Source organism: Streptomyces xanthophaeus, from assembly GCF_000725805.1.
Lineage (GTDB): Bacteria > Actinomycetota > Actinomycetes > Streptomycetales > Streptomycetaceae > Streptomyces > Streptomyces xanthophaeus.
In genome coordinates this window covers 168443-224062 of sequence record NZ_JOFT01000028.1, presented here as the reverse complement: position 1 = coordinate 224062, position 55620 = coordinate 168443, and the positions used below count along the sequence as shown (strand labels likewise).

General features: G+C 72.0%; 55 protein-coding genes and 1 pseudogene (2 of these 56 only partly in view). 31 read left to right on the top strand and 25 right to left on the bottom strand.

Going from position 1 to position 55620, the window contains the following annotated elements; translation table 11 throughout:
- On the bottom strand, positions 1–453 hold the 5' end (the start) of the coding sequence (locus IO30_RS0119195; protein ID WP_031144670.1) for a polysialyltransferase family glycosyltransferase. The gene continues 930 nt to the left of window position 1, outside the view; 453 of the gene's 1383 nt are visible here — the first part of the coding sequence; the start codon lies at positions 451–453; the stop codon falls past the left edge of the window.
- Positions 453–1433 (bottom strand): glycosyltransferase family 2 protein, encoded by a 981-nt coding sequence (locus tag IO30_RS0119190; protein WP_031144668.1) that lies wholly within the window; start codon positions 1431–1433, stop codon positions 453–455. The genes IO30_RS0119195 and IO30_RS0119190 overlap by 1 nt, the downstream gene beginning before the upstream one ends.
- A gap of 176 nt (positions 1434–1609) precedes the next feature.
- Between IO30_RS0119190 and IO30_RS0119185 the strand changes: the two genes are divergently transcribed.
- The 13 genes and pseudogenes from IO30_RS0119185 to IO30_RS43640 all read left to right on the top strand — a co-directional run bounded on the left by IO30_RS0119185 (position 1610) and on the right by IO30_RS43640 (position 15782).
- Complete coding sequence (locus IO30_RS0119185; RefSeq protein ID WP_031144665.1) at positions 1610–2974, top strand: DUF6716 putative glycosyltransferase; 1365 nt, start codon at positions 1610–1612, stop codon at positions 2972–2974.
- Positions 2971–3345, top strand: a pseudogene (locus tag IO30_RS47035) (acylneuraminate cytidylyltransferase family protein); the annotation flags it as partial. The gene IO30_RS0119185 and the pseudogene IO30_RS47035, both read left to right, overlap by 4 nt.
- Positions 3346–3786: 441 nt before the next feature.
- Positions 3787–4713 carry an N-acetylneuraminate synthase family protein gene (locus IO30_RS47030; protein ID WP_031144663.1) on the top strand — a complete coding sequence of 309 codons (927 nt, stop codon included), beginning with the start codon at positions 3787–3789 and terminating at the stop codon, positions 4711–4713.
- A gap of 50 nt (positions 4714–4763) precedes the next feature.
- Positions 4764–6011, top strand: coding sequence for a hypothetical protein (locus IO30_RS0119175; protein WP_031144661.1), 1248 nt, complete (start codon positions 4764–4766; stop codon positions 6009–6011).
- A 137-nt stretch (positions 6012–6148) separates the two neighbouring features.
- Positions 6149–7393: an amidohydrolase gene (locus IO30_RS0119170; RefSeq protein ID WP_031144660.1), complete on the top strand. Its 1245-nt coding sequence runs from the start codon at positions 6149–6151 to the stop codon at positions 7391–7393.
- Between the two features lie 217 nt (positions 7394–7610).
- Positions 7611–8657 carry a BMP family lipoprotein gene (locus IO30_RS0119165; protein ID WP_031144658.1) on the top strand — a complete coding sequence of 349 codons (1047 nt, stop codon included), beginning with the start codon at positions 7611–7613 and terminating at the stop codon, positions 8655–8657.
- A gap of 154 nt (positions 8658–8811) precedes the next feature.
- On the top strand, positions 8812–10566 hold the full coding sequence (locus IO30_RS0119160) for an ABC transporter ATP-binding protein (protein ID WP_373316538.1): 1755 nt from the start codon (positions 8812–8814) through the stop codon (positions 10564–10566).
- On the top strand, positions 10563–11678 hold the full coding sequence (locus tag IO30_RS0119155; RefSeq protein WP_031144654.1) for an ABC transporter permease: 1116 nt from the start codon (positions 10563–10565) through the stop codon (positions 11676–11678). The genes IO30_RS0119160 and IO30_RS0119155 overlap by 4 nt, the downstream gene beginning before the upstream one ends.
- Entirely contained in the window at positions 11675–12940 is a 1266-nt protein-coding gene (locus IO30_RS0119150) for an ABC transporter permease (protein ID WP_031144653.1), read from the top strand. Before IO30_RS0119155 ends, IO30_RS0119150 begins: the two co-directional genes overlap by 4 nt.
- On the top strand, positions 12937–13344 hold the full coding sequence (locus IO30_RS0119145; RefSeq protein ID WP_031144652.1) for a cytidine deaminase: 408 nt from the start codon (positions 12937–12939) through the stop codon (positions 13342–13344). The genes IO30_RS0119150 and IO30_RS0119145 overlap by 4 nt, the downstream gene beginning before the upstream one ends.
- Positions 13345–13430: 86 nt before the next feature.
- Complete coding sequence (locus tag IO30_RS0119140) at positions 13431–14708, top strand: thymidine phosphorylase (RefSeq protein WP_031144650.1); 1278 nt, start codon at positions 13431–13433, stop codon at positions 14706–14708.
- Between the two features lie 94 nt (positions 14709–14802).
- The gene (locus IO30_RS0119135; RefSeq protein ID WP_031144648.1) at positions 14803–15393 is read left to right on the top strand and encodes a Uma2 family endonuclease; all 591 of its coding nucleotides are present in this window, start codon (positions 14803–14805) and stop codon (positions 15391–15393) included.
- A gap of 50 nt (positions 15394–15443) precedes the next feature.
- On the top strand, positions 15444–15782 hold the full coding sequence (locus tag IO30_RS43640; RefSeq protein ID WP_237403426.1) for an STAS domain-containing protein: 339 nt from the start codon (positions 15444–15446) through the stop codon (positions 15780–15782).
- On the opposite strand, the gene IO30_RS0119130 is transcribed toward IO30_RS43640, so the two are convergent.
- The 3 genes from IO30_RS0119130 to IO30_RS0119120 all read right to left on the bottom strand — a co-directional run bounded on the left by IO30_RS0119130 (position 15669) and on the right by IO30_RS0119120 (position 18928).
- The gene (locus IO30_RS0119130) at positions 15669–16679 is read right to left on the bottom strand and encodes a sigma-70 family RNA polymerase sigma factor (RefSeq protein ID WP_031144647.1); all 1011 of its coding nucleotides are present in this window, start codon (positions 16677–16679) and stop codon (positions 15669–15671) included. The genes IO30_RS43640 and IO30_RS0119130 overlap by 114 nt on opposite strands.
- 83 nt (positions 16680–16762) lie before the next feature.
- Complete coding sequence (locus IO30_RS0119125; RefSeq protein WP_031144646.1) at positions 16763–17470, bottom strand: L,D-transpeptidase family protein; 708 nt, start codon at positions 17468–17470, stop codon at positions 16763–16765.
- 102 nt (positions 17471–17572) lie between these two features.
- Complete coding sequence (locus IO30_RS0119120) at positions 17573–18928, bottom strand: MFS transporter (protein ID WP_031144643.1); 1356 nt, start codon at positions 18926–18928, stop codon at positions 17573–17575.
- A gap of 98 nt (positions 18929–19026) precedes the next feature.
- Here IO30_RS0119120 and IO30_RS0119115 point away from each other — a divergent pair, with 98 nt between their 5' ends.
- Both IO30_RS0119115 and IO30_RS0119110 read left to right on the top strand, forming a co-directional pair.
- The gene (locus tag IO30_RS0119115; protein ID WP_037894465.1) at positions 19027–19962 is read left to right on the top strand and encodes a LysR family transcriptional regulator; all 936 of its coding nucleotides are present in this window, start codon (positions 19027–19029) and stop codon (positions 19960–19962) included.
- An 87-nt stretch (positions 19963–20049) separates the two neighbouring features.
- Complete coding sequence (locus IO30_RS0119110; protein ID WP_031144639.1) at positions 20050–21108, top strand: hypothetical protein; 1059 nt, start codon at positions 20050–20052, stop codon at positions 21106–21108.
- Between the two features lie 8 nt (positions 21109–21116).
- Here the strand turns inward: IO30_RS0119110 and IO30_RS0119105 are convergent, their stop codons facing one another.
- Positions 21117–22154 carry a helix-turn-helix transcriptional regulator gene (locus IO30_RS0119105; RefSeq protein ID WP_037894463.1) on the bottom strand — a complete coding sequence of 346 codons (1038 nt, stop codon included), beginning with the start codon at positions 22152–22154 and terminating at the stop codon, positions 21117–21119.
- Between the two features lie 137 nt (positions 22155–22291).
- On the opposite strand from IO30_RS0119105, the gene IO30_RS42055 reads away from it, so the two are divergent.
- On the top strand, positions 22292–23539 hold the full coding sequence (locus IO30_RS42055; RefSeq protein WP_078903680.1) for an ATP-grasp domain-containing protein: 1248 nt from the start codon (positions 22292–22294) through the stop codon (positions 23537–23539).
- Here the strand turns inward: IO30_RS42055 and IO30_RS0119095 are convergent.
- Together IO30_RS0119095 and IO30_RS0119090 are read right to left on the bottom strand one after the other, a co-directional pair.
- Positions 23515–23886, bottom strand: a complete 372-nt coding sequence (locus IO30_RS0119095; RefSeq protein WP_031144634.1) for a cupin domain-containing protein — start codon at positions 23884–23886, stop codon at positions 23515–23517. The two genes, IO30_RS42055 and IO30_RS0119095, sit on opposite strands and share 25 nt — an antisense overlap.
- A gap of 75 nt (positions 23887–23961) precedes the next feature.
- Positions 23962–24684 carry an alpha/beta hydrolase gene (locus tag IO30_RS0119090; protein ID WP_031144633.1) on the bottom strand — a complete coding sequence of 241 codons (723 nt, stop codon included), beginning with the start codon at positions 24682–24684 and terminating at the stop codon, positions 23962–23964.
- A 114-nt stretch (positions 24685–24798) separates the two neighbouring features.
- Here IO30_RS0119090 and IO30_RS0119085 point away from each other — a divergent pair, with 114 nt between their 5' ends.
- The 3 genes from IO30_RS0119085 (at position 24799) to IO30_RS0119075 (ending at position 27238) form a co-directional block, all read left to right on the top strand.
- Entirely contained in the window at positions 24799–25947 is a 1149-nt protein-coding gene (locus tag IO30_RS0119085) for an adenosine deaminase (protein ID WP_031144630.1), read from the top strand.
- Positions 25948–26086: 139 nt separating this feature from the next.
- Positions 26087–26344 carry a hypothetical protein gene (locus IO30_RS0119080; protein ID WP_031144629.1) on the top strand — a complete coding sequence of 86 codons (258 nt, stop codon included), beginning with the start codon at positions 26087–26089 and terminating at the stop codon, positions 26342–26344.
- A gap of 126 nt (positions 26345–26470) precedes the next feature.
- Positions 26471–27238 (top strand): hypothetical protein, encoded by a 768-nt coding sequence (locus IO30_RS0119075; protein ID WP_031144627.1) that lies wholly within the window; start codon positions 26471–26473, stop codon positions 27236–27238.
- 25 nt (positions 27239–27263) lie between these two features.
- Here the strand turns inward: IO30_RS0119075 and IO30_RS0119070 are convergent, their stop codons facing one another.
- The 5 genes from IO30_RS0119070 to IO30_RS44725 all read right to left on the bottom strand — a co-directional run bounded on the left by IO30_RS0119070 (position 27264) and on the right by IO30_RS44725 (position 30575).
- Entirely contained in the window at positions 27264–27464 is a 201-nt protein-coding gene (locus tag IO30_RS0119070; RefSeq protein WP_031144626.1) for a PspC domain-containing protein, read from the bottom strand.
- A 37-nt stretch (positions 27465–27501) separates the two neighbouring features.
- Positions 27502–28074 (bottom strand): VanZ family protein, encoded by a 573-nt coding sequence (locus IO30_RS0119065; protein WP_031144625.1) that lies wholly within the window; start codon positions 28072–28074, stop codon positions 27502–27504.
- 76 nt (positions 28075–28150) lie between these two features.
- Positions 28151–28795, bottom strand: coding sequence for a PH domain-containing protein (locus tag IO30_RS0119060; RefSeq protein WP_031144623.1), 645 nt, complete (start codon positions 28793–28795; stop codon positions 28151–28153).
- Between the two features lie 25 nt (positions 28796–28820).
- Positions 28821–29444, bottom strand: a complete 624-nt coding sequence (locus tag IO30_RS0119055; protein WP_031144621.1) for a class F sortase — start codon at positions 29442–29444, stop codon at positions 28821–28823.
- Between the two features lie 84 nt (positions 29445–29528).
- Positions 29529–30575, bottom strand: coding sequence for an LPXTG cell wall anchor domain-containing protein (locus IO30_RS44725; RefSeq protein ID WP_051902408.1), 1047 nt, complete (start codon positions 30573–30575; stop codon positions 29529–29531).
- Positions 30576–30819: 244 nt separating this feature from the next.
- Here IO30_RS44725 and deoC point away from each other — a divergent pair, with 244 nt between their 5' ends.
- Genes deoC through IO30_RS0119035 form a run of 3 tightly spaced genes read left to right on the top strand, consistent with a single transcriptional unit; the run spans position 30820 to position 34122 of the window.
- Positions 30820–31782 carry a deoxyribose-phosphate aldolase gene (gene deoC / locus IO30_RS0119045; protein ID WP_031144618.1) on the top strand — a complete coding sequence of 321 codons (963 nt, stop codon included), beginning with the start codon at positions 30820–30822 and terminating at the stop codon, positions 31780–31782.
- Between the two features lie 5 nt (positions 31783–31787).
- The gene (locus IO30_RS0119040; protein WP_031144616.1) at positions 31788–33224 is read left to right on the top strand and encodes an aldehyde dehydrogenase family protein; all 1437 of its coding nucleotides are present in this window, start codon (positions 31788–31790) and stop codon (positions 33222–33224) included.
- Entirely contained in the window at positions 33217–34122 is a 906-nt protein-coding gene (locus IO30_RS0119035) for an aldehyde dehydrogenase family protein (protein ID WP_031144614.1), read from the top strand. Before IO30_RS0119040 ends, IO30_RS0119035 begins: the two co-directional genes overlap by 8 nt.
- Positions 34123–34187: 65 nt before the next feature.
- Here the strand turns inward: IO30_RS0119035 and IO30_RS0119030 are convergent, their stop codons facing one another.
- Entirely contained in the window at positions 34188–34538 is a 351-nt protein-coding gene (locus tag IO30_RS0119030) for a hypothetical protein (RefSeq protein WP_031144613.1), read from the bottom strand.
- Between the two features lie 55 nt (positions 34539–34593).
- On the opposite strand from IO30_RS0119030, the gene IO30_RS0119025 reads away from it, so the two are divergent.
- On the top strand, positions 34594–35301 hold the full coding sequence (locus tag IO30_RS0119025) for a uridine kinase family protein (RefSeq protein WP_078903707.1): 708 nt from the start codon (positions 34594–34596) through the stop codon (positions 35299–35301).
- 135 nt (positions 35302–35436) lie between these two features.
- Here the strand turns inward: IO30_RS0119025 and IO30_RS0119020 are convergent, their stop codons facing one another.
- The gene (locus IO30_RS0119020) at positions 35437–36135 is read right to left on the bottom strand and encodes a SigE family RNA polymerase sigma factor (RefSeq protein ID WP_031144609.1); all 699 of its coding nucleotides are present in this window, start codon (positions 36133–36135) and stop codon (positions 35437–35439) included.
- 174 nt (positions 36136–36309) lie between these two features.
- On the opposite strand from IO30_RS0119020, the gene afsQ1 reads away from it, so the two are divergent.
- From afsQ1 to IO30_RS0119005, 3 genes are read left to right on the top strand one after another with little or no spacing between them, the layout of a single operon-like run.
- Positions 36310–36987, top strand: coding sequence for a two-component system response regulator AfsQ1 (gene afsQ1, locus IO30_RS0119015; RefSeq protein ID WP_063754818.1), 678 nt, complete (start codon positions 36310–36312; stop codon positions 36985–36987).
- Positions 36885–38471, top strand: a complete 1587-nt coding sequence (locus tag IO30_RS0119010) for a HAMP domain-containing sensor histidine kinase (protein WP_373316536.1) — start codon at positions 36885–36887, stop codon at positions 38469–38471. The genes afsQ1 and IO30_RS0119010 overlap by 103 nt, the downstream gene beginning before the upstream one ends.
- Positions 38464–39087 carry a hypothetical protein gene (locus IO30_RS0119005; protein ID WP_051902415.1) on the top strand — a complete coding sequence of 208 codons (624 nt, stop codon included), beginning with the start codon at positions 38464–38466 and terminating at the stop codon, positions 39085–39087. Before IO30_RS0119010 ends, IO30_RS0119005 begins: the two co-directional genes overlap by 8 nt.
- A gap of 229 nt (positions 39088–39316) precedes the next feature.
- Here IO30_RS0119005 and IO30_RS0119000 read toward each other — a convergent pair whose 3' ends face one another.
- The 3 genes from IO30_RS0119000 to IO30_RS0118990 all read right to left on the bottom strand — a co-directional run bounded on the left by IO30_RS0119000 (position 39317) and on the right by IO30_RS0118990 (position 42388).
- Complete coding sequence (locus IO30_RS0119000) at positions 39317–40972, bottom strand: phospho-sugar mutase (protein WP_031144603.1); 1656 nt, start codon at positions 40970–40972, stop codon at positions 39317–39319.
- Positions 40973–41007: 35 nt separating this feature from the next.
- Complete coding sequence (locus tag IO30_RS0118995; RefSeq protein ID WP_031144601.1) at positions 41008–41814, bottom strand: purine-nucleoside phosphorylase; 807 nt, start codon at positions 41812–41814, stop codon at positions 41008–41010.
- A gap of 136 nt (positions 41815–41950) precedes the next feature.
- Entirely contained in the window at positions 41951–42388 is a 438-nt protein-coding gene (locus IO30_RS0118990) for a gamma-glutamylcyclotransferase family protein (protein WP_031144599.1), read from the bottom strand.
- Between the two features lie 173 nt (positions 42389–42561).
- Between IO30_RS0118990 and IO30_RS0118985 the strand changes: the two genes are divergently transcribed.
- Together IO30_RS0118985 and IO30_RS0118980 are read left to right on the top strand one after the other, a co-directional pair.
- A complete protein-coding gene (locus IO30_RS0118985) occupies positions 42562–44001 on the top strand; it encodes an NAD(P)H-quinone dehydrogenase (RefSeq protein ID WP_031144598.1) in 1440 nt (479 codons plus the stop codon).
- A gap of 175 nt (positions 44002–44176) precedes the next feature.
- Positions 44177–45124, top strand: coding sequence for a DeoR/GlpR family DNA-binding transcription regulator (locus tag IO30_RS0118980; protein WP_078903681.1), 948 nt, complete (start codon positions 44177–44179; stop codon positions 45122–45124).
- Positions 45125–45227: 103 nt separating this feature from the next.
- On the opposite strand, the gene IO30_RS0118975 is transcribed toward IO30_RS0118980, so the two are convergent.
- The gene (locus tag IO30_RS0118975) at positions 45228–46991 is read right to left on the bottom strand and encodes an acetyl/propionyl/methylcrotonyl-CoA carboxylase subunit alpha (RefSeq protein WP_031144595.1); all 1764 of its coding nucleotides are present in this window, start codon (positions 46989–46991) and stop codon (positions 45228–45230) included.
- A gap of 379 nt (positions 46992–47370) precedes the next feature.
- On the opposite strand from IO30_RS0118975, the gene IO30_RS0118970 reads away from it, so the two are divergent.
- Entirely contained in the window at positions 47371–47829 is a 459-nt protein-coding gene (locus IO30_RS0118970; protein WP_037894458.1) for a hypothetical protein, read from the top strand.
- On the opposite strand, the gene IO30_RS0118965 is transcribed toward IO30_RS0118970, so the two are convergent.
- From IO30_RS0118965 to IO30_RS0118940, 6 genes are all read right to left on the bottom strand, one after another.
- Positions 47810–48430 (bottom strand): nucleoside triphosphate pyrophosphatase, encoded by a 621-nt coding sequence (locus IO30_RS0118965; RefSeq protein ID WP_031144591.1) that lies wholly within the window; start codon positions 48428–48430, stop codon positions 47810–47812. The genes IO30_RS0118970 and IO30_RS0118965 overlap by 20 nt on opposite strands.
- A 41-nt stretch (positions 48431–48471) precedes the next feature.
- A complete protein-coding gene (mmpB, locus tag IO30_RS45990; protein ID WP_167347269.1) occupies positions 48472–48609 on the bottom strand; it encodes a morphogenic membrane protein MmpB in 138 nt (45 codons plus the stop codon).
- A 111-nt stretch (positions 48610–48720) separates the two neighbouring features.
- Positions 48721–50547, bottom strand: coding sequence for a protein kinase domain-containing protein (locus tag IO30_RS46415; protein WP_051902406.1), 1827 nt, complete (start codon positions 50545–50547; stop codon positions 48721–48723).
- A 112-nt stretch (positions 50548–50659) separates the two neighbouring features.
- On the bottom strand, positions 50660–50869 hold the full coding sequence (locus IO30_RS0118950) for an acyl-CoA carboxylase epsilon subunit (protein WP_031144588.1): 210 nt from the start codon (positions 50867–50869) through the stop codon (positions 50660–50662).
- Between the two features lie 18 nt (positions 50870–50887).
- Positions 50888–52480 (bottom strand): acyl-CoA carboxylase subunit beta, encoded by a 1593-nt coding sequence (locus tag IO30_RS0118945; RefSeq protein ID WP_031144586.1) that lies wholly within the window; start codon positions 52478–52480, stop codon positions 50888–50890.
- A 49-nt stretch (positions 52481–52529) separates the two neighbouring features.
- Positions 52530–53840 (bottom strand): RNA-guided endonuclease InsQ/TnpB family protein, encoded by a 1311-nt coding sequence (locus IO30_RS0118940; RefSeq protein ID WP_078904760.1) that lies wholly within the window; start codon positions 53838–53840, stop codon positions 52530–52532.
- 81 nt (positions 53841–53921) lie between these two features.
- On the opposite strand from IO30_RS0118940, the gene IO30_RS0118935 reads away from it, so the two are divergent.
- Both IO30_RS0118935 and IO30_RS0118930 read left to right on the top strand, forming a co-directional pair.
- The gene (locus tag IO30_RS0118935; protein WP_051902404.1) at positions 53922–54785 is read left to right on the top strand and encodes a biotin--[acetyl-CoA-carboxylase] ligase; all 864 of its coding nucleotides are present in this window, start codon (positions 53922–53924) and stop codon (positions 54783–54785) included.
- Between the two features lie 234 nt (positions 54786–55019).
- On the top strand, positions 55020–55620 hold the 5' portion of the coding sequence (locus IO30_RS0118930) for an adenylate/guanylate cyclase domain-containing protein (protein ID WP_031144580.1). Its footprint extends 566 nt past the window's final position; the window shows 601 of its 1167 coding nt (coding positions 1–601); it begins with the start codon at positions 55020–55022; its stop codon lies off the right edge, out of view.

The window sequence follows — 55620 nt, the reverse complement described above, 5'->3', positions numbered from 1 at the left end:
CCCCAGCTGGGGATCGAGGCGGAAGCGCGTGGGCCCGTAGCTCATCAGCCCGTCGGCGTAGACGTCCACCGCCGCGCCCGGGAAGAGCCGGCACAGGGTCTGGGCGGGCGGGACCTGGAGGGACTCCACGATCAGCTCGACGCGTTCCTCGCCCAGGCCCCACAGGGTGCGCAGCTGCCGTTCCCACAGGGGGACGTCCTCGGCGCGCGGGGCCCAGGTGCTGGGGTGCAGCGGCTCGATGACGCGGTTCCAGTCGAGGACCTCGTCGAAGCGGGTGCGCAGGGCGGCGAAGCCGGGCATGTCCGCGAGGCCGGGGGTGATCTCGGCTGCGACCGCGTGGTTGCTGGTCAGCAGGATGCGGCGGCCGGCCGGGGGGAAGCTGCCCGCGTCGATGCCCGCCGCGAGGGTGGCGGCTCCGTAGAGGGTGGAGGCCAGGAAGATCTGGACGGGCATCAGGCGTGCGCCCCCGACCGGACGCGGCGGCTTCCGCGCAGGCGGCGCAGCAGGGTGGAGCGGTCGATGTCCATCGAGTCCAGGGCCCGGTCCAGTACGTCCTGCGGCATGCGTCCGAGCGCCGCCGTGCTCATCGAGCGGAGTTTCTTGGCCACGGCAGGTTCGAACCTTTCGATGGACCCGACATGGTGCGCGATAATTGCGCAATATGTTCGGACGGCTTTAGGGAGCAGTCGGCCGGATTCCCGGTCGGCGGCCGTGTCGGACAAGATCTGATCAAATGCCCGGATGAAATCCAGCTGCCGCTCGTCCCCGATCTGCGTCAATGAGGTGGAAACTCCGCGCCGGTAGAAGATCCCGGGCATTCCGACCGCGGCGAAGGATGCCGCCTCCCGGTGCAGCCGCCAGATCCACGGCCGGTCCTCCGCCGTCCGCAGCCCGTCGGTGAAGCGGAGCGCCCCGCGGTCCAGCAGCCGCCGGTGGTACATGCCGGCCCACGCGTACGGATAGTCCACCGAGGTGGCCCGGTCCGCGGGCAGGATGCCCGTCCGCGGGTCGGCGACCACCCCCTGCGGGCCGTAGGGAACCCGCTGCACGCTCCGCGTCCGGCCGGTGCACTGCACATGGTCGGTCCGCACGAAATCGCAGTTCAGCGCCTCTATGGCGGCCAGGGTCCGGGCCAGGTGGCCCGGGGCCAGCCAGTCGTCCCCGTCGAGGAAGGCGAGGTACTCGCCGCGGGCCGCGGCCAGCCCGGTGTTCCGTGCGGTGGCCAGGCCGCCGTTGCGGTCGCATCTGAGGTGCACCGCCCCGGGCAGCTCGCGGGCCGCCCGTTCCAGGAGTTCGGGGGTCCCGTCCGTCGAGCAGTCGTCGACGAGCAGGAACTCGAAATCGTCCCGGGCGTTGAGTTCGAGACTTTTCAGGGCATCCGGTGCGTATGTCTGCACGTTGTAGAACGGCACGACAACAGAGAGCTTGGGCACCTGCGAGACGTTATGGCTTCGTCCGGCATTCATCATGACCCGGATGCGGATTCCATGTGAACGGCGCGGGGCGGGCATGTTAACCCGTGCGCTTTCGCATTCAGTCGACGCGTTGTTAACCCGCTGTTGTGCGCTCGTTGGGCCGATCACCGAAATTGCCCAATAGTTTCTGCCGCGTGCCAGAACGCAAGCGCGTAGCCGTACTCGCCGATTCCGATACGCGATGGAAATGGGGTGCACTCACCGCAGGCCGTCTCGTGCCCGGACACCAGCTCACCGGATACCTCCTGCGCGGCCGGGCCACCCCCACCGCGCGCCAGCTCGGGGAGGTGGGCGTCCGTGCCGACCGGCTGACCGAGGTGACCTGCGCGCAGTTCCTCGCCGAGATCGAGCGCGAGCGCTACGACGTGATCGTCCTCGCCCTCGTCGGCGGCGCCGTCCAGGCCGTCCTGCACGGGGCCCGCGCCCTGTGGCCCGCCCCGGCCGAGCGCCCCGTACTCGTCACCGGCTACGTGGGCGTCGTGTACGAGAAGCTCGCCGACGGGCTGCTGCTGCGCCACGGAGCCGACCTCGTCCTCGCCAACTCCCGGCACGACGCGGAGCGTTTCCGCGCCGTGTACGAGGGGGTGGGCGCGGACGCGGGCGCCGTCACCGAGACCGCGCTGCCCTTCCTCGGCGGGGCGCCGTACGAGCGGGCCGGGAGCCGTGTCCACACGGTGGTGTTCGCCGTGCAGCCCTCGGTGCCCGACAGCCGCGCGGACCGCACCTACCTGCTGGAGCGGGCCGCCGCGCACGCCAGGCTGCACCCGCAGCGGGAGGTGCTGATCAAGCTGCGGAGCAGGCCCGGGGAGCACACCACGCACCTGGAGGAGCAGCCGTACCAGCGGCTCGCGGCCAAGCTCCCGGGCGGTCTGCCGCCGAACTGCCGGCTGGTCTACGGGAACATGGGCGAGGTGCTCGACGGGACCGACCTGCTGGTCACCGTCTCGTCCACCGCCGCGCTGGAGTCCCTGCACCGGGGCGTCCCGACGGCCGTCCTCACCGACCTCGGCATCCGCGAGGCCCTCGGCAACCACCACTTCCTCGGCTCCGGCTGCCTCGCCTCCTGGGACCAGCTCGACGCCGGACTGCTGCCGCAGGGCGACCCGCACTGGCTGGCGGCCCAGGGCGTCCTGCCGGGCCCGGCGGCGCAGGCGTCCACCGCTGCCGGGCCGGGCGGGCCGGAGGCCGCCGAAGTCCTCCCGCACGACGCCTACGCCGCGGCCCGGGCGCGGGTCGCCGCCCTCACGGGTGCCCGGCGGCTGCCGCCCCCCGCGCCGTACTACACGCTCACCACCGCCCCCGGTTACCTGCCCGGCATCCTCGCCCGCCACCACCTGGCCCCCGACGGCACCCCGCTGCCCGGCGCCGCGCGCGCACCGGAGGCCGGCTCCCGGCTGCGCCGCAGGCTCCGCGCCCATCTGCGCGAGGCGGCCCGCGGGGCCTACCGGCACGGCGTCCAGCGGGTGGCCCCGGCGATCCGCAGGCTGGGGGAGCTGTGAGCCCCCGGGTGCTGGCCGTGGTCCCCGCGCGGGGCGGCTCCAAGGGGGTCCCCGGCAAGAACCTCGCCGAGGTCGCCGGGGTCCCGCTCGTCGCCCGCGCCGTCGGGGCCTGTCTGGCCGCGCCGACCGTCACGGACGTCGTGGTCTCCACCGACTCGGAGGCGATCGCGGCCGCGGCCGTCGCCGCCGGGGCCGACGTGACCGCCCGGCCCACCGCGATCTCCGGGGACACCGCCAGCAGCGAAGCCGCCGTGCTGCACGCGCTGGGCGCCTTCGAGGAACTGCACTCCGTCACCGTGGACGTGGTCCTCCTGGTCCAGTGCACCAGCCCCTTCCTCACCGCCTCCGACGTCGAGTCCGTCGCCGCCGCGGTGGCCTCCGGGGCCGCCGACTGCGCCCTCACCGTCGCCCCGTTCCACGGCTTCCTGTGGCGCCGGGACCCGGCCGGCGACGGCGACGGGACCGGGGTCAACCACGACCGCGCGCACCGGCCCCGCCGGCAGGACCGGCCGCAGGACCTGCTGGAGACCGGCGCCGCCTACGCCATGGACGCCGCCGGGTTCCGCACCGCCCGGCACCGCTTCTTCGGCCGCACCCTCCCCGTCGCCACCGACCCCGCGCGGGTCCTGGAGATCGACGACCCGCACGACCTGGCCCGGGCCCGGCTCCTCGCCCCGCTCTTCGAACCGGCCGGGCCACCGCCGCCACACCCCGACCCGAGCACCCCGTACCCCGCAGGCCCCACAGCCTCCACAGACCCCACGCACCTCCCGTACTCCCCGCGCCTCCCGCACCGAAGGACGTCACCTGCCATGACCGCCACCGCCGCCACCACCCCCACCGCCCACGCCCGCCAGCGGACCTTCGGCTCGCGCACCGCCGGACCCGGCCGGCCCGTCTACGTCGTCGGCGAGATCGGCATCAACCACAACGGCGACCTCGGCAACGCCTTCGCCCTCGTCGACGCCGCCGCCGAAGCGGGCTGCGACGCCGTGAAGTTCCAGAAGCGCACCCCGGAGATCTGCACCCCGCGCGACCAGTGGGACATCGAGCGCGACACCCCCTGGGGCCGGATGACCTACATCGACTACCGCCACAAGGTCGAGTTCGGCGAGGAGGAGTACCGCGCCATCGACGAGCACTGCGCCAAGCGCGGCATCGACTGGTTCGCCTCCCCGTGGGACACCGAGGCCGTCGCCTTCCTTGAGAAGTTCGACGTCCCCGCCCACAAGGTGGCCTCCGCCTCCCTCACCGACGACGAGCTGCTGCGCGCCCTGCGCGCCACCGGCCGCACCGTCGTGCTGTCCACCGGCATGTCCACCCCGCGCCAGATCCGGCACGCGGTGGAGGTCCTTGGCAGCGAGAACATCCTGCTCTGCCACGCCACTTCGACGTACCCGGCCAAGTCGGAGGAGCTCAACCTGCGGGTGATCAACACCCTCCAGGAGGAGTACCCGAACGTCCCGATCGGCTACTCCGGCCACGAGACGGGCCTGCAGACCACCCTCGCCGCCGTCGCCCTCGGCGCCACCTTCGTCGAGCGGCACATCACCCTCGACCGCGCGATGTGGGGCTCCGACCAGGCCGCCTCCGTGGAGCCCGGCGGCCTGGCCCGGCTGGTCCGCGACATCCGCACCATCGAGACCGCGCTCGGCGACGGCGTCAAGCGGGTCTACGCCTCCGAGCTCGGCCCCATGAAGAAGCTCCGCCGCTTCCAGGGCGAGCCGGTCGCCGTCTGACCCCCGTGGTCCGGCGCGTACGAGTCCCGCCCCCAGACGAGGAGTACCCGGTGACCCCAACAGCTCGCACCCTGGCGTTCGTCGAGAGTCCGGTCCAGCTCCTGAACGTGCTGGAGTGGGCCCATCTGCACCGGTTTGGCCCCGACGCCCCCGGACCGCTGCTGGACGGGGTCCCGCGCCAGCGCAAGACCCGCGCCGGCCGGCCGGGTGCCGGGCCTGTCTCCGGCCCGGAGGCAGGCCCGGAGACAGGCCCCGAGACAGGCCCGGAGACAGGCCAGGGGACGGGTCCGGCGGACGGCCTCCCGGACGCCGCGACGGCCGGCCTGCGGATCGTCGTCCTGCCCCCGACCGACCCGATGTCCCGGGGCCAGCTGCGCCGGATGGCGGGCCTGGCCCGCGACGAGGGCCACGAGGTGAGCTGGCAGGAGGCCCGCGGCGGCCGGCTCGCCCCGCTCAAGGCGCTCGCCGCGCTGGCCCGCGACGTCCGGGCGGCCCGCCGGGTCGTCATCGGCGACCCCTTCTCCCGCTACGTGCAGCTGCTGCTCACCCTCGTACGGGCCGAGGAACTCGTCGTGGTCGACGACGGGACCGCCACCATGGAGTTCGTCGCCCAGACCGCCCGCGGCGAACGCCTCGTGCGCTGGCACCGCGCCGGCGGCGGCGGACTGCCCGGCCGGGTGCGCGAACTGGCCTACGCCCCGGTGTCGGCGACCGCACGGCGCCGCTTCACCCCCGTGGCGGGCCGCGGCCGCCGGGTCGAGGTCTTCACCTCGATGCCCGTCACCGTCCACGGCGCGATGACGCTGCGGGTCAACGCCTTCGCCTGGACCCGCGAGCGCTTCGGGCCGCCGCTGCTGACCAAGGGCACCGACCTGGTCGGCACGTCGCTGGTGGAGACCGGGGTGGTGGACCCCGGCCGCTACCTGGACGCCGTGCGCGCCCTGACCAGGGAGCACGGCGCGACCCGCTACTTCGCGCACCGCCGGGAGTCCCCGGAGAAGCTGCGCGCCCTCAGCGAGGCCACCGGGCTGGAGATCGTCCGTCCGGACCTGCCGCTGGAACTGATCGCCCGCCGCGGCCCGGTCGGACGTACGGTCGTCAGCTTTCCGTCCACGGTCGTCCACACCCTGCCGTACGCCCTGACCGGTACCGGTGTGACGGTCGTCGCATGCGATGTCGACCCGTCCTGGCTCACCGCGTCCGCTTCCCCGCGGGCCCGCAGCTTCCTCGCCGGGGTCACCGAAACCGCCCGTGATGTGCACAGACTCCCCGCTCAGGCGGCTCCGGCGGCCGGATGAGCGTGCGAGTTTACCCGCGCGCCCGCCCCCTCATGCGTCCAGAGGCCGGGTTTTCTTCCCCTAACGGCATGAACTTTTCGTGATCTCCAGCCAGTTGACGGGCAGGTGCGCCTACCCTTCAACGGGTGAACCAGTTGATGTCCCGCGAGTCCCAGACCGCCCTGCCCGGCAAGCCCGACCGGCCCGAGCTGCCCGGCAAGCTTCCGGACCACCTGCGTGCCGAACTGATCGCCTTCCGCCGTGACTTGCACATGCACCCCGAACTCGGACACCAGGAGTTCCGCACCACGGCGGCGATCAAGGCCCGGCTGGAGAAAGCCGGCCTGCACCCACGGGTGCTGAAGTCCGGCACCGGCCTGATCTGTGACGTGGGGACGTGGGACGGCGTACGGCCGATGCTGGCCCTGCGCGCGGACATCGACGCCCTGCCCATCCCGGACGCCAAGACGCACGTCGCCTACCGCTCCACCGTCCCGGACCGCGCCCACGCCTGCGGCCACGACGTGCACACCGCCGTCGTCCTCGGCGCCGGCCTGGTGCTGGCCGAGCTGGACCGGCAGGGCCTGCTGCCCCGCCCCGTACGTCTGCTGTTCCAGCCCGCCGAGGAGGTGCTGCCGGGCGGGGCCACCGAGGCCATCGAGTCCGGGGTCCTGGACGGCGTGGGCAAGATGGTCGCCGTCCACTGCGACCCCCGCGTCGACGCCGGACGGATCGGACTGCGGGCCGGCCCCATCACCTCGGCCTGCGACCGGCTGGAGGTCACCCTGGCCGGTTCCGGCGGGCACACCGCGCGCCCGCACCTGACCACCGACCTGGTCACGGCCGCCGCCCGGGTGGCCGTAGACGTCCCGGCGCTGCTGGCCCGCCGGATGGACGCCCGTTCCGGGATGTCGGTCACCTGGGGGCGGATCGAGGCCGGGCACGCCTGCAACGTCATCCCCATGCACGCCGAGCTCTCGGGGACCGTGCGCTGCCTGGACCTGAACGCCTGGCACGAGGCCCCGGACATGATCCACGCGGCCATCGACGAGGTGGCGACGATGCACGGGGCGAAGTTCGAGATCAACCACGTGCGCGGGGTGCCGCCGGTGGTCAACGACCCCGTGGTCACCGAACTGCTCCGCGAGGCCATGGGCGCCCGGTGCGGCATCGATTCGGTCGAGGACACCGAGCAGAGCCTGGGCGGCGAGGACTTCTCCTGGTACCTGGAGCATGTCCCGGGCGCGATGGCCCGCCTTGGGGTCCGCACCCCCGGTGACACGGCCAAGCGCGACCTGCACCGCGGCGACTTCGACGTGGACGAGGACGCGATCGCCGTCGGCGTGGAGTTCTTCACGGCCGCCGCACTGCTCGACGGACGCCGCGCCAGGCCCGTCGGGTAAAGCGCAGTACAACATTCGACGATCCCTCGCCGGAGCTGTCCAGCCCTTGGTACACAAGGGCTGGGCACCGTGCAGTTACGAATCGGTCACTGTCCGGTTCGCGACGATCCGATAACGACTCATGAACGGGCCTTTAACTGACATCTACGCGCGTTACGATCGCCGCGAAACCAGCGCCGGTCGTGGCGCTTCGGTCAGGTTTTGAAGGAGCCTCCCCTTGCGCCGGATCACCAGGATCGCCACCGTGGGCATCGCGTCCGCGGCGCTGGCCCTCTCGGCCACCGCCTGTGGCGGTAAGAAGTCCTCGGACACCGAGTCCTCGAAGGAAGCCAGCGCCGCCATCGCGTACGACGTCGGTGGCCGCGGCGACCAGTCGTTCAACGACGCCGCCTACGCCGGCCTGCAGAAGGCCGACACCGAGCTGAAGGTCAAGGGCGCCGAAGCGGAGCCCACCGACGGCGAGGGCGAGGCCGACAAGGTCCAGCGCCTCACCGAGCTTGCCCGCAAGGGCAACAACCCGGTCATCGGCGTCGGCTTCGCCTACGCCCCGGCCATCAAGAAGGTCGCGCCGAAGTTCCCGGACACCACGTTCGGCATCATCGACGACACCTCGGTGACCGGCCCGAACATCGCCAACATGGTCTTCAACGAGGAGCAGGGCTCCTACCTGGCCGGCGTCGCCGCCGCCAAGGTGTCGAAGACCGGCACGGTCGGCTTCATCGGCGGCGTCGAGGTTCCGCTGATCAAGAAGTTCGAGGCGGGCTTCACCCAGGGCGTCAAGGACACCAACCCGAACGCCAAGGTGCTCTCCCAGTACCTGACGCAGCCCCCGAACTTCGACGGCTTCTCCAAGCCCGACCTCGGCAAGGCCGCTGCGCAGGGTCAGCTCGACCAGGGCGCCGACGTGGTCTACGCGGCCGCCGGTCTGGCCGGCTCGGGCGCCATCGAGGCCGCCTCCGCCAAGGGCAAGTGGGCCATCGGCGTCGACTCCGACCAGTACAACCAGGCCGGTCTGACGAAGTACAAGGACGCCATCCTGACCTCGGTCACCAAGGACGTCTCGGACTCCGTCTTCGACCTGATCAAGTCGGTCAAGGACGGCAAGCCGACCACCGGTGAGATCCGTTACGGCCTGGACAAGGACGGCGTCGGCCTGGCCGACTCCAACCCGAAGTACAAGGAGATGACCGACGTCATCGCCGCGGTGGACAAGGCCAAGGCCGACATCATCGCCAAGAAGATCACCGTCAAGACCGCGCCGTAAGGCCCGTCTGATGTAGTCGTGGTCTCCGGGGTCCGGGAAGCGGTCTCTGCCGCTCCCGGGCCCCGAGCCGTGTTCAATGGTGTCTCGTTGTGGCCAGTTGGCCGCAAGTTTTCACTTTCGACAGTGCTACGCGCGTAGAGGCAGGGTGGACGCGATACCGTCCTCCTCCCGCCCACCCGCCCGGCCGATTCCCGCCCTGTCCCTGCCCTGCCTCCAACTCCTTCCGCGCCAAGGAGAGTGCGTCATCAACGCGTCCAGCCCGCCCCCCGCCGTAGAACTGCACGGCATCACCAAGCGCTTCCCCGGCGTCGTCGCCAACAAAGACATCGCGATCACCGTCCGCAAGGGCACGGTCCATGCTCTGATCGGCGAGAACGGCGCCGGCAAGTCGACTCTGATGAAGATCCTCTACGGCATGCAGAAGCCGGACGAGGGCACCATCGCCATCGACGGGGAGCAGGTCTCCTTCACCAGCCCGGGCGACGCCATCTCCCGCGGCATCGGCATGGTGCACCAGCACTTCATGCTGGCCGACAACCTCACCGTCCTGGAGAACGTGGTTCTCGGCGGCGAGAAGCTCTACGGCATCGGCTCCAAGGCCCGTAGGAAGATCAAGGAGATCTCCGACGCCTACGGTCTCGGCGTGCGCCCCGACGCCCTGGTCGAGGACCTCGGCGTCGCCGACCGTCAGCGCGTGGAGATCCTCAAGGTCCTCTACCGCGGCGCGCAGATCCTCATCCTCGACGAGCCGACCGCCGTGCTCGTGCCGCAGGAGGTGGACGCGCTCTTCGACAACCTGCGGGAGCTCAAGGCCGAGGGCCTCACCGTCATCTTCATCTCGCACAAGCTGGGCGAGGTGCTGAAGGTCGCCGACGACATCACCGTCATCCGGCGCGGCACCACGGTGGGCACCGCCGACCCGAGGACCGCGACCACCAAGCAGCTCGCGGAGCTGATGGTCGGCTCCGAGCTGCCCTCGCCGGAGACCCGCGAGTCGACCGTGACCGACATCCCGATGCTGACGGTGTCGGACCTGACGGTCGCCGCGGACGACACCGTCCCCGTCGAGCCGGAGACCATGCGGCCCACGGTCGCGGCGGACGCCACCCTGGAGAAGGCCGAGGCCGGCCGCCTCCTGCTGGACGGCATCAGCTTCACCATCCACAAGGGCGAGATCCTCGGCATCGCCGGTGTCGAGGGCAACGGCCAGACCGAGCTGATCGAAGCCCTCATGGGCATGAGCTCCGCCGACGCGGGCGTGATCACCCTCGACGGCCTGGACATCACCAAGTCCTCGGTGCGCAAGCGCCGCGAGGGCGGCATCGGGTACATCCCCGAGGACCGTCACCGTCACGGCCTGCTGCTGGAATCCCCGCTGTGGGAGAACCGCATCCTCGGCCACGTCACCGAGGCCCCCAACTCCAAGCGCGGCATCCTCGACCCGAAGGCCGCCCGCAAGGACACCGAGCGGATCGTGCGCGAGTACGACGTCCGCACGCCCGGCATCGAGGTCACCGCGGCCTCGCTCTCCGGCGGCAACCAGCAGAAGCTGATCGTCGGCCGCGAGATGAGCCACAACCCGAAGTTCCTGATCGCCGCCCACCCCACCCGTGGTGTGGACGTCGGCGCGCAGGCGCAGATCTGGGACGCGATCCGCGAGGCCCGCCGCGACGGCCTGGCCGTGCTGCTGATCTCCGCGGACCTGGACGAGCTCATCGGCCTGTCCGACACCCTGCGCGTCATCTACCGCGGCCGCCTGGTCGCCGACGCCGACCCCGCGACCGTCAGCGCCGAGCAGCTCGGCACCGCCATGACGGGCGCCGCCTCCGGGCACCTTGAAGCCACCGACAACCACTCCGCCGACGGTACCGACGCCGGTGCCGGCTCCACGGAGGACGAGGCCCGATGAAGAAAATCGACAAGGACCGGCTGCTCCTCGGCCTTGCCGGGCCCGTGCTCGCGCTGGTCACCGCCTTCCTGCTGACGGTGGTCGTCCTGGCCGCCACGGGCATCGACCCGGTCGAGCCGCTGCGCCTGATGGTGGAGAACGCCAGCTACGAGGACGTCCAGGTCCTCATCGTGAACCAGGCGGGCACGTTCTACCTGGCAGCCCTGGCCGTGGCCATCGGCTTCCGGATGAACCTCTTCAACATCGGCGTCGACGGCCAGTACCGCCTCGCGGCGATGCTCTCCGCCGTGGTCGGTGCGGCCGTGACCCTGCCGGGTCCGCTGCACCTGCTGCTGATCATCCTCGTGGCGATGCTCGTCGGTGCCTTCTGGTCCGGCATCGCCGGTGTCCTGAAGGCCAAGCGCGGAGTCAGCGAGGTCGTCTCCACGATCATGCTGAACGCCATCGCGACCAGCCTGATCGCCTGGCTGATCCTGACGAAGAACCTCGGCGTCCAGCTGGAGGGCTCCAACGACCTGACCACCGGCGACATCGCCGAGTCGGGCTGGTTCCCGGCCGTGGCCATCGGTGACGGCCTGGAGATCTACGGCTTCACCTTCGTGGCCTTCGCCCTCGGCATCGTCTACTGGTTCGCCCTCAACCGCACCCGCTTCGGCTTCGACCTGCGCGCCACCGGCGCCAGTGAGACCGCGGCCCAGGCCTCGGGCGTCGACGCCAAGAAGATGATCATCACCGCGATGCTCATCTCCGGCGCCGTGGCCGGCCTCGCGGGCATGCCGCAGCTGCTGGGCGAGACCCACACGTACAACCTGGCCTTCCCGACCGGTGTCGGTTTCACCGGCATCACCATCGCGCTGCTCGGCCGCAACAGCCCGGTCGGCATCTTCTTCGCCGCGTTCCTGATGGCCTTCATCGACAAGGCCTCGGCCTCGCTCGACACGGCCGGGTACGCGAAGGAGATCGGCACGATCATGAAGGGCCTGATCGTCATCGCGGTCGTCGTCTCGTACGAACTCGTCCGCCGCTACGGCATCCGGCGCCAGCAGCAGAAGGTCGGCGAGGAGCTCGCCGCCGGGCACGCCATCAAGACCGACAAGGAGGTCGCGGCGTGAGCACCAGCACTGTCTCCGCGACGGCTGCCGCCCCGAAGAAGTCCGGCGGCCGCAAGAAGCTCACCCTGCCCTGGATCATGCTGATCATCGCGGGCGGCCTCGCGCTGGTCTCGCTGGTCCGCCTGATCAGCGGCGCCGACGACCTGACCTCGGTCGGCCAGGTCTCCGGCGCCCTCTCGCTCGCCGTGCCGATCGGCCTTGCCGGCCTCGGCGGTCTGTGGGCCGAGCGCGCGGGCGTCGTCAACATCGGCCTCGAAGGCATGATGATCCTCGGCACCTGGTTCGGTGCCTGGGCCGGTTACCAGTGGGGTCCGTGGACCGGCGTCATGGCCGGCATCATCGGCGGCGCCATCGGCGGTCTGCTCCACGCGATCATCACGATCACCTTCAACGTGAACCACATCGTCTCCGGTGTGGCCATCAACATCCTGGCGCTGGGCTTCACCCAGTACCTGTCGAACTTCACCTTCGCCGAGGCCCCGGGCGGCTCCTCCAAGCAGTCGCCGCAGGTGGAGCCGATCTACAAGATCACGGTGCCAGGGCTGTCCGACTGGATGTCCGACCTCCAGGGCAAGCACTGGTTCTTCGTCTCGGACCTGGCGGGCGTCATCGGCGGCCTGGTCACCGAGCTGTCGCTGCTGACCGTCGTCGCCCTGCTGCTGATCCCGGGCACCTGGTGGGTGCTGTGGCGGACCACCTTCGGCCTGCGGCTGCGCTCCTGCGGTGAGAACCCCACCGCGGCGGAGTCCCTCGGCGTCAACGTCTACAAGTACAAGTACATCGCCGTGATCGTCTCGGGCGCCCTGGCCGGTCTCGGCGGCGCGTTCCTGTCGATCGTCGCCAGCCCCATCTACCAGGAGGGCCAGACCGGCGGCCGCGGTTACATCGGTCTCGCCGCGATGATCTTCGGTAACTGGATGCCGGGCGGCATGGCGCTGGGCGCGGGCCTGTTCGGCTTCATCGACAGCCTCAAGCTGCGCGGTGGCGCCACCAACGTGCACGCGCTGCTGCTGCTGATCGCGATCCTGCTGGTGCTCGTCTGCGCCTGGCAGCTGTACAAGAAGAAGTACCTCCAGGCGGGCATCTCGGCCGCCTGCGCCGTACTGCTCTTCCTCTGGTACGCCCTCACCGACTCGGTGCCCAGCCAGTTCGTGGACGCGGCCCCGTACGTGACCACCCTGCTCGTGCTCGCCCTGTCGGCGCAGCGCCTGCGGATGCCCAAGGCGGACGGCATGCCGTACCGCAAGGGCCAGGGCAAGTGACGAGCCCGGTACCGGCTCCCGCCGTGGACTGGGAAGCCCTGCGGACGGCCGCCCGGGACGCGATGTCCCACGCGTACGCGCCGTACTCGGGCTTCCCGGTCGGGGTGGCCGCCCGTGTGGACGACGGGCGGGTCGTGACCGGCTGCAACGTCGAGAACGCGAGCTACGGTCTGGGCCTGTGCGCGGAGTGCGGACTGGTCTCCTCGCTCCAGGCCACGGGCGGCGGCCGGCTCACGCACTTCACGTGCGTGGACGGCAAGGGCGAGATCCTCGTCCCCTGCGGTCGCTGCCGCCAGCTGCTGTTCGAGTTCGGCGGGCCGGAACTGCTGGTGGAGACCCCGGACGGGATCCTGCCGCTGGCGGCCATGCTGCCCCAGGCCTTCGGGCCCGACCACCTGAGATAGCCGTGCCGACGGCCCTCCGCCCCCTGCCGGGCGGAGGGCCGTCGCAATTCAACCCCTCTCTCTATGCGCGTAGAAGGAAGCACTTCATGGACGTCATCTCCGTCATCCGGACCAAGCGGGACCGCGGCGAGCTGAGCCCCGAGCAGATCGACTGGGTCATCGACGCGTACACCCGCGGTGTCGTCGCCGACGAGCAGATGTCGGCGCTGGCGATGGCCATCCTGCTGAACGGGATGAACCGGGCCGAGATCGCCCGCTGGACCGCCGCGATGATCGCGTCCGGCGAGCGCATGAACTTCGACTCCCTCTCCCGCCCGACCGCCGACAAGCACTCCACCGGCGGCGTCGGCGACAAGATCACCCTCCCGCTGGCCCCGCTCGTCGCCGCGTGCGGCGCGGCCGTCCCGCAGCTGTCGGGCCGCGGCCTCGGCCACACCGGCGGAACCCTCGACAAGCTGGAGTCCATCCCCGGCTGGCGCGCCCTGCTCTCCAACGAGGAGATGCTGCACGTACTGGACACCACCGGCGCCGTCATCTGCGCCGCGGGCGACGGCCTGGCCCCGGCGGACAAGAAGCTCTACGCCCTGCGCGACGTGACGGGCACGGTCGAGGCCATCCCGCTCATCGCCTCCTCGATCATGTCCAAGAAGATCGCCGAGGGCACGGGCTCCCTGGTCCTCGACGTCAAGGTCGGCACCGGCGCCTTCATGAAGAACATCGAGGACGCCCGCGAGCTGGCCTCCACGATGGTCGGCCTGGGCACCGACCACGGGGTGAAGACGGTCGCGCTCCTCACCGACATGTCCACCCCGCTCGGCCTCACGGCGGGCAACGCGCTGGAGATCCGCGAGTCCGTCGAGGTCCTGGCCGGCGGCGGCCCCTCGGACGTCGTCGAACTGACCCTGGCCCTGGCCCGGGAGATGCTCGACGCGGCCGGCATCAAGGACGCCGACCCGGCGAAGGCCCTCGCCGACGGCTCCGCCATGGACGTCTGGCGCCGGATGATCGCCGCGCAGGGCGGCGACCCGGACGCGGCGCTCCCGGTCGCGCGCGAGCAGCACGTGGTCACCGCCTCCGCCTCGGGCGTCCTGACCCGCCTCGACGCGTACGCGGTGGGCGTCGGCGCCTGGCGCCTCGGCGCGGGCCGCGCCCGCAAGGAGGACCCGGTCCAGGCGGGCGCGGGCATCGAGCTGCACGCGAAGCCCGGCGACACGGTGACCGCGGGCCAGCCGCTGATGACCCTGCACACGGACACCCCGGAGAAGTTCGAGTACGCCCTCGCCTCGCTGGAGGGCTCCTACGACGTCGCCCCGGCCGGCACGGCCCACTCCGCCACGCCGATCGTGCTGGACCGCATCGCCTGACCTGCGCTTTCTCATTCGAGTGAACGGGACCGGTGGACCCTTGCCGGTCCCGTTCGGCATGCTGGGATCGGTGACGGACTGATAGGAGCACACCATGAGCGCACTCGCAGTCGAGCACCAGCCCCCGAGCGGTGACGACTGGGATTCGGTCGTCCGTCTCTGGGAGGAGATGGAATGGCCGGAGGGCTGCAAGGTGGAGATCATCGAGGGGATCGTCACCGTGGCACCACCGCCCGTCAACAACCACAACTTGATCGCGGAGTCGGTGCAGCGCCGCCTGTACACGGTGGTCCCCGACGACTGGGGTATCCACCAGACCCTCAACGTGGCCGTCCCGAGCCGCAGCGGGCTCTACATCCCGGACCTCGTGGTGGTACCGAGCGAGGCGATCCCCACGGGGGAGAACTTCGTTCCGGCAGGAGCCGCCGAGCTGGTCGTCGAGATCACCTCGAAGTCGAACGCCGTCAACGACCGCGTTTCCAAGCTCAAGGGATACGCCGCGGCGGGCATCCCCCTCTACCTGCTGATCGACCCGCACGCGACGGGCAGCCCCACCATCCACCTGTACGGAGAGCCCAGCGACGGCAAGTACCGCCTGCTGCACGCGGGCAAGTTCGGCGAGGCCGTCCACCTTCCCGAGCCGTTCGACCTGACCCTCGACACCTTCGGGTATCCCCGCCCGTAAGCGGGTACCGCCCGCCGATGAGTTCCGGGCGGCGGGGGAGTCACCCCCTCGTGGAGATCCAACGACTCGTGCTGCCCGGGCCCGCCGCGACCGCGCAGGACGCCGCGCGGCTGTGTGCCCGGCTGGCCCGGCTCTACGAGGACGGGGCCGGCGCCGTGGTGTGCGACGCCGGAGCGCTCACCGCGCCGGACCTCACCGCCGTGGAGGTCCTCGCCCGGCTGCGGCTGACCGCCCGCGGGCGCGGCGCCTTCACCGTCAGCGGGGCCTCCCCGCCCTTACGCGCCCTGCTGCACCTCGTAGGTCTCGTCGAGCTCCTCGGGGAGGCCGAAGAGCGGGAACCAGCGGTCGGTGTCCAGGAAGGCGTTGAGCCCGACGATCTTGCCGTCTGAGAGCTCCAGCACCTGGAGGGCCCACGGCACGTGCCCCGGCTTCCCGTCCTCGCGCGGCCGGTACTGGCCGAAGGCGGGCAGGCCGTTCGCGGTCGTCGGGACCAGACGGGATCCCTTGCAGCCGATGCCCTGGTTCAGGTGCCAGGCCGCGATGTCCGCGTGACCCTGCAGCCACAGGTCGTACGGCGGCATCGACAGCACCGCGTCCTCGTGCAGGAGCGTGGTGAGCCGCGAGATGTCGTACGCCTCGAAGGCCGCGAGGTACTGCTCCAGCAGCCTGGCCTGCTCCGCGTCCAGCGGGTCCACCGGATCGCTGTCGCGCAGGGCCTGCCCCGCGAGCGTCGCCCGCGCCCGCTGGAGCGCGCTGTTCACCGAGGCCACCGTGGTGTCCAGGAGCTGCGCGACCTCGTCGGCCTTCCAGGCCAGCACCTCGCGCAGGATCAGCACGGCCCGCTGCTTGGCCGGCAGGTGCTGCAGGGCCGCCACGAACGCCAGGCGCACGGACTCCTTCGCCAGCGCCATCTCCGCCGGGTCGGCGGTCTGCGGGAGCACCCGCCCGTCCGGGACCGGCTCCAGCCAGGTCACCTCGGGCCGCTGGCTCAGCACCGCCGAGGCCTGGTGCTGCGGCGCGGTCAGGTCCATCGGACGGGCCCGCTTGTTGCCGGCGCTCAGCAGGTCGAGGCAGACGTTCGTGGCGATCCGGTAGAGCCACGAGCGCAGCGAGGAGCGCCCCTCGAACTTCTCGTGCGCGCGCCAGGCCCGGATGTACGTGTCCTGCACCGCGTCCTCGGCGTCGAAGGAGGAGCCGAGCATCCGGTAGCAGTAGCCGGTGAGCTCGACGCGGTAGCGGTCCATCGCCGCGTCCAGGTCCAGCGGTGTCGTCGCGAGCTCGCCCATGGCTGCCGTTCCCCCAGATAGGTCCGATACCCCGGAAACTACCGGAGGGGTACGACAACGGCAGCCGGAAGCGCGCGGAGCCCCTACGTACCGGGCTTGCGGCCGTAGACGAACACGTCGTCGCCCTTGCCGAGGAGGTTCCAGTACGCCTTGGCGTCGGCGGGCCGCATGTTCACGCAGCCGCCGGACCCGGGCGGGTTCCACATGCTCTTGGGGGTGGAGTGGAAGGCGATGCCCCCGTCGAAGAACTGCGAGTACGGCATCGCGACGTCGTAGATCGTCGACCAGTGGTCGATGCTGCGGTAGTAGATCTTCTTCGGGCCGGTCCGGGTCTCGGTGCCGTCCTTCCCGGTGCGCACGGGGACCGGACCGTACCTGAGCGTGGCGCCGTCCTGGATCCAGGACAGCTGCCGGGTCAGGTCGACGCAGGCGATCCGCCCCAGGTTCACCGGGCACTTCCCGTCCCGGTTCGGGGTGGTCCCGGCCGCCCGCTGGGCCAGCATCGTGCTCATGGTGCGCCAGGTCAGCGGTCCGGCGTAGCCCTGGGTCGGGGTGATTCCGTGGGCCGCCTGGAAGGACCTGATCGCGGTGCAGTCCGCCGCCGACTGCTTGCCGTCCACCGGCCGTCCCAGGAACTGTTCGACCTGCCGCTGGTGCGGGCCGGTGGTGAGGTTGCAGGAGGCGGCCTGCGCGCTGCCGCCCCCGGCCACCACCAGCGGTACGGCGAGTGCCACCGCCCCGCAGAACACCGTCGCCGCCCGCCGCCCGGCGCGCACCCGAATCGATCCCATCCGGTCCTCCCCTGCCCGCACCGCTCGCGCGGTGGCCGCCTCCTCAGGGTTCAATGCCCGGAAAAGGGGCGGGAATTACCTGTGCCCCAGGCGTAGATTCCGTCAGCGCGCAGCGGCCGCCCGCCGCGCCACCGGGAGCTGGCGGACCCGCTCGGCCCGCGCCGCGCGGGACCCGTACAGCGTGATCGACACGACGCCGAGCACGGCCAGCAGCGCGATCCCCACCGTGGCCGCCCACCCCGCCGAGTGGTAGGCGAGGGCGCCCAGGGTGCCGCCCGCACTGGAGCCGAGGTAGTACGCCGACTGGTACAGCGCGGACGCCTGCGCCCGGCCCGTCTGCGCCGTACGGCTCACCGCGGCCGAGGCCACCGCGTGCCCCGCGAAGAAGCCCGCCGTGATCAGCACCAGCCCGAGCAGGATCAGTGCCAGGGAGTCCGACAGCGAGAGCAGCAGCCCCAGCGCGGTGGTGGTCACGGCCAGGTAGAGCGCCCCGCGCCGCCCGGCGCGGGCCACCAGCCGGCCCGCGGCCGCCGAGGAGACCGTGCCGACCAGGTAGATCAGGAAGATGGAGCCGATCACGCCCTGCCCGAGGGAGAAGGGCTCGTCCACCAGCCGGTAGCCGATGACGGTGTACACGGCGCCGAAGACGGTCATGAACAGCGCGCCGATCCCGTACAGCCGCAGCAGCAGCGGATCGCGCAGGTGACCGGCGACGGTACGGCCCACCGCGCGCGGGCTCAGCGAGGCCGGCCGGAAGAACCGGGCCCGGGGCAGCAGCACCAGGAAGGCCACCGCGCAGGCCAGGGACAGCAGACCGACGGACAGCAGGCCCATCCGCCAGCCGCCCAGCTGCGCCGCCCAGCCGGTGACGAGGCGGCCGCTCATGCCGCCGATGGAGTTGCCCGCGACGAACAGGCCGATCGCACCGACCAGTGCCTTCGGCTTGACCTCCTCCGCCAGGTACGCCATCGCGGAGGCCGGGATCCCGGCGATCGCCGCGCCCTGGACGGCGCGCAGCGCCACCAGCCACTCCAGGTTCGGGGCGAAGGGCACCAGCAGGCCCACGCCCACGGCCAGCACCATCGACCAGGTCATCATCCGGGTCCGGCCGAAGCGTTCGGACAGCGCGCTGAGCGGCAGCACGAACAGGGCGAGGGCGCCGGTGGCCGCGGACACGGTCCAGCTGGCCTGACCCGCCGTCACCCCGAAGCCCGCGGAGATCGCAGGGAGCAGGGCCTGGGTGGAGTAGAGGAGGGCGAAGGTCGCGAGACCGGCGGCGAAGAGGGCGAGGCTCATCCGGCGGTAGCCGGGGCGGCCGGGCTCCCGGCGCTCGGGCGCGGAGCCCTCGGAGGCCGGGCCCTTGGGTACGGGGCCCTGGGCGGCCGGGGCGGCCGGGGCGGGGAACAACGAGGTGGAGGCACCCGGGATGACGGGTGCCCCGGTATGAGCGGGAGGCATACGTCGACGGTAGGCCCGCCTTTTTGATGCGTCCAATGCATGGATTCGCCATAATCGATCCACTCGTGCATCACCACAGCTCAGGGCGGCGTATGTCAATGAACCGTTACGAAGAAGACATGGCCGTGACATCCCTGCTGGCCCCCCGCCTCGCGTACTTCGCGGCCGTGGCCCGGCACGAGCACGTCACCCGCGCCGCGCAGGAACTGGGCATCCCGCAGTCCACGCTCTCCCGGGCGATCGTCCGCCTCGAACAGGACCTGGGCGTCACGCTGTTCGCCCGCAAGGGCCGCACCGTGGTCCTCACCACCGCCGGCCGGACCTTCCTCGCCTCCACCGAGCAGGCCCTGGACGGGATCGCCCGCGCCGCCGGGTCCGTGCAGCAGGACGCCGACCCGGCCTCCGGCAAGGTGGCCTTCGGCTTCCTGCACACCCTGGGCTCCGAGACCGTACCCGGCCTGATCCGCGCCTTCCGCGCCGACCACCCGCGCATCCGCTTCTCCCTCGTCCAGAACTACGGCGAGGCCATGCTGGAGCGGCTGCGCGCCGGGGAGCTCGACCTCTGCCTGACCTCGCCGCTGCCGGTCGCCCCCGACCTGGTGGCCCGCCGCCTCGACGAGCAGCGGCTGCGCCTGGTCGTCCCCGACGACCACCGGCTCGCCGGACGCAAGCGCATCCGCCTCGCCGAGGCCGCCGAGGAAACCTTCGTCACCCTCGAACCCGGTTACGGCCTGCGCCGCATCACCGACGACCTGTGCTCCGAGGCCGGGTTCACGCCCCGCGTCGCCTTCGAGGGCGAGGAGGCCGAGACCCTGCGCGGCCTGGTCGCCGCCGGTCTGGGCGTGGCCCTGCTGCCGCCCCCGGCCGTGGCCCGGCCCGGCGTGGTCGAGCTGACCGTCACCGCCCCGCGGGCGGTCCGCGAGATCGGCGTCGCCTGGCTCGACGGCCATCCCGACACCCCGCCGGTCGCGGAGTTCAAGCGCTTCCTGCTCTCCCGCCGGGGCCGCCTCATCCCTGAACTGGAGGCTTCCTAGCGGGAGTCCGCCGCCCGTAATCCAGTGGTCCGTCCGCGTCCGGACCGGGAGGATCACGGGGTACGCAGGCCGGAGGGGGAGCAGTTCTTGGACGTGTTCGTGTGCGCCGGGTGCGGTGCGGAGCTGACGGCGCCGGTCTCCCGGGTCGCCCTTCCCGTCCACACCCACTACGGGGCCTGGGAGGAACTGCACCCCCCGCTGATGGAACCGGCGACGTACGCCGTCGACCCCGAACCCTGGGGCCCGCCCTGGCGGTTGTGGGACGAGGCGGGGGAGGCCGGAGCGGCCCGCCGGGGCGTGTACGCGCCGGTGTACTCGGTGTCCTTCGCCGCGCGGGGCAGGATCGTCATCGCCCCGGGCGACTCCCGGGGCACGGCCCTGATCCCGGAGAAGTGCGCGGGCTACTGCCAGGGCCTCGACGGACGCGACGGCCCCAACCTGGCGTGCGAGGGGTGCGGGCGGGCGGTGGCGACCCGGATGGACGACTGCGGGCTCTGGCAGGCGGTGTGGCTGGAGCCCGGCGCGGTGCGCCGCGTCCCCGGCGGCCTTCCCGCGGAACCGCCCCCCGGCTGGGACGACCTGCTGAAGGAGCCGTACGCCGTCCCGCCCGTCGAACCGGACGGGTCCTGGAGCCGCCGCTGGGAGGCGGCGGTCGCGGTGGCCCTCGCGCACCTGGTGGTGGCGGCGGACGCCGCACCCGTGACCCTCCCCGACGGCCCCGTCGCCGAACTGCTGGGCCGAGCGGTCTCCGCGGCCCTCCCCTCCGTCCACTCCTGCGGCCTCCCGGCCCGTTCCGTAGGTCTGGCCGGCCCGGGAATCGGCGTACCCCGGCCCGCCCCCGACATCCTCCTCGTCCCCCGCCACCCGGTGACCGGGCAGCCGTGGCGGCCGCCGTCCGGCGAAGCGGCCCTCGTCCCGCTGGACACCGGGGTCTGGGCCCACCTCGCCCTCCCCGGGGAGACCTCGCCCCTGCCGGTGTCCGGCACGCTGCCGGAGGGGGTCCTGCGGGACGAATACCCCCTGCCGCGGTACCCGGCGTACGGGTTCCGGCCCCACCACGGGGCGTTCGGCGCCACACTGGCACGCCTCCCCGAGGTCCGCCGCCCGCGGCTGCGCGCGTACTACGACGAGCGCCGCGCGCCGTAAGAGACGACCTAGGCGGAATCCGGCTCCGGCGGAGCCGGCGCGGCCGGTACGGCGGGTGCGGCCGGCGGCGCGGCCAGCAGGAACCCCGCCTGGAAGCGGGACTTGGCGCCGACCGCCCGCATGATCTCCGCGATGTGGCGCTGGCAGGTCCGCTCCGACATGCCGAGCCGGCGTGCGATGACCTTGTCCTCCAGCCCCTCCGACAGCAGCCGCACGATCGTCTGCCGCAGCTCGTCCGAGATCGACCGGGCCGCCTCCGGGCTCACCGTCGTCGGGAACGGCTCGGCCCCCACCCACGACCGCTCGAAGGCCGCCGTCATGAAGTGCACGACGTTCGGCTCCCGCACCACGAGCGCCGCACCGCTGCGGTCCGGGACCGCCATCAGCCCCGTGTGCTGGTCGAAGATGAGCATCCGCATCAGCCCGTCGCCCAGCGTCCGCACCTGCGCGCCCAGCGCCGTCACCCGCTCCACGTACGCGGCCGTCGGGCGCGAGTACCGCGCCGTGTGCTGGTAGATGGTCCGCATCCGGACTCCGCGCGAGAGCAGCGTCTCGTCCCGCCCGATCGACTCCTCCAGCGTCTCCAGCGGCCGGCCCCCGCCCGGCTGCGAGGTCAGCAGTTCCTGCCCGCAGGAGGCGACCAGCTCCGCGATCAGCGCCCGTACCGCCCCGAGGTCGGTGACCAGCTCCAGGCGGCCCGACCCGCTCAGGTCCCGGTGGGCCGTGCCCGCCTCGTACGCGGGCACCAGCGTCTCCAGCCGTCCCCGCAGCCGGTCCATCTCCTCGTGGGTCTCCCGTACGAGCAGCGCGAGCGGGGCAAGGGCCCGGGCGGCCGCCGCCCGCGGTGCCACGGCGCTCCACTGGTCCGGCCCGCCGCCCGGGGCGCGCTGGAGCAGGTGGGCGGCCGCCAGTTCGGTGATGGCGGCGGCCGCGCGCACGCCCAGGGCCCCGGTGGCCTCGGCGGTGGTGAAGGCGTGCCGCTCGACGGCGTACGCGTACAGGCGTCGGGCCGCCGGACTCAGTTCCTCTGCTTCATCGGCAGGCATATGCGTATTCGTCCCGGCCTGTGTCCGTTTATAAACCCCTCGTGTTCCCGCAAGGCGGCAAGACGACGCCTGACCGGACGGTATCCGCATATGCCGAAGAGGCACAGTGGCACCACGGCGTGAGGGGGGAGCGCGGTATGGGGCAGCGGACAGCCGGACCGGAGCGGGGGCCGGTGGCCGTCCTGCTGAGCCCACGACCCGCTGCGCTGGCGGCCGCCCGCCGTGCGGGCGCGCACACCGTGGTGGTCGCGCCGGGCCCACCCGTGCCATCCGACCGTGAGGGGGCGGAGCGGCGGGTACGGGTGGACTGGCGCGACCACCGCCGCCTCGTCGAGGTCCTCGGCCGGCTGGAGGAGGTCCGCGACGGCCGCGCCGCCGTCTTCGGCCTCTCCGCGGCCGCTGCCCTGTCCGCGGCCCGCGCCAACGAGGCACTGGGCCTGCCCGGCACCCCCGTCGACGCCGTCACCGCCCTCATGGACAAGGCCGCGCTGCGCGCCCGCACCAACGCCGCCCTGCACCCCGGCCGGCCCGTCTCCTTCGCCCGCTGCGGACGGGCCTCCCTGATCCCCTTCCTGGCCGGCCTCATCGGCTACCCCTGCGTCGTCAAGCCCCGCGCGGGCTCCGACGGGGAGGGAGTGCGCCTGGTGCGCGACGCGGCTGAGGCCCGGCGCGCCGTCCGCGACTACCCCGAGGTCACCGACCTGCTCGTCGAGGAGAAGCTCGAAGGTCCCGAACTCGCCGTGGCGGCCCTCTCCGAGGACGGCCGCCACCGGATCCTCGGCTGGGCCCGCCGGCTCACCGGCCCCGGCCTCACCGCGACCGGGCACGAACTCCCGGTGGCCCTGGACCCCGCGACCGCCGCGGCCGTACGGGCCCTCGTCCGCGGGGTCCTCGACCTCTCGGGGCACCGCGACGGCCCCTCCCACACCGAGGTCGTCCTCACCTCCCGCGGCCCCCGCCTCGTGGAGGCGCACGCCCGCCCCGGCGGCGACGAGGTCGTACGGCTGCTCCGGCTCGCCCACGGCACCGACGTGCTCGCGCTGGCCCTCGCCGCCGGGCTCGGCCTGCCCGCACCGGCGCGGGTCCCGCGCGCCGCGCACGCCGGGCTGCGCTACGTGGACTTCGCGCCCGGCCGCCGCCTCGAAGGGGTCCGGCCCGGGCTCGCCGCGGCGCGCGCCGTGCCGGGCGTCGTACGGGTGCAGCTCCAGGTGCCGCTGGACGCCACCGTCAGCCGGGCCCCGTCGGGCGCGCTGCACCACGCGTACGTACTGGCGACGGGGCGCACGCCCGGCTCCCTGGCCCGCACCCTGGACCGGGCCGCGGGCCTGCTGGGGCAGGGGCCGCCGGGGCTGCGGACGCGTCAGCCGGAGACCGGCTTCGCGTAGCGCCCGTAGCCGGTCCAGTCCAGGACGACGCAGGGCTCGTCGCCCAGCACCCAGGCATCGTGCCCGGGGGCGACCTGGATGAAGTCGCCGGTGCCGATCTCCAGGCTGTCCCCGTCGTCCATGACGATCTTCATGCGGCCGCTCACGACGTAACCCGTGTGGGCGGACTCGCAGCTCTCCGTACCGGCGATCGGCTTGATGTGCTCGGACCACTTCCAGCCGGGCTCGAAGACCCCGCGTCCGACGGCCCCGCCGTCGGTCTCCACCAGGTCGAGCCGGCCCTTGCCGCCGCCGAACGGACGGGTCTCGTCCGCCTTGTCGAAGTTCTTGGACACCAGGCCGGCCATGGTCATCGCCTCCGTGGGAGAGCGCCCGAGTCCTCGCACTTTTCACTCTACGCGCGGGCCCCCGGGCGCTGCCCGTCACCGCCGGGGCGAGCGCCCGAAGCCCGAGGCCAGCGGCATCCGCAGGCCCAGCGGCGGCGGAGCCGCGAGGGCGTCGGTCACCGGCCGCGAGTACGCGCCCGTGAACACCGCCCCCAGGACGAAGTCCACCCCCAGCGCGACCACCTCGGCCTGGTGCTCCCGCAGTCCGTGCCCGTCGGAATGCACCTCGAAGCGGCAGGTGGAGCGGTTGGCCTTCTTCGCCCTCGCCGCGAGGAGGAAGGATTCCTCCGGGTCGCTCCTCGCGTCGTTCGTGCCGTGCACGATCAGGACCTGGCGCCCCGACAGCTGTTTCACCGGTTCAGGGGACGGCGCGCGGGCCGCTGCGCCTAAACAAGGGGCCAGCGCCAGAACCGAGTTGACGGCTTCGTGGCCGGCGGCCCGCAGCGCGGCCCGGCCCCCGGCTCCGTATCCGGCCAGGCACACCGGCACGTCGCCGTAGCGCCGCACCGCCTTGGTCACCGCCCAGGCCGCCTGGTCCTCGCGGGGGGCGTCCCCGCCGTGCACCACGGAGTGCGTGACCAGCCCCTGCGCCCCGCCGGCCCGGGCCAGGGCCCGCGCGAGCGGGCGCACGGGGCCGGGCGAGAATCTGGACGTCCCGGGGAGCAGGAGGACCACACCACTGACTGTCGACTCCGAGCCGATCGCTCCGGCCGCCCGCCCCAGGCGGGCCCCGCGCGACGGCGGCGCATGCTGTGCCATGGCGGAACAGTCTCAGACCCGGACGTGTACGCCATCCGTCCGCGCGGTCACTGTTACATAACCAGGGCCGCCACCGGCACCCAACTCTACGCGCGTAGGAGTTAGAGTGCGCAGATGACGAGCGAGACCCCTAACCTGCCGACCCCGGATCAGATCCGCCGCTCCCCGAAGGTGCTGCTGCACGACCACCTCGACGGTGGGCTGCGCCCCGGGACGATCATCGAGCTGGCCCGCGAGGCCGGCTACGAGAACCTTCCCGAGACCGACGCCGACAAGCTCGGCATCTGGTTCCGGGAAGCCGCCGACTCCGGCTCCCTGCCGCGCTACCTGGAGACCTTCGCGCACACCTGCGCGGTCATGCAGACGAAGGCGGCGCTCACCCGGGTCGCCGCCGAGTGCGCCGAGGACCTGGCCGAGGACGGCGTCGTCTACGCCGAGATCCGCTACGCCCCCGAGCAGCACCTCGAAGCGGGCCTGACCCTCGAAGAGGTCGTCGAGGCCGTGAACGACGGCTTCCGCGAGGGCGAGCGCCGTGCGAAGGCCAACGGCCACCGCATCCGCGTCGGAGCCCTGCTCACCGCGATGCGCCACGCGGCGCGCGCCCTGGAGATCGCGGAGCTGGCCAACCGCTACCGCGACAACGGCGTGGTCGGCTTCGACATCGCCGGCGCCGAGGCCGGGTTCCCCCCCACCCGCCACCTCGACGCCTTCGAGTACCTCAAGCGCGAGAACAACCACTTCACGATCCACGCGGGCGAGGCCTTCGGCCTGCCGTCGATCTGGCAGGCCCTGCAGTGGTGCGGCGCCGACCGCCTCGGCCACGGCGTGAAGATCATCGACGACATCGAGGTCGCCGCCGACGGCACGGTGAAGCTGGGCCGCCTGGCCTCCTACGTCCGGGACAAGCGCATCCCCCTGGAGATGTGCCCGACCTCGAACCTGCAGACGGCCGCGGCCGCCTCGTACGCCGAGCACCCGATCGGTCTGCTGCGGAAGCTGCACTTCAGGCTCACCGTCAACACCGACAACCGGCTGATGAGCGGCACCAGCATGAGCCGCGAGTTCGAGCACCTGGTCGACACCTTCGGCTACTCGCTGGACGACATGCAGTGGTTCACCGTCAATGCGATGAAGTCCGCGTTCATTCCTTTCGATGAACGACTGGCCATGATCAACGAAGTGATCAAGCCGGGTTATGCGGAGCTGAAGTCCGAGTGGCTGTTCCAGCAGACCGCTTCGACCAGCGGTTCTGTTTCGGCGTAGGCCACGGTGTGACAGACGGAAAGCGCCCGGGAGGAGCAATTCCCGGGCGCTTTCTCGTATTTACTGATGTTTGCGGGAGAGGGTTTGAAGTGACTAGTTTGCGGAGCCGCTCAATTCCCCGTCGCAAGGACACGTTTTCATGAAGCAGTCAGCTGCCAAGACCCTCGGTGCCGCCGTTCTCGGTGCCGCCTTCGCCGTCGCCGCCGCCGGTACCGCCTCGGCCGTCCCCGCCGTCGGACTGACCGACGCGCTGGGCTCCGTCCCCGGCGCGCTCGGGGGCCTCACCGGCCAGCAGCAGGCAGGCACCGAGGGGAGCAGCCAGCCCAGCGACCCCACCTCTCAGGTCACCGGCCTGCTGACCCCGGTCACCAACGGCCTGAACGGCATCGGCGGCTGACGCTGCCGCGACACGAACACGCGAGCGGCGGGCGCACGCCTCTTCGACGAGGTGGGTGTCCCGCCGCGCCGTGTGCCACGATCACCACCAACTGCCCGCCGACGCACTGGGTATGAGGTTTCGGTCATGCGCAAAAAGGCACGAGCGACCTGGGTCGCGCTGCTCCCCGCCCTGCTGTTCGCAGCCGTGGGGTGCAGCAGTTCGGACACCCCCGCGACGGGCAAGGACCCGGACCCCAAGGGTTCCGTGGCCGCCACCCCGGGCGCGCCCGGAGCCCCGGCACCCACCACCGGTTCGAGCGGACCGGCCGCGCCGAAGAGCGGCGGCAGCAGGCTGGAGCGGTCCGCCCTGGAGCAGGGCGACCTGACCGGCTACCAGGTCTCCGCGCAGGGCAAGAACCCCAACGCCCCGGACGGCCAGCCGCAGGCCGACCGGAAGGCCTGCCAGCCCCTGGCCGACATCATGGGCGACAAGCCGGACCCGGCCGCGCGCGAGACCGTCAACCGGGGCGTCGGTTCCCAGAAGCAGGTCGGACTCGCGGTCTCCGCCTCCGTCAGCTCCTACGGCGAGAGCGACGCGAAGGCCCTGATCACCCGGCTCAAGACGGCCGTGGCCGCCTGCGGTACGGGATTCTCCGCCACCGTCGAGAAGCAGACCGGCAGCTACCGCGACGTGCGGTCCGCCGAGTACGCGACCAAGGGCGACGACACCGTCAGCTGGACCACGACCGCCACCGCCGCGGGCGTCTCCGCCCCGGTCCACCTGGTCGTCGTGCGCGAGGGCGACACCGTCGTGCGGCTGATGGCCCTGAACGTGGCGGCGGCCGAGCAGAAGGCGCAAGTGCCGCAGGAAGTGGCCGACAAGCAGGTCGAGAAGGTGCAGCGGGCCGGCTGAGCGCGCGGCCCGCGCGGGCCCGGGTCTACCAGGCGGTGGAGGCGGACTTCTCGTTCGGCAGGAGCAGCCACAGCGCCAGGTAGATCAGGAACTGCGGGCCGGGCAGCAGGCACGAGACGACGAAGATGACGCGCATCGTGTTGGCGGACATTCCGAAACGGCGCGCCAGGGCGGCGCAGACTCCGCCGATCCATCGTCCGTCACGCGGGCGGGCAAGGGCGCTCATGGCTTCTCCTTCGTAGGGATCGCTTTCTTGCGATGCCTCAATACTCCCGCTGAACCGCCGAGAGGACCTCGGTCCAGGGTCCGAGCCCGACCCTGGTAATTCTCGGGGTGGGCCCCTGATAAACGGGCCGTGAGCGGCGCAGCCGGGCCCGCAGGGCCGGTACGACGGCGACGTGCGCGACCACCACGCCGACCGTGTTCAGCAGGACCGAGTCCACGTCGACGACCCGCCCCGGGACCGCGCTCTGGAGCATTTCGATGCTCAGCGAGATCAGCACTCCCGCGGCGGCGGTCCGCACCAGCGAGGACCACGCGGTCAGCGGCGACGGCGCGAGCCGCCCGCTGACGAGCGGCAGCAGCACCCCGAGCGGGGCCAGCAGGGCCAGCCCCTCCCCGATCCGCCGGGTCGCCTCCAGCGGCCCGTACGCGAGGTCCGCCCGGATCCCCTCCAGCGGCGTCAGATTGGCGGCCGCCGCCCAGGGCACGTCCAGAGGCAGCAGGGTCAGCCACCCGACGACGAGGAGATGGGCGGCAAGCAGGGCCCCGGCCAGGAGCCGGAGCCGCAGGGGGATGGCGTTGGCGGCGCTGCCGCCGGCCTCAAGACGCTGCACACCTGCGAGGACGCGCCGGGCGGTGGACCTGGTTCCGCCTCTGGGGCCGCTGTGGCGGGGAGCACGTGCGGTGCGGTCAGCCCGTCGCGAGGAGCACGATCAGCAGTACGGCGCCGGCCACGACGGGCGCGATGACCTCGTACGACCAGTGCACGCGCGCGCCGCCCTGGGCGCCGGGCCGCGAGGCGCCGCGCTCGGCGAGTTTGCGCAGCTCGTCCACGATCCGGTCGGCGTCGGCCCGCTGCGGCTCGGCGGGCGCCGCGTTCTTCGCCGCCTCCGGCTCGGCCAGGCCCCGGCCCATGATCCCGCCGCGGCGCGTCTGCTGCCGGTTCGCCTTCTTCCGCTCCCGCAGGGAGACGGGCACCGCCCAGACCTGGTACTTCGATCCCTCGGCCAGCACCTCCACGGAGTAGCCCGACCGCAGGGAGTCCACGCAGGCCCAGGGCAGCTCGATGACCCGGAAGGGGTTCCGTACGCGCAGCCGGTCGTCGTTGGCGAAGACGGCCGGGCGGATCGTGAACGCCACGATCAGCGGGACCAGGCACAGGGCCACGGCCAGGGAGATCCACGGGGTGCTGCCCGAACCGCGGACCACGCCGTCCCCGCACAGCCAGGCGAGCAGCGCGAGCATCAGCACCCCGGTGACCACGGCCATGGAAGAGCGGTAGACACGGTCCTCGTAGACCGGTTCACCGGTCGGCTGCTGCTGCTCGCTGCTCATGCGGTCGATTCTGCCCCACGCCGTCTCAGCCCACGAGATCGGCGTACAGGATGATGTTGTCCGGCCGGTGACCGTCCGTGATGGCGCCGCCGCAGGTGATGACGCGCAGCTCGGGGCGCGTGGTGTCGCCGTAGACCTTGTCGGTGGGAAAGCGCTTCTTGTCGACCTGTTCGAGCTCGCGGACGCGGAAGACGACGTCGCCGCCGTCGGCCCGCGAGACGGTGATCTCGTCACCGGGCCGGACCTTGGAAACGTCCTTGAGGACGGCCGGGCCGCGCGCGGTGTCGAAGTGGCCGATCAGTACGGCGGGGCCGGTCTGGCCCGGGGTGACGCCCTTGGTGTACCAGCCGATCTTGTCCGCTTCCGGTACGGAGGGCACCTCGACGGTGCCGTCGGCGGCGAGGCCCAGCCCCAGCACGGGAGAGGCGTCCACCCCGGCTGCGGGGATCCGTACGCGCACCGGTTCGGAGGCGGGCCGCGGGGCCGCCGTGGCGGGGGCCGCGGGGGCCGAGGTGGGGGTGATCGAGGGCGGGGCGGACGAGGCGGCGGGGGCGGCCTCGTCCGGTGCCTGCGCGGTGGCGGCGCCGCAGCCGGTCAGGGCCGCCGAGAGCAGGGCGGTGGCGAGCAGGAGGCGTACGCGGTGGGCCATGGGGGTTGCTCCGGGAACGGGCCCGGCGGGCCACCGCTGGGGTGGCCCGCCGGGACGGGGTGCAGGGTCGGGCGCTCGGGCCGGTCAGCCCTGGGCGCGGCGGCGGCGGAGCAGGACGGACGCGCCGAGGGCGGCGAGGACCGCGCCGAGCCCGGCGCCGGCCAGGGCGGTGGTGGAGTCCGTGTCCCCGGTGGTGGTCTCGCCGGCGATCTCGGCGCCCGCGGCGACCCCGCCCTTGGGCACGACGGAGGTCTGGCCTGCGGTCTGCGCCTTCGGCGCGGCCGCAGTGGCGCTCGGCGTGGCGCTCGGCGTGGCGCTCGGCGTGGCGCTCGGCGTGGTGCTCGGCGTGGCGCTGGGCGCGACGGTCGGCTGGGCGGAGGGCTTCGCGGAGGGCTTGGTCTCCGGCTGCGGCTTCTGGGTGGGCTTCTGGAGGGTGTAGTTGGGCGTGCAGCCCGTGTGGAGCTTCGGGAACGCCGCGTGGGCCCACGGAGCGCCGTTCTGCAGTTTCCATTCGAGGACCGGCTCGGCGGAGTTCGGGTTCAGGATGCGGACGGTGTACTCCTCCTTCGCCGGGTTGTTGCGGTCCAGCCGGGTCGGCTCGACGCGGGAGCCCTGGGCGTACAGGGAGGCCACCGGGCCGTCGGGGGACATGGTCAGGTCGGCTTCGAGGCCGCGGCCCAGGATCTTGTGGACGGGCCGGGTCGTGCACAGGGTCCCGCCCTGGCCCTTGGGCAGGTCGTAGGAGGTGCTCCGGCCGTCCTTGGTCACGACGAGGGTCTCGGTGTTGCCCGTCCCGCTCTTGACGAGTTCCAGCTGCAGGCCGCGCACCGAGCGGGAGCGGTGCTCGCCGTCCAGCACGGCCAGGGCCTCGCCGATGTAGGCGTCGCCCGGGTTCCACTCCGGGCCGTAGGCGCGGATCCGGGCCTCGGGTCCGCTGGACGTGTGGCGCAGCACCGCGAGGAGGCCGGCGTCGATGAAGACGGGCGTGCCGCTGTAGCGGTCGGGGTCGGACGAGGACGCGGCAGCGGCTGCGGCATTCAGCGGGGTGGCGGCGAAGGCGGCACCGGCGGGGGCGAGGAGGGCCCCGACGAGCACGGCGGTGGCGGTGGCGGTGCGGGCGGCGGTACGCATAACGACTCCTGGGAGCAGGGTTTCGGAAAGAAGGGAGAGCCGCATGCCGCGTTTGTCTCTGTCGGGTTTTCGTCCGGGTGAGGTTCTGGCGGGCTGCTGAGAAGAAATCTATTGATCTTGTTCGCCCGGAGGATGCGCTTCCTGTCATGGCCCTGTAACAGGGAGTGGAGGTGTCGATTCCATAGCGGATCCGGGGGAGGGGGTGACAGGTCGCTACGCGCGTAGATATGCTCATCTGGTGACCATGCCCACCACCCTCACCGCATTCGCTGACGTGACGACGTCCGACAGCGCGCTGCGCCGCTTCCTGCACGGGCTGCCCGGCGTAGACGCAGTCGGCCTGGAGGCCCGCGCGGCCGCCCTCGGCACCCGTTCGATCAAGACGACGGCCAAGGCGTACGCCATCGACCTGGCCATCTCGATGATCGACCTGACGACGCTGGAAGGCGCGGACACCCCGGGCAAGGTCCGGGCGCTGTCCGCCAAGGCCGTCATCCCCGATCCGACCGACCGGACCACGCCGATGACGGCCGCCGTCTGCGTGTACCCCGACATGGTGGCCACCGCCAAGGCGGCGCTGAACGGCGCCGACGTCAAGGTGGCCTCCGTCGCCACGGCGTTCCCCGCCGGACGCGCGGCGCTGCCCGTCAAGCTCGCGGACACGGCCGACGCCGTCGCCGCCGGCGCCGACGAGATCGACATGGTCATCGACCGTGGCGCCTTCCTCGCCGGCCGCTACCTCGAGACGTACGAGCTGATCAGGGCCATCAAGGCGGCCTGTGTCCGCCCCGACGGCAGTGCGGCCCGCCTCAAGGTCATCTTCGAGACCGGCGAGCTGTCGACCTATGACAACATCCGCCGCGCCTCCTGGATCGGCATGCTCGCGGGCGCCGACTTCATCAAGACCTCCACCGGCAAGGTGGGCGTCAACGCCACCCCCGCCAACACCCTGCTCATGCTCGAAGCCGTACGCGACTTCAAGGAGCAGACTGGAATCCAGATCGGCGTGAAGCCGGCCGGCGGCATCCGGACCACCAAGGACGCCATCAAGTTCCTGGTCCTGGTCAACGAGACCGTGGGCGAGGAGTGGCTGACCAACCACTGGTTCCGCTTCGGCGCCTCCAGCCTGCTCAACGACCTGCTGATGCAGCGCCAGAAGCTGAGCACCGGCCGTTACTCCGGTCCCGACTACGTGACGGTGGACTGATCACCATGGCATCCCTCTTCGAGTACGCACCGGCCCCCGAGTCCCGCTCGGTCGTCGACATCGCCCCCTCCTACGGGCTCTTCATCGACGGCGAGTTCACCGACGCCGCCGACGGCAAGGTCTTCAAGACCGTCTCGCCGAGCAGCGAGGAAGTCCTGTCCGAGGTCGCCCAGGCGGGCACCGCCGACGTGGACCGCGCCGTCAAGGCCGCCCGCAAGGCCTTCGAGAAGTGGTCCGCGCTGCCCGGCTCCGAGCGCGCCAAGTACCTCTTCCGGATCGCCCGGATCATCCAGGAGCGCAGCCGCGAGCTGGCCGTCCTGGAGACCCTGGACAACGGCAAGCCGATCAAGGAGACCCGCGACGCGGACCTCCCGCTGGTCGCCGCGCACTTCTTCTACTACGCGGGCTGGGCCGACAAGCTCGACCACGCGGGCTACGGCGCGGGCCCCCGCCCGCTGGGCGTCGCGGGCCAGGTCATCCCCTGGAACTTCCCCCTCCTCATGCTTGCGTGGAAGATCGCCCCGGCGCTCGCCACCGGCAACACGGTCGTCCTGAAGCCCGCCGAGACCACCCCGCTGACCGCGCTGTTCTTCGCGGACATCTGCCGCCAGGCCGGGCTACCCAAGGGCGTCGTCAACATCCTCCCCGGCTACGGGGACGCGGGCGCGGCCCTCGTCGAGCACCCGGACGTGAACAAGGTCGCCTTCACCGGCTCGACCGCCGTGGGCAAGAAGATCGCCCGCCACGTCGCCGGCACCGACAAGAAGGTCACCCTGGAGCTGGGCGGCAAGGGCGCCAACATCGTCTTCGACGACGCCCCCATCGACCAGGCCGTCGAGGGCATCGTCAACGGCATCTTCTTCAACCAGGGCCAGGTCTGCTGCGCGGGCTCGCGCCTGCTGGTCCAGGAGTCGATCCACGACGAGCTGCTGGACTCCCTCAAGCGCCGCCTGTCCACGCTGCGCCTCGGCGACCCGCTCGACAAGAACACCGACATCGGTGCGATCAACTCCGCCGAGCAGCTCGCCCGGATCACCGCGCTCGCGGAGACCGGCGAGGCCGAGGGCGCCGAGCGCTGGTCCCCGGCGTGCGAGCTGCCGTCCGCGGGCTACTGGTTCGCCCCGACGCTGTTCACGAACGTCACCCAGGCGCACACCGTCGCCCGCGACGAGATCTTCGGCCCGGTGCTGTCCGTGCTGACCTTCCGTACGCCCGACGAGGCCGTCGCCAAGGCCAACAACAGCCAGTACGGCCTGTCCGCCGGCATCTGGACGGAGAAGGGCTCGCGCATCCTCGCGGTCGCCAACAAGCTCCGTGCGGGCGTCGTCTGGGCCAACACGTTCAACAAGTTCGACCCGACCTCGCCCTTCGGCGGCTACAAGGAGTCGGGCTTCGGCCGCGAGGGCGGCCGCCACGGCCTGGAGGGCTACCTCGATGTCTGATTCGTCTACGGCGCAGACGCGTCTGAACGTCTTCAAGACCTACAAGCTGTACGTCGGGGGCAAGTTCCCCCGCTCCGAGAGCGGCCGGGTGTACGAAGTGACGGACTCGAAGGGCAAGTGGCTGGCCAACGCCCCCCTGTCCTCCCGCAAGGACGCGCGTGACGCCGTCGTCGCCGCCCGCAAGGCCTTCGGCGGCTGGTCCGGCGCGACCGCGTACAACCGCGGCCAGATCCTCTACCGCATCGCCGAGATGCTGGAGGGCCGCCGCGAGCAGTTCGTCCGCGAGGTCGGCGAGGCCGAGGGGCTGTCCAAGTCCAAGGCCGCGGCGGTCGTGGACGCGGCCATCGACCGCTGGGTCTGGTACGCGGGCTGGACCGACAAGATCGGCCAGATCGTGGGCGGGGCCAACCCGGTCGCGGGCCCGTACTTCAACCTCTCCACCCCCGAGCCCACCGGCGTGGTCACGGTCGTGGCCCCGCAGGACTCGTCCTTCATGGGCCTGGTCTCGGTGATCGCCCCGGTCATCGCCACCGGCAACACCGTCGTCGTGATCGCCTCGGAGAAGTCCCCGCTGCCGGCGCTGTCCCTGGGCGAGGTGCTGGCCACCTCCGACCTGCCCGGCGGCGTGGTCAACATCCTGTCCGGCAAGGCCTCCGAGATGGGCCCGCACCTGGCCGCCCACCAGGACGTCAACGCGATCGACCTGGCCGGAGCCGATGCGGCACTGGCCAAGGAGCTGGAGATCGCCGCGGCCGACAACCTCAAGCGCGTCCTGCGTCCACAGCCTGTGGACGACTGGAACGCCGACCCGGGCACGCACCGCATGACGGCGTTCCTGGAGACCAAGACCGTCTGGCACCCCACGGGCTCGCTGGGCGCGGGCGGGTCCTCCTACTAGGAGCACCCGCCCCACCGACCGGCCCCGGCAGCGACCCCCGTGCTGCCGGGGCCTTCCCGTGCCCGCTACTGCTTCGGGAGCACCGGCCCGAGCAGCGAGGACACGGCCGCGGTGGGCAGCTCGCCCACCGAGGAACCGCGGGTCAGGCTGCCGGTGACCATGCCCGTACCGACGGACGGGAAGTCCGCGATCTTGGTGGCCACCCCGTTGTCCAGCGGGTCCACACCGGTGTTCGCGAGCGGGTTCACCTTCAGGTTCGCGATCGGGTTCGCGACGCCGGCCAGCGCGGCGGGGACGTCGAGTTCACCGGCCTGTGCGCCGCCGGCGGCCATCGCCAGGGCCGCGCCGGCCATCGAGACGCTCAGGCCCGCGGCGCGGAGCCGGTTCGGTCCGGAAGGAGCTGCGTGACGTGCCATGGGAATCCTCGCCTGTGGTCGTAGTCGCGTGCGCACGCAGCGTAGTTGAGGTGTGATCCTGGATACCAACCGGCCACCTGGAGGATCCCCTACCCGGGGGAATGGTTCAGACTGGTGTCCCGTGAGCTCCTCCTCTCCTTCACCGACCCGCGTCGTGCTGCTGACCGGTCCGTCGGGCTCCGGCAAGTCCTCCCTCGCCGCCCGTTCGGGGCTGCCCGTGCTGCGCCTCGACGACTTCTACAAGGAGGGCGACGACCCCACCCTCCCCCTGGTGGAGGGCAGCGCCGACATCGACTGGGACTCCCCGCTGTCCTGGGACGCGGACACGGCGGTCGCGGCCATCGCCCGGCTGTGCGCGACGGGGCGCACGCAGGTGCCCGTCTACGACATCTCCACGTCCTCGCGGACCGGCTCCGAGACCTTCGACATCGCACGGTCCCCGCACACACCGCTGTTCATCGCCGAGGGCATCTTCGCCGCCGACATCGCGGCACGCTGCCAGGAGCTGGGGCTGCTGGCCGACGCGATCTGCCTGCGCGGACGCCCCTCGACCACCTTCCGCCGCCGGCTCGCCCGTGACCTGCGCGAGGGGCGCAAGTCCGTCCCGTTCCTGCTGCGCAGGGGCTGGCGCCTGATGCGAGCCGAGCGGGGCATCGTGGCCCGGCACGTCGGCCTCGGCGCGCACGCCTGCGCCCGCGACGAGGCCCTGGGCCGCCTCGCGGCCGCCGCGGCCGGCCGCCACCGCACCACCGCCCCCGCGTAGGGCCGCCGGTAACGAGGACGCGAAAAGGCGGGATCACGGGGACCCCCGACCCCTTGATCCCGCCTTTTCCCCCCGCGGCCCCCGTCCCACCCCCGTAGGACGGGCCCCCTGGCCCGATGGTCCTGTTCCGCCGCGTTACGCGACGAGCTCTTCGAAGGACTCCGCCTCGTCGTTGCCGAAGCTCAGCGCCTCGTCGTCCCGCAGGCGGCGCAGCGAACGCCAGATGCTCGACTTCACAGTGCCGACGCTGATCCCGAGGATCTCGGCGATCTCCGGGTCCGTACGGCCCTCGTAGTACCGCAGCACCAGCATCGTGCGCTGCGTCTCCGGGATGCGGGCGAGTGCCTGCCACAGCACCGCACGCAGTTCCGTACCGCGCATCGCGTCCGTGTCGGAGGCCGTCTCCGGCAGCTCCTCGGTCGGGTACTCGTTCAGCTTCCGCCGCCGCCACGCGCTGATGTGCAGGTTCGTCATCGTGCGCCGCAGGTAGCCGCCGACGGCAGCCTTGTCGGTGATCCGGTCCCAGGCGCGGTACGTGGAGAACAGCGCGCTCTGCAACAGGTCCTCGGCCTCGTGCCGGTCACCGGTGAGGTGGAAGGCCGTCGCGTACAGCGCGGCCCGGCGCTCCTGCACGTACGCCGTGAACTCCGCCTCGGAAGCCGAGGACGGGTTGCTGCGCTGTGCGGGAACCGCCTGGTACTGGTTCGCGTCAATGGCTGTGACGTGTGCCGGCCGCGGACGGGCGACCGTGACGTTACGGACACCCGCCCGGCGGTTCACATCGTGCAGCCGCGTGACAACCGCGCTGGTCGTGGTGCTGTGCAGCGTGTTCATCTCGCGCCCCCCGTCGTGGAGTCTGCTTCGGTCCGTTGTGCGTTGACAGAAGCCTGCCCCCCCGACATAACCGGGGTGTCCGCCGACTGTCACAGGCCTGTCACAGCGAACCCCTGCCGGATCCCCGCCGCCAGGAGGTCGAAGTCCGAACGGGGGATGGGACAGAATGAGCCCGTGCCTTTCCTGTTGCTGATCGAGGACGACGACGCCATCCGCACGGCCCTCGAACTCTCCCTGTCACGCCAGGGCCACCGAGTGGCCACCGCGGCGACGGGCGAGGACGGCCTGAAACTGCTGCGCGAGCAGCGGCCGGACCTGATCGTGCTGGACGTCATGCTGCCCGGGATCGACGGCTTCGAGGTGTGCCGGCGGATCCGCCGCACCGACCAGCTGCCGATCATCCTGCTCACCGCGCGCAGCGACGACATCGACGTGGTCGTCGGTCTGGAGTCCGGCGCCGACGACTACGTGGTCAAGCCCGTCCAGGGCCGGGTCCTCGACGCCCGCATCCGGGCCGTGCTGCGCCGTGGCGAGCGGGAGTCCAGCGACTCCGCGAGCTTCGGGTCCCTGGTCATCGACCGGGCGGCGATGACGGTGACGAAGAACGGGGAGGACCTCCAGCTCACCCCGACCGAGCTGCGCCTGCTGCTGGAACTGAGCCGGCGGCCCGGCCAGGCCCTGTCCCGTCAGCAGCTGCTCCGCCTCGTCTGGGAGCACGACTACCTCGGCGACTCCCGGCTCGTCGACGCCTGCGTGCAGCGGCTGCGCGCCAAGGTCGAGGACGTGCCGTCCTCACCCACCCTGATCCGCACCGTCCGGGGCGTCGGTTACCGCCTGGACTCCCCGCAGTGATCCGGGCGCTGCTCTCGGGCCGGCGCTGGACCAGCCTGCGGCTGCGCCTCCTCGTGGTGTTCGCACTGGTCGCGCTGACGGCCGCGGTCTCGGCCTCCGGGATCGCGTACTGGCTCAACCGGGAGGCGGTCCTCACCCGCGTCCAGGAGGCCGCCCTCGGCGACTTCCGGCAGGAGATGCAGAACCGGGCCGCCGCACTGCCCGCGGACCCGACCCCGGAGGAGATGCAGCGCACCGCCGAACTGATGGCGGGCAGCAGCCCCGGCTACAGCGTGCTGCTGGTGCACGAGGACAAGGACCGCCGTCAGGTGTTCGGGGCGGCGGGACCCGATTCCTTCGGGCTGGCCGACGTGCCCAAGTCCCTCCAGCACGCGGTGGACGACCAGCAGAAGATGACCTCGGCCAACGACTCCGAGTACCACATGTACTGGCAGCGGACGAAGCCGCAGGGCAATCCGTACCTGGTCGGCGGGACGCGGATCGTGGGCGGCGGGCCGACCGGCTACATGTACAAGTCGCTCGCGCAGGAGCGGGACGACCTCAACGCGCTGGGCTGGTCGCTGACCATCGCGACGGGTCTGGCGCTGCTCGGCTCCGCGCTGCTGGCGCAGGCCGCGGCCCGTACCGTGCTCAAGCCCGTGCAGCGGCTGGGCGATGCGGCGCGGCGGCTCGGCGAGGGCGAGCTGGACCACCGGCTCGACGTGTCGGGGACCGACGAACTCGCCGATCTGTCGCACACCTTCAACAAGACGGCCGAGGCGCTGGAGAAGAAGGTCGCCGACATGAGCGCGCGGGAGGAGTCCAGCCGGCGCTTCGTCGCGGACATGTCGCACGAACTGCGGACCCCGCTGACGGCGCTGACGGCGGTGGCCGAGGTGCTGGAGGAGGAGGTCGACGACCTCGACCCGATGATCGCCCCGGCGGTCGCGCTCGTGGTGAGCGAGACCCGGCGGCTCAACGACCTCGTCGAGAACCTGATGGAGGTCACCCGCTTCGACGCGGGAACGGCCCGGCTGGTGCTCGACGACGTGGACGTCGCCGACCAGGTCACCGCCTGCATCGACGCGCGGGCCTGGCTGGACGCCGTGGAACTCGATGCCGAACGGGGCATCGTGGCGCGGCTCGACCCGCGCCGCCTCGACGTGATCCTGGCCAACCTGATCGGCAACGCGCTCAAGCACGGCGGTTCGCCGGTGCGGGTCTCGGTGGTCGTGCAGGACGAGTGGCTGGTGATCGCGGTCCAGGACAACGGGCCGGGCATCCCCGAGGAGGTCCTGCCGCACGTCTTCGACCGGTTCTACAAGGCCAGCGCCTCCCGGCCGAAGTCGGACGGGAGCGGGCTGGGCCTGTCGATCGCCGTGGAGAACGCACACATCCACGGCGGTGACATCACCGCCGCCAACGGGGCGGGGGGCGGTGCGCTGTTCACGCTGCGGCTGCCGGTGGACGTGGGGAAGGTGATCGCCGGTGGCGAGGATACGTAGGGTGCGGGCGGTGGCGGTGGGCCTCCTCGGGCTGGTCGCCCTGGGCGTCCTGCCGGGCTGCGGGATCAGGGCGACGACGGTCCCCGTGGACGTGGGCGCGGCCCCGTCCCGGGTGTCCTGCGACACCCCGGCGCAGCCGTCCGGGCAGGGCGCGGTGCAGGGTTTCCGGGCCACGGTGGAACTGGTCTGCGGATCGCAGCTGGTGGGCGTGGAACGGGTGGTCCCGGTGCCCGAGAAGAGGGCCGTGAAGGATCCCGTGGCGCTCGTCGCGCAGGCACTGCTGGAGGAGCTGGAGCGGACCCCGTCCGCGGAGGAGCGGGACGCCGGTTTCACGACCGGGGTCCCGGCCGGGCTGACGTCGGGCCAGCCGAGGACGGGGGACCCGGCGGGCACGGTGCGTCTGAGCCGCAAGCCGGAGGACCTGTCGCCGGTCGCGCTCTCGCAGCTCGTGTGCACGCTGGCGGGCAGCGAAGCGGTGTCGGCGGGCCCGGGACCGGTGGTCCTGGGCGGGCCGGACGCGGATCCGCCGCGTGCCTGGGAATGCACGGACGCGGTGCGCTCCCGCCCGGAATCGGTCCCGACCCTGGGCGAAATCGTCCGCCCGACGCCTTCCTGACGCGCTCACGGCTCGGCCCGGGCGGCCCTCCCCGGCTCGCGCCGCTGCGGCGGACTCCGTCCGCCGGGGGTCGCCCGGGGCGTCGCCCGTGCCCGTACAGGGGCCGCGGGACCGGTGTCCCGCGGCGCCGGCCGGTACGGGTCCACCGCCCGCCACTTGGACCGCCTGGACAGCCCACGGCCCCCCGGGCCGGACGGGGCTCGGGGGGCCGTGGGGGTGGCGGGGGCGGCTAGATGCCTGCTGCCACCGCCAGGTCCTTCTTGATCGCGTCCAGGATCTCCTGGCCGCGGGTGCGGGCCGGGGCCAGGTCGCAGGCCTCGGCCACCGGGACCACGACCTCCAGGTAGCACTTCAGCTTCGGCTCCGTGCCCGACGGGCGGACGATCACGCGGGCCTTGTAGTCGCCGTCCAGGTAGTAGCGCAGGCCGTCCGTGGGCGGAAGGGATTCCGTGCCCCGCGTCAGGTCCTCCGCCGAGACGACCCGCAGGCCGGCCAGCGAGGCCGGGGGCTGCGCGCGCAGCGCCGCCATCGCCGAGGCGATGACCGACAGGTCCGAGACGCGGACCGACAGCTGGTCGGTGGCGTGCAGGCCGTGGGCCATCGCCAGGTCGTCCAGCAGGTCGGTCAGGGTGCGGCCCTGCTCCTTGAGCTCCGAGGCCAGCTCCGCCACCAGCAGGGCGGCCGTGACGCCGTCCTTGTCGCGGACGCCCTCGGGGTCCACGCAGTAGCCGAGCGCCTCCTCGTAGCCGTAGCGCAGGCCTTCGACGCGGGCGATCCACTTGAAGCCCGTCAGGGTCTCCTCGTAGCCGACGCCCGCGGCCTCCGCGATCCGGCCCAGGAGGCTGGAGGAGACGATGGACTCCGCGAAGACGCCCTGCGCCCCCTTGTGCACGAGGTGGGCCGCCAGCAGCGCGCCGACCTCGTCGCCGCGCAGCATCCGCCAGCCGGCCGCAGAGGCGTCGTCCGGGACGGCCACCGCGCAGCGGTCGGCGTCCGGGTCGTTCGCGATCACGATGTCCGGGGCGGTCTCGGCGGCCTTCGCGAAGGACAGGTCCATCGCGCCCGGCTCCTCCGGGTTGGGGAAGGCCACGGTCGGGAAGGCGGGGTCCGGCTCGGCCTGCTCGGCGACCAGGACCGGCTCCGGGAAGCCGTGCCGGGCGAAGGCCGCCATCACGACGTCCTTGCCGACGCCGTGCATGGCCGTGTAGACGGTCCGCACGCCCCGGGGGGACCCGGGGGTCAGGACGGAGTCCGTACGCGCCAGGTAGGCCTCCAGGACCTCGTCGCCGAGCTGCTCCCAGCCCGACTCCGGGCGCGGGACCGAGGCGAGGGTCTCCACGCGGGCGATCTCCGCGGCGATCTCGGTGTCCGCCGGGGAGACGATCTGCGAGCCGTCGCCGAGGTAGACCTTGTAGCCGTTGTCCCGGGGAGGGTTGTGGCTCGCGGTCACCTCGACGCCGGCGACGGCGCCCAGGTGCCTTATGGCGTACGCCAGGACGGGCGTCGGCAGCGGACGGGGCAGGACGGCCGCGCGCAGCCCGGCGCCGGTCATCACGGCCGCGGTGTCGCGGGCGAAGTCGGCCGACTTGTAGCGCGCGTCGTAGCCGACGACGACCAGGCCGCCGGCGTGGCCCTGGGCCTTGAGGTAGGCCGCGAGGCCCGCCGCGGCCCGGATGACCACGCTGCGGTTCATCCGCATCGGGCCCGCACCGATCTCGCCGCGCAGCCCGGCGGTGCCGAACTGGAGCGTGCCGGAGAAGCGGTCCGCGAGCGCGGCGGTGTCGCCCGACTCGATGAGCTCCGCGAGCTCCGCCGCGGTCTCGGGGTCCGGGTCCTCGGCCAGCCAGGCCTGCGCCCGGGTGATCAGGTCGTCCTGTTCCTGCACTACTTCCGCCTTACCTCTCGTACGGGCCCGGTGCCTCAGATGCGGGCGAGGACCTGGGTCAGCAGCTTGCCCATGCGCGCGGCCGAGTCACGGCCGGCCTGGAGCACCTCTTCGTGGTTCAGCGGCTCGCCGGAGATGCCCGCCGCCAGGTTGGTGACCAGGGAGATGCCGAGCACCTCGGCGCCGGCCTCACGGGCGGCGATGGCCTCCAGCACGGTGGACATGCCGACCAGGTCGGCGCCCATCACGCGGATCATGTTGATCTCGGCCGGGGTCTCGTAGTGCGGCCCGGGGAACTGCACGTAGACGCCCTCTTCGAGGGTCTCGTCGATCTCCTTGCACATCGCGCGCAGCCGCGGCGAGTACAGGTCGGTGAGGTCCACGAAGTTCGCGCCGATGATCGGCGAGGTGGCCGTCAGGTTGAGGTGGTCGCTGATCAGGACCGGCTGGCCGGGCTTCATGCCCTCGCGCAGGCCCCCGCAGCCGTTGGTCAGGACGACGGTCTTGCAGCCGGCGGCGACGGCGGTGCGCACGCCGTGGGCGACGGCGGCGACGCCGCGGCCCTCGTAGTAGTGGGTCCGGCCGAGGAAGAGCAGCGCGCGCTTGTCGCCGATCTTGTACGAGCGGATCTTGCCGCCGTGGCCCTCGACGGCGGGGGGCGGGAAGCCGGGCAGCTCGGTGACCGGGAACTCGGCCTCGGGGGCGCCGAGCGCCTCCGCAGCGGGGGCCCAGCCGGAGCCCATGACGAGGGCGACGTCGTGGGTCTCGGCGCCGGTGAGCTCACGCAGACGCGCGGCGGCGGCGTCTGCGGCAGCGTGGGGATCGGTAACAGATGCGTTCACGCGGACGAGCGTAACCGCTCAATCCCTACGCGCGTAGATGGCACAGCTCACGGTGTTCGGATCGTTGCCTTGTCGTTTCCGCCGAATCGTCCCCGCCGTGCCGTGCGGGGCCCGGGGACCTGCGGGGTGCGCCCGGTCAGCAGGGACGCTTGCGGATCTCCATCACGTAGTCGTGCGGGGCGCCGGCGGATTCCGCGGCGTCTGCGATCTCCCCCAGGTAGCGGGCCGAGGGCAGCCCGCCCTCGTAGCCGTTCAGGACGTACACCCAGGCCGCCTCCTCGCCGTCCAGCGTGTGCACGCGCACCCGCATCCGGCGGTAGATGTCGAGCCCGACGCCCTCCCAGCGGTCCATCGAGTCCTCGTCCAGCGGAGCGATGTCGTAGAGGGCCACGAAGACCTGGTGGCGGGGGGCTTCGACGACCGTGGCCAGTGCGCCCTCCCAGCCCATCTGCTCGCCGCCGAAGGTCAGCCGCCAGTCGTTGATCCAGCCCGTGCCGCGCAGCGGCGAATGGGGAGCGCGGCGCGTCATCAGCCGCGGGTCGAGGTTGCCGGCGTACGCGGCGTAGAGCGACATGTGGTCGAGAGTACGGGAGGGGCGGCGGTGGCCGCGTGCCCGGATGGCGGGACCAGGCGCGAAGCACCTTGATGCGTGCGGGACAATGGAGCACGGAATGCATCCCCCGGGGAGACCCCCCGGACCCCCGGCCGGGGCGGCAGCCGACCGGGTAGACGTGAGGCGGACTTTTCGTGACCCGGATCGTGATCATCGGCGGCGGACCCGGCGGGTACGAGGCGGCCCTGGTAGGGGCCCAGCTCGGCGCGGAGGTGACCGTCGTGGACTGCGACGGTCTGGGCGGGGCCTCGGTCCTGACCGACTGCGTACCCTCCAAGACTCTTATCGCGACCGCCGAGGTGATGACCACCTTCGACTCGTCCTACGAAGAGCTCGGCATCGTCGTCGCGGACGACACCCCGCACATCGAGCAGGCCGCGCGCGTCGTGGGCGTGGACCTCGGCAAGGTGAACCGGCGCGTCAAGCGCCTCGCGCTCGCCCAGTCGCACGACATCACCGCCTCCGTCACCCGGGCCGGCGCCCGCGTGGTGCGCGGCCGCGGCAAGCTCGGCGGCCCCCAGGGCATCGACGGCACCCGGGACGTGATCGTCACGGCGGCCGACGGCACCGAGCAGATCCTGACGGCCGACGCGGTGCTGATCGCGACCGGCGGGCACCCCCGCGAGATCCCCGACGCGATGCCCGACGGCGAGCGCATCCTGAACTGGACCCAGGTCTACGACCTGGACGAGCTCCCCGAGGAGCTCATCGTGGTCGGCTCCGGTGTGACCGGCGCCGAGTTCGCCGGCGCGTACCAGGCCCTCGGCTCCCGGGTGACCCTCGTGTCCTCCCGTGACCGGGTGCTGCCCGGTGAGGACCCCGACGCGGCGGCCGTCCTGGAGGACGTCTTCCGCCGCCGCGGCATGAACGTGATCTCGCGGGCCCGCGCCGAGTCCGCCAAGCGGGTCGGCGACCGGGTGGAGGTCACCCTCGCCGACGGCCGGGTCATCTCCGGCACGCACTGCCTGATGGCGGTCGGTGCCATTCCGAACACGGCGAACATGAACCTGGAGGAGTCCGGGGTCCGGCTCAAGGAGTCCGGTCACATCTGGACCGACAAGGTCTCGCGGACCTCCTCTCCCGGTGTGTACGCGGCCGGTGACGTGACGGGCGTCTTCGCGCTCGCTTCGGTCGCGGCGATGCAGGGCCGCATCGCGATGTACCACTTCCTCGGTGACGCGGTGGCCCCGCTGAACCTCAAGACGGTCTCCTCGAACGTCTTCACCGACCCCGAGATCGCCACCGTCGGCTACACCCAGGCCGACGTGGACGCGGGCCGGATCGACGCCCGCGTGGTGAAGCTCCCGCTGCTGCGCAACGCGCGCGCCAAGATGCAGGGCATCCGGGACGGCTTCGTGAAGCTGTTCTGCCGCCCCGGCACCGGCATCGTCGTCGGCGGCGTGGTCGTTTCCCCCCGTGCGAGCGAGCTCATCCACCCCATCTCGATCGCGGTCGACAACAACCTGACGGTCGAGCAGATCGCAAACGCGTTCACCGTGTACCCCTCGCTGTCGGGATCGATCGCCGAGGTGGCACGGCAGCTCCATGCGCGCAAGGCCGACGGAGAGGCGTAATCGGCACGAACCGCCGCACACCGCAAGGGGTTTGGGGCGGGGCGACGGGTCGGAGCGGAACGTTCACCCGGTCGACCGACCGCGTATACCACTAGTCGCCCCGCCTTATGGACAACTTCGGTATTCCGGCGCAAAGAGCTGAAAGCAGACGGTCGTTGGGGTTACTGTCAGTTTCGTGTTCGCTGCAGAACGTCGCCAATTGATCCTCGAAATGGTGCGGGCCAACGGAGCGGTATCGCTCCGGGAGCTCGCCCGCGTCGTCCAGACCTCCGAAGTGACCGTACGGCGGGACGTGCGGGCACTGGAGGCAGAAGGACTCCTCGACCGCCGACACGGCGGTGCGGTATTGCCGGGCGGTTTCACGCGGGAGTCCGGCTTTCCGCAAAAGTCCCATCTCGCGACGGCGGAGAAGACCGCCATCGCCGATGTCGCGGCCGGCCTCGTCGAAGAGGGCGAGGCCGTCGTCGTCGGCGCGGGCACCACGACCCAGGAGCTGGCCCGCCGGCTCGCACGGGTGCCCGGACTGACCGTCGTCACCAACTCGCTGCTCGTCGCCCAGGCACTGGCGCACGCCAACCGGGTGGAGGTCGTGATGACGGGCGGGACCCTGCGCGGGTCCAACTACGCCCTCGTGGGCAGCGGGGCCGAGCAGTCCCTCCAGGGCCTGCGGGTCTCCCGGGCCTTCCTGTCGGGCAGCGGACTGACCGCCGAGCGCGGCCTGTCCACGTCCAACATGCTGTCCGCGAGCGTGGACCGGGCGCTGGTGCAGGCGGCCGCCGAGGTGGTGGTGCTGGCCGACCACACGAAGCTCGGCACCGACACCATGTTCCAGACCGTGCCGACCGACGTGATGACCCGGCTGGTCACGGACGAGCCGCCGCCGCACGACGACCGCGCGGCCACGGAGCTCCAGGCGCTGGCCGACCAGGGCGTGCAGATCACCGTGGCGGGGTCGACGGCCTCCGGCGGCGTGGACGGCATGCAGGGGCGGCGCCCGCGCCGGGACTCACCCCTGCCGGTGCAGCGGCGGGGCGGGCCCACGGCCCAGCTGCGCAGTGCACCCGCCGGTCTGCTGGAACAGCAGGCGGAGCGGGCCCGGGTGGCGGACATGCGGCGCCGCTAGGGCGTTTCATGGCCGTCCGGTCCGTCCGGCAGGCGCAGTCCGTACGACGAAGAACCGGCGGGGCCGTGGTGGCCCCGCCGGTTCTTCGTGGTGTCCGCGGAGGTCAGTCCTTGATCTCGCAGATGGTGGCGCCGGAGGTGAGCGAGGCGCCGACCTCGGCCGTCAGGCCGACGATGGTGCCGGAGCGGTGCGCGTTGAGCGGCTGCTCCATCTTCATCGCCTCCAGGACGACGATCAGCTCGCCCTCGGTGACCTGCTGGCCCTCCTCGACCGCGACCTTGACGATCGTGCCCTGCATCGGGGACGCGAGGGTGTCACCGGAAGCGGCCGGACCGGACTTCTTGGCGGCGCGGCGCTTGGGCTTCGCGCCGCCCGCGGCGGCGGTACGGGCGAGGGTCATGCCCAGCGAGGACGGCAGGGAGACCTCAAGGCGCTTGCCGCCGACCTCGACGACCACCGTCTCGCGGCCCGGCTCGTCCTCGGTGTCCTCGGCGGCCGGAGCCGTGAAGGCCGGGATCTCGTTGACGAACTCGGTCTCGATCCAGCGGGTGTAGACCGTGAACGGCTTCCCGTCGGTGGGGGCGAAGGCCGGGTCCGTGACGACCGCACGGTGGAAGGGGATGGCGGTGGCCATGCCCTCGATCTCGAACTCGGCCAGGGCGCGGGCGGCCCGCTGGAGGGCCTGCTCGCGGGTGGCACCGGTGACGATCAGCTTCGCCAGCAGGGAGTCCCAGGCCGGGCCGATGACCGAACCGGACTCCACGCCCGCGTCGAGGCGGACGCCCGGACCGGACGGGGCGGCGAACCTGGTGACCGTGCCGGGCGCGGGCAGGAAGCCCCGGCCCGGGTCCTCGCCGTTGATGCGGAACTCGATGGAGTGCCCGCGCAGGACCGGGTCCCCGTAGCCGAGCTCCTCGCCGTCGGCGATGCGGAACATCTCGCGGACCAGGTCGATGCCGGAGACCTCTTCGGTGACCGGGTGCTCGACCTGCAGGCGGGTGTTGACCTCCAGGAAGGAGATCAGGCCGTCCGCGGAGACCAGGAACTCGACCGTGCCGGCGCCGACGTAGCCGGCCTCCTTCAGGATCGCCTTCGAGGCGGCGTACAGCTCGGCGTTCTGGGCCTCGGTGAGGAACGGCGCCGGGGCCTCCTCGACGAGCTTCTGGTGACGGCGCTGGAGCGAGCAGTCACGGGTGGAGACGACGACCACGTTGCCGTGGCTGTCGGCCAGGCACTGGGTCTCGACGTGCCGCGGCTTGTCGAGGTAACGCTCGACGAAGCACTCGCCGCGGCCGAAGGCGGCCACGGCCTCGCGGACGGCGGAGTCGTACAGCTCCGGCACCTCTTCGAGGGTGCGGGCGACCTTCAGGCCGCGGCCGCCACCACCGAAGGCGGCCTTGATCGCGATGGGCAGGCCGTGTTCCTCCGCGAACGCGACGACCTCGTCGGCCCCGGAGACCGGGTTCGGCGTACCGGCGACGAGCGGCGCGCCGGCGCGCTGCGCGATGTGCCGGGCGGCGACCTTGTCGCCGAGGTCGCGGATGGCCTGCGGCGGCGGGCCGATCCAGGTCAGGCCCGCGTCGATGACGGCCTGGGCGAACTCCGCGTTCTCGGACAGGAACCCGTATCCGGGATGGATGGCGTCCGCACCGGAATCGGCTGCGGCCTGCAGGACCTTGGAGATGTCCAAGTAGCTGGCGGCCGGGGTGTCACCGCCCAACGCGAAAGCTTCGTCGGCCGCGCGGACGTGCAGGGCGTCCCGGTCCGGATCGGCGTAGACGGCTACGCTCCCGATTCCGGCATCCCGGCAGGCCCGAGCAACGCGGACAGCGATTTCGCCACGGTTGGCGATGAGCACCTTGCGCACGATGGCTCCCTCCTTGAAACAAGCTGAGTTTAGGGACAGCCCACACGGCCTTACGACCCTTATCCAGTGGTGAGCTTGCCCACACGGAGTGTTATTCGAGTCGGGCTCTAGGCTGGAAAGCCCTTGTGGCGCCCCTCGTAAGGGGGATCCCCGACTGCACAGTAACCCCGTCACGTCGTCGGGGTCTCTGTCCTGCGGGTCAGCGGGCCCGGGCGATTCTTTGTCGAGTCCCTACGAACGGGTCATCAATTCTTTGCTTGATCGCCGTTCAGGGGCACCTGCGGCAACGAAGCGGCCCGCACCCCTTGTCCGCACGTTTACCCGTTAGTAGCCTCCAGGGCGTCGAACAGGCTTGTGACGTGAGGGGGGTGGAGGCGTCGTGCTGCGAAGACTCGTGGCCGCACTGGCGGCGGCCGTGCTCGTCGTGGAGGCGGCGGTGCTCGTGCTCGTCCACGTCGTGCTCGGCAGGACCACGGCGAACCAGTCGATGTCCATCGCGGGCAGCGATCCGGATGTCATGTCCAAGGCAACCTACGGGCTCGGGGCGGGCATGGGGGTCTTCCTGGTGCTGTGCGCCGTGCTGCTGGCCCTCACCGCCCTGCGGGACCGTGCGCCCGGCCGCTTCGCCCGGATCGTGCTCATCACCGCCGCCGTCACCCACGGGGTGCTCGGCGTGCTCGCCGTCGCGCTCGTCGGCTGGCCCGCCTTCGCGGCGCTGATGGTGATCCTGTGCCTCGTGGTCCTGACCCTCGTCCTCTACGCGGCCAGACCCGGCCCTGCGGAGGTCAAGGACACGCCGCCGCCGGCGCTCGGGGAGCTCAGGCCCACAAATCCGTGATGGACACACCCAGTTCGGCCAGCAGGGAGCGCAGCAGCGGCAGCGACAGCCCGATCACGTTGCCCGGGTCCCCGTCGATGCCCTCGATGAACGGCGCCGACAGCCCGTCCAGGGTGAAGGCGCCCGCCACGTGCAGCGGCTCGCCGCTCGCCACGTACGCCGCCACCTCGGCGTCCGTCGGCTCGCCGAACCGGACCGTCGTGGACGCCGTCGCCGAGACCTGACGCCCGCTCACCGTGTCGATCACGCAGTGTCCGGTGCGCAGGACGCCCGCCCGGCCGCGCATCGACTTCCAGCGGGCGGTGGCCTCCTCGGCGTCCGCCGGCTTGCCCAGCGCCTCGCCGTCCAGCTCCAGCACCGAGTCGCAGCCGATCACCAGGGTGCCCGCGGCCTCGTCCAGGGCCGCCACCACGGCGGCCTTCGCCTCGGCGAGGGCCAGCGCCAGGGCGGCCGGCTCGTCGTGGCTCAGCGCGTCCTCGTCGAAGCCGCTGACGATGACGTGCGGGGCGAGTCCGGCCTGGCGCAGCAGGTTCAGCCGGGCGGGGGAGGCGGAGGCCAGGACGAGCTTGCGCACGTCCGAGGGCGGCGGGGTAACGGTCATGGGGCCATCGTAGGGGCCCGCCAGGACCCGTACGGGGCGCTCTAGAAGCCCAGGTCCACGCCCAGGACGTAGACCACCACGGCCATGGCGACGGCGAGCACCACCGTCAGCCGCCGGATCATCGCCTGCGCGTCGCGCATGTCCTTGGGCGGCTCGTTCTTAGGGTCGGACCAGAGCATGCCCCGATCCTGTCCCCGGGGACTGGTGTGGCGCCTGAGTACGGGTACTCAGGCGCCACCGTCCGTTCACACCATTCCGGGCCGGGCGGGCGCGACCGGCGGGACGCCTCCCTACGGCTTGGCGCCGGCGGGCTGCTTCCAGAGGGTGAGCTTGCCGGCGTAACCGGGCGGGTCGTACGTCCGGCCCGACGGCTTGACCGAGGTGATCTGGAGCATCGCGAGATTGCCCTTCGAGGTCACCGAGCACAGGACGTCGCCCGCGACGATGGCGTCGTCCTTGATGAGCGCCGTACTGGAGAGCGCCGCCGGCAGCGGCCCGGTGTCCACGGCCTGGCGGCAGACCTCGGGCGTCGTGCCGGGTGACTTGGCCATGGCCTTGCGGAAGCTCATGTTCTGCAGGATGTAGTAGAACTCGACGTCCTTGTCGCTGATGTCACCGCTGGGCAGGACCCTGGGCGCGTCCAGATCGACGGTGATGATCGAGCCGGCCGGCGGTTCGATGAGCAGGGGCTTGTCCTGGAAGATCACCTCGTACGAGGCGCTCTGCGAGGGCTGCTGCGCGGACGGCTGTGCCGAGGGCCGTGCGGACGGCTGCGCGGGCTGCTGCGCCGGTTCCTGCTCGGGCCGGTCCTGCGGCTGCTCGGCCCGGGTCCCGCCCTTGCCGTCGTTCCCGGATTCCCAGCCGCCGGATATCGCCCAGGCGGCGCCCCCGGTCACGGCGACCAGGGCCACGGCAGCCGCGGCGAGCAGCCGCCCCCGGTTTCCGCGCGCGGCGGGCGCGGCGGAGGCCACGGAGGCTGCGGGCGGTGCGGGCGGTGCCGGCGGGTGGAGCGGCGGCTGCGAGGGCGCCTGCGTGGGCGCGCCGTGCACCGAGGGCGCGCCGGACCAGGGTCCGGCCCCCGCCGCCTGCGGGGGAACGTACGTGGGGGCGTACGCGGGCGGGGGACCCGCCGCCGCGCCGCCCGCAGCAGGCGCAGCCGCAGCGGCCGCCGGGAGCCGGTCCAGCTCCGCCTCCCGCGCCGCGACCGCCGCTGCCCAGGGCTCCGGCAGCCAGCCGGAGAGATCGGCCGCCTCGCGGCCCGCGAACCGCTCGCACAGGCGTGCCAGTTCGCCCGGCTCCGGCCGCGCGGCCGGGTCCGCGGCGAGCGTGCCCTCCAGCAGCGGCCGCAGCCAGTCCGGGTAGCCCGACAGGTCCGGCGGCCGCAGGGCGGTGTTGGCGATCTGCGTCGCCACGGTCAGCGCGCTGCCCTCGCCGTACGGGTGGCGGCCGGTCGCGGCGACGGCGGCGATCAGCCCGAGCGAGAACACGTCGCTCGCCGCGCCGAGGTCCCCGCCCACGCCCTGCTCGGGCGACATGAACTGCGGAGTGCCGATGAATCCCCCGCTACGGGTGAGGCGGGTGTTCTCGGCGGCGCGCGCGATCCCGAAGTCGATCACCCACGGGCCGTCCGCGGCCAGCATGATGTTCGAGGGCTTCAGGTCCCGGTGGAGGATCCCCACCGCGTGCACGGACTCCAGGGCCCGCGCCACGCACGCCACCAGCTGCAGGGCCGCGGGCAGCGGCAGCGGTCCGAAGGCGTCCAGCGCCTCGTCCAGTGGGAGGCCCGGTACGTACGCGGTGGCGAGCCACGGCTGCTCGCCCTGCGTGTCGTAGTCCAGTACGGGTACGAGGTGGTAGCCGCGCACCTGCTGCGCCGACTTCACCTCCTGCTCGAAGCGGCGCCGGAACTCCGGGTCGCCGGCGTACTCGCGGCGGATCATCTTCAGCGCCACGGGCCGGCTGCCGCGCGTACGGGAGAGGTACACGGAGCCCATGCCGCCCTCGCCGATGCGCGCGAGCAGCCCGTATCCGGCGATCTCGCGCGGATCACCCGCCGCCAGCGGGCGCAGAGCCGCGTGCCCGGCTCCGTGATCCGACGCATTGTTCGGCCCGTTCATGACATCCGCCCCCTTGATCCTGCACAAGATCAGGATCGTAGCGAACGCACCACGGGCCGCCTCCGGGACGTGGCCGCGGGCGCCCGCCCGCGGCCACCGCCGCTGCCGGGGTCTATCCCGGCCAGTACGTACGCCCCCACGCGCGCGGCCCCGGCTGCGGCAGCCGGTGGCGTGCCACCCGGGCCGGAGCCGACCATTCTTCGGCCACCCGCTGCGCGCCCGGCGGCTGCGAGGCCAGCGCCGCGGCGCGCGCTTGGACCACCGCCAGTGCGGCGGCCAGCTCCTCCGGGGTCGGGTTGCCCTTGACGACCTTGATCACCACAGAGACCTCCTGGAGGGGCTAGAGGGGGATGTTGCCGTGCTTCTTGGGCGGCAGGGACTCCCGCTTGGTGCGCAGCTGCCGCAGCCCCTTCACCACGTGCGCCCGGGTCTCGGACGGCATGGCCACCGCGTCGATGTAACCGCGCTCGGCGGCCGTGTACGGGTTGAGCAGTGCGTCCTCGTACTCGGCGATCAGACGCGCCCGGGTGTCCTCCACCTCGTCGGGAGCGGCTTCGGCGAGGGTGCGGCGGTGCAGGATGTTCACCGCGCCCTGTGCGCCCATGACGGCGATCTGGGCGGTCGGCCAGGCGAGGTTGAGGTCCGCGCCGAGGTGCTTGGAGCCCATGACGTCGTAGGCGCCGCCGAAGGCCTTGCGGGTGATGACGGTGATCAGCGGGACGGTGGCCTCGGCGTACGCGTAGATCAGCTTGGCGCCGCGCCGGATGATTCCGTTGTACTCCTGGTCCGTGCCCGGCAGGAAGCCCGGAACGTCCACGAAGGTCAGCACCGGGATGTTGAAGGCGTCGCACGTGCGGACGAACCGGGCGGCCTTCTCGGAGGCGTCGATGTCCAGACAGCCGGCGAACTGCATCGGCTGGTTGGCGACGATGCCCACCGGGTGGCCCTCGACCCGGCCGAAGCCGGTGAGGATGTTCGGCGCGAAGAGGGACTGGGTCTCCAGGAACTCCGCGTCGTCGAGCACGTGCTCGATCACCGTGTGCATGTCGTACGGCTGGTTCGCGCTGTCCGGGATCAGCACGTCCAGCTCGCGGTCGGTGTCGGAGACCTCGGTGTCCGCCTCCTCCGGGAAGGCCGGCGGCTCGGAGAGGTTGTTCGACGGCAGGTACGACAGCAGGGACTTGACGTACTCGATGGCGTCCTTCTCGTCCCCCGCCATGTGGTGGGCGACGCCCGAGGTGCTGTTGTGCGTCCGCGCCCCGCCCAGTTCCTCGAAGCCGACGTCCTCGCCGGTGACCGTCTTGATGACGTCCGGGCCGGTGATGAACATGTGCGAGGTCTGGTCGACCATGACCGTGAAGTCGGTGATGGCGGGGGAGTACACGGCGCCGCCCGCGCAGGGGCCCACGACCAGGCTGATCTGCGGGATCACCCCCGAGGCGTGCACGTTGCGGCGGAAGATCTCGCCGTACATGCCGAGGGCGCTGACGCCCTCCTGGATGCGGGCGCCGCCGGAGTCGTTGATGCCGACGAGCGGGCATCCGGTCTTCAGCGCGAAGTCCATGACCTTCATGATCTTCTGGCCGTAGACCTCGCCGAGGGCGCCGCCGAAGACGGTGAAGTCCTGGGAGAAGACGGCGACCGGGCGGCCGTCCACCGTGCCGTACCCGGTGACGACGCCGTCGCCGTAGGGGCGGGTCTTCTCCAGGCCGAAGTTGGTGGAGCGGTGCCGGGCGAACTCGTCCAGCTCCACGAACGAGCCCTCGTCGAGGAGGAGGGCCACCCGCTCACGCGCCGTCAGCTTGCCCTTGGCGTGCTGCTTCTCGACGGCGCGCGCCGATCCGGCGTGGGTGGCCTCGTCGATGCGGCGCTGCAGGTCCGCGATCTTGCCCGCGGTGGTGTGCATGTCGATCGGCTCTGACGGTTGTGACATCGGGGTCGCGGCTCCCTGCGTGGTGTCAACGGCCTGGTCAATTGATTGACTACTGCTGGCTACTGGTGCGTAGCGTAACGGCGGGCATGGCGCTCGGCAGTGCGGCGTTTGACACACCTACTGTGGGTTGCTTGGCCTCGCCACCTTCCCTAAGGAGAGGGGATCCCACCCTCGCGGGTGGGACTTCCTGCTTCACCGCGCGCTGCCCCGTCCGGGAGGGCCCCGGCCGAGGACTTACGCCCGCTCCACAGGCAGACACCGCCAGCCCGGCGGCCAAGAGGTTGATCGCTGCGTTCTCGTCCCGGTCGTGGGTCGTCCCGCAGCGCGCACAGATCCACTCGCGGATGCTGAGATCCATCTTCTCGTTGACGGCCCCACAGGACGAGCACAGCTTGGAGCTGGGGAACCACCGGTCGACGGCGATCAGCTCACGTCCGTACCAGGCCGTCTTGTATTCCAGCATCTGTCTCAGCTCACCCCACGCCGCATCACCGATGGAGCGGGCGAGCCTTGGGTTCTTGAGCATGTTCCGGACCGCGAGGTCCTCGATCACGAGCGTTTGGTTTTCGCGCACGAGTCGAGTCGTCAGCTTGTGCAGGTGATCCCGGCGGCGGTCGGTGATCTGAGCACGGATCTTCGCCACCCGGGTCCGCGCCTTGGCCCGGTTCTTGCCGCCCTTTTCCTTGCGTGACAGCGCACGCTGCGCTCGGGCCAGGCGCGCACGGTCCTTGCGTTCGTGCTTCGGGTTGGTGATCTTTTCGCCGGTGGACAGGGTGACGAGGGTTGTCAGCCCGGCATCGATCCCGACCGCCTGTGTGGCAGGCGGCAGTGGAGCAGGCGTGTCTTCGAACAGGATGGACACGAACCAGCGGCCGGCCGGATCCCGGGACACGGTCACGGTGGTCGGCTCGGCGCCGTCCGGCAGCGGGCGCGACCAGATGACACGCAGTGGATCCGCCATTTTGGCGAGCGTGAGCTCACCGTTGCGGAAACGGAAGGCGGAGCGGGTGTACTCGGCGCGGGCCCGGGACTTCCGCTTCGACTTGAATCGTGGGTGGTGCGAGCGTTTCCCCCAGTAAGCGGCGAAAGCGCTCTGCAGGTGCCGCAGCGCCTGCTGGAGGGGCACGCAGGAGACCTCGCCCAGGTAGGCCAGCTCCTCGGTCCGCTTCCATGCGGTGAGCATCGCTGAGGTCTGTGCGTAGTTCACCCGTTCCCGACGGGCCCGGGCGTCCGCGCGGGCGGAGAGCGCCAGGTTGTAGACCTTCCGCACGCAGCCGAATGTCCTGGACAGCTCCGTTGCCTGCGCGTCGTCAGGGTAGAAACGGAACCTGAACGCCCTTTTTACCGCAGAATTCCCCACGGGCCGGAAGCTAGGGTCGGTCAAGATCCGAACGCAATCCCGGGTCAGAGGATGACACACGGCGACATAAGGAATCCGATCATGCCCTCAGATGCCTCAGCAGGTGCTTCCGCCGGTCGTTGGTCGAACCTTGACCGGCCGCCCCTGAACGCCGCCGCCCTCCAGCGGGCCGTGGTCGCCGAGGGCGGGCTGTGGACCTCCCTCGAGGTGGTCGACTCCACCGGGTCCACCAACAGCGACCTCGCCGCCCGGGCCGCGAGCCTGCCCGAGGGGGCCGTGCTCGTCGCCGAGGAGCAGACCGCCGGGCGGGGGCGGCTCGACCGCAGCTGGGTCGCACCCACCCGGTCGGGGCTGTTCTTCTCCGTCCTGCTCAAGCCGGGCCCGGCCGTGCCTCCGGAGCAGTGGGGCTGGCTGACCCTGCTGGCCGGGGTGGCCACCGCGACCGGCCTGTCCCGGGCGGCGGGCGTGGACACCGCCCTCAAATGGCCCAACGACCTCCTCGTCACCGTGGACGGGGAGGAGCGCAAGACCGGCGGGATCCTCGCCGAGCGGGTCGTCGACGGCGTGGTCATCGGGATCGGGCTCAACGTCACCCTGACCGAGGACGAGCTGCCGGTGCCCGCCGCGGGTTCGCTGGCGCTGGCCAAGGCCACCGTGACCGACCGGGACCCGCTCCTGAGGGCCGTCCTGCGCTCCCTGGAGCAGTGGTACGGGAACTGGCGCGCCGCCGGCGGCGACCCGGCGGCCAGCGGCCTCCAGGAGACGTACGCGGCGGGCTGCGCCACCCTCGGCCGGCACGTCCGCGCGGAGCTCCCGGGCGGCCGCACGCTCACCGGAACGGCCGAAGCGGTCGACACCGACGGCCGCCTGGTGATCCGTACGGCGGAAGGGCAGCACGAGGCGGTCGGCGCGGGCGACGTCATCCACCTGCGCTCGGTCCACTGAGGGGCCCCGTACGGCCGGAACCCGGCCCCGCGCCGGGGCCGGGGGGCCGCGGAGCGGGCCGGGCCGGCGGGTACGCCGTCACGGGCCGGCAAAAGGCGGGCCGCAGGGGCCCGGGCCCGCGAAGAGAGGGAGTGAGGTACGGCACACCTGCCGTATGGTTTAGGCGATCGCGGTCCTCGCGGTGATCAACCGGTTCGGCAGGTCAGTGCGCACGGAATGGACAGGAGGCGGCCCTTGACCGTCGACGACCCTACGTCCAGCGCGTCCGCCGGGTCCGGCGGGTCCGGATCCGGGCCGGTCACCCCCATCGGGCGTGACCAGCACACCCCCCACCACGAGGTCGACCACACGGTCCAGCCGACGGCCGACCCGCTCGCCATCCGCCTGGAACAGCTGATCCTGGGCGCCGAGCGCCGCTACACGCCCTTCCAGGCCGCCCGCAGCGCCGGCGTGTCCATGGAGCTCGCCTCGCGCTTCTGGCGGGCCATGGGCTTCGCCGACATCGGCCAGGCCAAGGCGCTCACGGAGGCCGACGTCCTGGCCCTGCGCCGGCTGGCCGGTCTGGTGGAGGCCGGGCTGCTGAGCGAGCCGATGGCGGTGCAGGTGGCCCGGTCCACCGGACAGACCACGGCCCGGCTGGCGGAATGGCAGATCGACTCCTTCCTGGAGGGGCTGACCGAGCCCCCGGAGCCGGGGATGACCCGTACGGAGGTCACGTACCCGCTGGTCGAGCTGCTGCTGCCGGAGCTGGAGGAGTTCCTCGTCTACGTGTGGCGCCGCCAGCTGGCGGCGGCCACCGGGCGGGTGGTGCAGGTGGCCGACGACGAGGAGATGG

Excerpts from the sequence above, each read along its gene's own strand:
- IO30_RS47030 (WP_031144663.1), top strand. The coding sequence starts at position 3,787 with ATGACCGCCACCGCCGCCACCACCCCCACCGCCCACGCCCGCCAGCGG.
- IO30_RS42055 (WP_078903680.1), top strand. The coding sequence starts at position 22,292 with ATGGGGCAGCGGACAGCCGGACCGGAGCGGGGGCCGGTGGCCGTCCTG.
- IO30_RS0118965 (WP_031144591.1), bottom strand. The coding sequence starts at position 48,430 with ATGACCGTTACCCCGCCGCCCTCGGACGTGCGCAAGCTCGTCCTGGCC.
- IO30_RS0119060 (WP_031144623.1), bottom strand. The coding sequence starts at position 28,795 with ATGAGCAGCGAGCAGCAGCAGCCGACCGGTGAACCGGTCTACGAGGAC.
- IO30_RS0119105 (WP_037894463.1), bottom strand. The coding sequence starts at position 22,154 with ATGCCTGCCGATGAAGCAGAGGAACTGAGTCCGGCGGCCCGACGCCTG.
- IO30_RS0119120 (WP_031144643.1), bottom strand. The coding sequence starts at position 18,928 with ATGCCTCCCGCTCATACCGGGGCACCCGTCATCCCGGGTGCCTCCACC.
- IO30_RS0119030 (WP_031144613.1), bottom strand. The coding sequence starts at position 34,538 with ATGGCACGTCACGCAGCTCCTTCCGGACCGAACCGGCTCCGCGCCGCG.
- IO30_RS0119085 (WP_031144630.1), top strand. The coding sequence starts at position 24,799 with ATGACGAGCGAGACCCCTAACCTGCCGACCCCGGATCAGATCCGCCGC.
- IO30_RS0118935 (WP_051902404.1), top strand. The coding sequence starts at position 53,922 with ATGCCCTCAGATGCCTCAGCAGGTGCTTCCGCCGGTCGTTGGTCGAAC.
- IO30_RS0118945 (WP_031144586.1), bottom strand. The coding sequence starts at position 52,480 with ATGTCACAACCGTCAGAGCCGATCGACATGCACACCACCGCGGGCAAG.
- IO30_RS0119115 (WP_037894465.1), top strand. The coding sequence starts at position 19,027 with ATGAACCGTTACGAAGAAGACATGGCCGTGACATCCCTGCTGGCCCCC.
- IO30_RS0119035 (WP_031144614.1), top strand. The coding sequence starts at position 33,217 with ATGTCTGATTCGTCTACGGCGCAGACGCGTCTGAACGTCTTCAAGACC.
- deoC (WP_031144618.1), top strand. The coding sequence starts at position 30,820 with ATGCCCACCACCCTCACCGCATTCGCTGACGTGACGACGTCCGACAGC.
- IO30_RS0119020 (WP_031144609.1), bottom strand. The coding sequence starts at position 36,135 with ATGAACACGCTGCACAGCACCACGACCAGCGCGGTTGTCACGCGGCTG.
- IO30_RS0119135 (WP_031144648.1), top strand. The coding sequence starts at position 14,803 with ATGAGCGCACTCGCAGTCGAGCACCAGCCCCCGAGCGGTGACGACTGG.
- IO30_RS0119170 (WP_031144660.1), top strand. The coding sequence starts at position 6,149 with ATGTCCCGCGAGTCCCAGACCGCCCTGCCCGGCAAGCCCGACCGGCCC.
- IO30_RS0119090 (WP_031144633.1), bottom strand. The coding sequence starts at position 24,684 with ATGGCACAGCATGCGCCGCCGTCGCGCGGGGCCCGCCTGGGGCGGGCG.
- IO30_RS0119040 (WP_031144616.1), top strand. The coding sequence starts at position 31,788 with ATGGCATCCCTCTTCGAGTACGCACCGGCCCCCGAGTCCCGCTCGGTC.
- IO30_RS0119075 (WP_031144627.1), top strand. The coding sequence starts at position 26,471 with ATGCGCAAAAAGGCACGAGCGACCTGGGTCGCGCTGCTCCCCGCCCTG.
- IO30_RS0118990 (WP_031144599.1), bottom strand. The coding sequence starts at position 42,388 with ATGTCGCTCTACGCCGCGTACGCCGGCAACCTCGACCCGCGGCTGATG.
- IO30_RS46415 (WP_051902406.1), bottom strand. The coding sequence starts at position 50,547 with ATGAACGGGCCGAACAATGCGTCGGATCACGGAGCCGGGCACGCGGCT.
- IO30_RS0119080 (WP_031144629.1), top strand. The coding sequence starts at position 26,087 with ATGAAGCAGTCAGCTGCCAAGACCCTCGGTGCCGCCGTTCTCGGTGCC.
- IO30_RS0119125 (WP_031144646.1), bottom strand. The coding sequence starts at position 17,470 with ATGGGATCGATTCGGGTGCGCGCCGGGCGGCGGGCGGCGACGGTGTTC.
- mmpB (WP_167347269.1), bottom strand. The coding sequence starts at position 48,609 with ATGCTCTGGTCCGACCCTAAGAACGAGCCGCCCAAGGACATGCGCGAC.
- IO30_RS0119130 (WP_031144647.1), bottom strand. The coding sequence starts at position 16,679 with ATGGGCGAGCTCGCGACGACACCGCTGGACCTGGACGCGGCGATGGAC.
- IO30_RS0119095 (WP_031144634.1), bottom strand. The coding sequence starts at position 23,886 with ATGGCCGGCCTGGTGTCCAAGAACTTCGACAAGGCGGACGAGACCCGT.
- IO30_RS44725 (WP_051902408.1), bottom strand. The coding sequence starts at position 30,575 with ATGCGTACCGCCGCCCGCACCGCCACCGCCACCGCCGTGCTCGTCGGG.
- IO30_RS0119155 (WP_031144654.1), top strand. The coding sequence starts at position 10,563 with ATGAAGAAAATCGACAAGGACCGGCTGCTCCTCGGCCTTGCCGGGCCC.
- IO30_RS0119055 (WP_031144621.1), bottom strand. The coding sequence starts at position 29,444 with ATGGCCCACCGCGTACGCCTCCTGCTCGCCACCGCCCTGCTCTCGGCG.
- IO30_RS0119070 (WP_031144626.1), bottom strand. The coding sequence starts at position 27,464 with ATGAGCGCCCTTGCCCGCCCGCGTGACGGACGATGGATCGGCGGAGTC.
- IO30_RS0119140 (WP_031144650.1), top strand. The coding sequence starts at position 13,431 with ATGGACGTCATCTCCGTCATCCGGACCAAGCGGGACCGCGGCGAGCTG.